Genomic DNA, 57,142 nt, shown 5'->3' with positions numbered 1-57,142 from the left:
GATATTTGGCAAATGTGGTGATTATCGGGTGTAGAGCGCGGCCCGGGCCATCAGCGTGGCCGGGGCCGCTAAAGCAGATTACTCTTTGGCGCGCAGACGGGTGCCGCGGTGCTCTTCGTCGGGGCTCAGCGCTTTACAGAGGGTGAAATCAAAGCGCACTTCGGTGTGCTCGCCGTCCAGTTCACGCTGTGCAATCGTCTCGCGGTCGCTCACTTTCACCGGGTCGGCAATCAGTCCATCGCGGGTGGCAAAGGCAAAATCATCCCACAGGTATTTGTCGCCGCTGAGGTTGATCTGGCTGGTCAGATGTTTATGCCCCGGCGCGGAGACGAAGAAGTGAATGTGCGCCGGACGGTTGCCGTGGCGGCCTAACTGATCCAGCAACTTCTGGGTTGGACCATCCGGCGGGCAGCCGTAGCCGGATGGCATGATGCTGCGCACGCTATAGCGGCCATCGGCGCCGGTGCGAATACGACGACGCAGGTTGTAGTCGCTCTGGCTCTGATCGAAGAACGAGTAATTACCCAGGGTATTGGCGTGCCAGATATCAACGATGGCGTTAGCGATCGGCTGGCCCTGGCTATCTTTAACCTGGCCGTGCAGCCACATCACTTCGCCGGCGTCGGTGCCATCATCCATGCGGGCATGGCGGTCGGCCAGCGGCGCATTGGCCACATACAGCGGCCCTTCAATGGTGCGTGGGGTGCCGGTTTCACGATGCGCCGCCGCGTCGATAGCGTCCTGACGCAGGTCGAGGAAGTGTTCAAGACCCAGCCCCGCCGCCAGCAGCGCCGCTTCCTGGCGCCCACCCAGCTCGTGCAAATAGTTCACCGCATGCCAGAACTCTTCTTCTGTGACGTTATAGTCATCGATCAGCGTGCAGATATTCTCCAGCAAACGGTGGACAATGGCTTTAAAACGTTCGTTACCGCCTGGAACATTTAAACCCGCGCCTTCACGTAATAATTTCTGCACGGCTTCTTGTTGTACGAAAGCATTACTCATAATTATTCTCTCTTATCGTTGTAGGATATTTGCCGGGTGCTCCCGGCATGAGGTCATGTTTTATTATTATTAGCTATCGTCTTCACGAATAGACGAGGGATGACGGCACAGCGCCTCTACGCGAATATCCATAAATGGATATAACGGCAATCCCATTAAAATTTGATGCAACTCTTCGGCATCTTTTACATCGAAAATGCTGACATTGGCGTAAAGACCGGCGACGCGCCAAATATGTCGCCACTTGCCTTCACGTTGTAATTGTTGCGAATAGGCTTTTTCGCGTTGTTTAATTTCATCCGCTTCGGCGGCAGGAAACCCGATCGGAATATTAACGGTCATATCAACTTTAAATAGCATTATTTTCTCCTGTTATGCTTTACGGGAATAGAAGCGCAGCTTGTCTTCATCCAGCTCTACCCCGAGTCCTGGCGTTTGCGGCAACGCCACCTGACCGTCGGCAAAGGTCAGCGGTACGCTGACGATATCGTCTTTGAGTAGCAGCGGGCCGAACATCTCGGTTCCCCACTGCAGCGGCAATGTCGACCAGGCATGCAGAGAAGCAACGGTCCCCACGGTCCCTTCCAGCATCGTGCCGCCATACAGGCCAATCCCCGCCGCCTGCGCGACGCGGGCCAGCGCCAGCACGCTATTCGGCCCGCCCGCCTTGGCGATTTTCAGCGCGTAAGCGCCGGTAAAGCCCTGGTGCGCCAGTTGGTAACCATCGTAAGCGGTCGCGACCGCTTCATCCGCCAGGATCGCGGTTTCGATTTGCTGGCTCAGGCGCACCAGCGCTGCATTGTCCTGCGCGCTCACCGGCTGTTCGATGAGATCGACCCCCATCGCCGCCAGCTCGCGACAGCCCTTCGCGCCGGTCGCGGCGTCCCAGGCCTGATTAACGTCAACGCGAATGCTGGCGCGATCGCCTAAGGCTTCCACAATGGCGCGGGTATGGCGGAGATCGGTGGCTAATTCCCGTGCGCCAATTTTCAGCTTGAATGCCTGATGACGGCGCTCGGCTAACAGCTTTTCCCCTTCGGCAATATCTTTCGCGGTATCGCCGCTGGCTAACGTCCACAGCACCGGCAACGACGTTTGCAGCGCGCCGCCGAGCAGTGCCGATACCGGTAGTCCTAAAGCTTTGCCCTGGGCATCAAGGAGTGCGGTTTCAATGGCAGATTTTGCGAAAGTATTGCCTCTAATGGCGCTATTCATACGTGCCGTCAGCGCATTCAGGTTATCCGCCGGCTGCCCTTTCAGCAGCGGCGTCAGATAGTGGGTCAAGGCCGATGAGATAGCCTCCGGGCTCTCGACGCCGTAGCTCAGCCCGCCGATGGTCGTCGCTTCACCGATACCGCATACGCCATCGGAACGGGTAATGCGCACGATGACCAGCGTCTGGCAGCCCATGGTGGTCATCGATAATTTATGTGGCCGGATAGTCGGTACATCCACTAACCAGCTCTCAATGCGTTCTACGATCGCAGTCATTTTTTGTTCCTGAAAGATGCATAACTTTTTGTACCCACATCCATAACGGGGATGTCTGTGCTTTGACAATAGGGTCCAGCCTGGCGGATGGTCAACGGCGATAATCGAAATGTTGTGCGATTATCGGCACGCTTGTTAAATTGCGGTTAATAATGTGATCGAGGTGGTAAAACAGGCACAATTCGCCGCGCCCTGGTTTGCGCGCGGTATAGTGATTCCCCGTGAGCTTTACGTTGCAACGGAGAAAGATGCAATGAGCGACAATACCCACACTACGCTGAGCGCCAGGCAGGCCGAGCACGACCCCAATTTTATGCTGTCACTCGCCCGCGGGCTGGAGGTGCTCAATGCTTTTACTCCCCAGCGCCAGCGGCTGACCATTTCGCAGTTAAGTCAAAAAACGCAAATTTCCCGCGCGGCGGTGCGCCGCTGCCTGTATACCCTGGCGGCGCTGGGGATGGTGCACAGCCCGGACGGCCGCAGCTATGAACTGCTGCCGCGCGTGCTGGCAGTGGGCCACGCCTATCTGGCAGGAACCCCGCTGGCGAAGGTGGCGCAAACGGCGCTGGACAATCTTGGTAAGACGTTAGGTGAAAGCTGCTCCGCCGCCACGCTTGATGGCGACAACGTACTGTATATCGCCCGCGCGGCGGTCAATAACTTGCTCAGCGTCGATCTGGGCCGCGGCAGCCGCCTCCCGGCATGGACAACCTCAATGGGACGGGTATTGCTGAGCGCGTTGCCCGAAGACCAACTAGAAGTGACACTGTCACGAGCACATCTGATGCGCTACACCCCGTATACCCTGTGCGATCCCGCGGCACTGCGCGCGGAAATCGCCAAAGTTCGCATGCAAGGCTATGCGCTGGCGGACAGGCAAATTGAAGTTGGATTATGCTCGCTTGCGGTACCGCTGCTGTCGCGTAGCGGCCAGGTGGTAGCAGCGCTCAACGTTGGCGTCCCCGCCTCTTCGATGAGCGCCGCGGCGCTGAAGGAGAAAGCCCTGGCGCCGCTGCGCCGTGCGGCGATGGAGCTGTCTCTTCAGCTATGACATTACCGTGGGGCCGGCGTATTGGCCAGCCCGCGCCAGATCCCCAGCGCCAGCAACAACAGCAGAACGCCAGCCGTCGCCAGAGAAATACTGTGAGCGCTGATAAATGCGGTTTTCGCCGCCGCGATTAGTGAATCAGCCGGTATCTCGGGTAATGATTGCGCCACCTTCATCGCCTCGCCGATGGACGATGAGGCCTGTACCGCTGCTTCACCGCCAATCCCGGCAGGCAGTTCAATCGCCGAACTGTAGCTGCGGGTCAGGATCAGGCCGAACAGCGCAATACCAAGCCCCGCGCCCAATTCATAGGCCATGGTTTCAATGGCACCTGCCGCCGACGCCTTCTCTTTCGGCGCTGCCGCCATGATCGCAGACGTTGAGGCCAGCAGCGCGCTGGCGGCGCTAAAGCCCAGCAGCGTCATTAACCCCCACGCCTGCCACTGTTGCGTGCTGAAGTCGGTCATCGACAGTCCCAAAAAGCTTAAAGCGCTCAGCAACATACCGCCGGTCGCCACCTGTCGCAGCCCCAGTTTCGATACCAGCATTCCGGCAATCGGCCCGCTAAAGCCGCTGGCAACCATCACCGGCAGCATGAACAACCCGGCTTCAAACGGCGTTTTCTGATGCACGAACTGTAGCTCCTGCGCCATCAGCAATTCAAAACCGACCAGCGTAATGAGCGCGGTCATCGCCATCATCACCCCGCTTAAAATAATGCGGTGGGTGAAGAGACGCATATCCACCATCGGCGTCGGCATCGACAGCTGCTTGCGGACAAACCAGGTCAACATGGCCGCCCCGCCGATAGCCACCAGCGCGATTAGCCACAGCGCCAGCTGCCCCTTTAGCGCCGACTTAGCGCTAAACACCAGCATCAGAATGGCCGCAATCAGGATCAGCGCCTGCGGCAGATTCAGCGGTTGCTCGCGGCGGGCGGGCTGACGGGGCACAACCTTAGCGTTGATGGCAATGACCAGCAGCACGATTGGCACGTTGATCAGGAACACCGATCCCCAGTAGAAGTGTTCCAGCAGCATGCCGCCCACCAGCGGGCCAAATGCCGCGCCGCCGGATCCCACCGCGGCCCATAATCCCAGCGCCATGTTACGCTGGCTGGCTTCGGCGAAAGTGCCGCGGATCCCGGCAAGCGTCGCCGGCACAATCATTGCCGCGCCAACCGCCAGCAGCGCGCGGGAAATAATCAGCGTTATCGCCGACGGCGACAGCGCGGCGCACAGCGAAGCGATACCAAAAATTGCGCTACCGAGCAGCAATAAGCGCTTAAAGCCGATTTTATCGCCCAATGCGCCCATCGGCAGCACCATACCGGCCATCACCAACGAATAGATATCAATGATCCACAGTAGCTCGTTGCCGCTGGTGCCAAGCGCGACGCTGAGCGTCGGGGCGGCCACATGCAGCACCGTTGCGTCAATTGCTACCGGGATATAAACCAGCAAAATCGCCATCAGCGTTAACCATTGCCGAGACATACTACTTTTCCTCAATTTTCGAAATTGGACACGCGTCCAGGATTGCGATCCTGCCGGATTGTTGAACGTCTGTCCAACTTTTTGTTACCATCATCGCATCACCTCTTTGTCATGGGTCGCTATGCACTATTTAAATCGGGAAGCGCGTCGGGAAGTTATCATGCAGGCCGCCATGCGAGTGGCGCTAAATGGCGGCTTCAGCGCCATGACCGTGCGCCAGATAGCCAGCGAAGCCGGCGTCGCCGCAGGTCAGTTACATCATCATTTTGCCTCGACCGGCGAGCTAAAAGCGCAGGCCTTTATCCGCTTGATCCGCGAAATGCTCGATATTCAGCTGCTGACCGATGACGCCTCCTGGAGCGAACGCCTGTTTTCATTACTCGGCAGCGAAGATGGCCGTCTCGAGCCCTATATACGCCTGTGGCGGGAAGCGCAGATTTTGTCCGATAGCGATGAGGAAATTAAGGCCGCGTATCTGCTGACCATGAGCATGTGGCATGATGAAACGGTCACGGCGATTAACCGCGGCGCCGAAGTCGGTGAATTTCAGCCGCAGGATACGGCAGAAAATATCGCCTGGCGTCTGATTGCCCTGGTTTGCGGGCTGGATGGCATTTACGCGTTGGGGATGCAAGCCATTGACGATGCCGCATTTACCCGTTACTTAAAACATTATATCGCGCTGGAACTCCCTCAGGCTTAAGTTACATTTAGTAACAATTGACCACCCTTCATTGCCGGCGTGAATTCTTTCACGTCTCGATTCTTATCTATTCTCAAACAATACAATTATTAAAAACAGCTGAGCCTTAATTCCAGCCTGCACAACTTCAGCTGTTTTTTTATTTATCCTTTTGATCTCGTACGCTTTAGTGAGGGTGTTATGTCGATAGAAGGTGATAAAAAGAATCATTATCTTTTAAAAGATTGGCGACCAGAAAATGAAGCCTTCTGGGAAAATAAAGGAAAAGCCATCGCACGCAGGAACTTATGGATTTCCGTATGTTGTCTGTTACTCGCCTTCTGCGTCTGGATGTTATTTAGCGCGGTCGCGGTCAATCTCAATAAAGTGGGTTTTAATTTCACAACCGACCAGCTTTTTTTATTAACGGCGCTACCTTCACTTTCCGGCGCAATATTACGCGTCCCCTACTCCTTTATGGTACCTATAATGGGTGGGCGCTACTGGACGGTTATTAGCACGGTTATTCTGGTGATTCCCTGTTTATGGCTGGGTTTGGCAGTGCAAAATCCAACTACTCCGTACTGGGTATTTATCGCTATTTCATTGCTGTGTGGTTTTGCCGGCGCCAATTTTGCCTCAAGCATGGGCAATATCAGCTTCTTCTTCCCCAAGGCTAAACAAGGCAGCGCATTAGGCATCAACGGCGGGCTCGGCAATCTCGGGGTCAGCGTGATGCAACTGGTCTCGCCCATTTTTATCTTTCTGCCGATTTTTACCTTCCTGGGCGTCCGCGGCGTTGAGCAACCAGGCGGCGCCATGCTGTGGCTTGGCAACTCACCGCTGCTGTGGGTGCCGTTACTGGTCATCGCTACCGTCTGCGCGTGGTTCGGTATGAACGATATTGCCAGTTCCAAAGCCTCGATTCGCGATCAGTTACCGGTATTGAAGCGTCCGCATATGTGGCTGTTAAGCCTGCTGTATCTGGCGACCTTCGGCTCGTTTATCGGCTTCTCCGCCGGCTTCGCGATGCTGGCGAAAACCCAGTTTCCGGATGTCGATATCCTGAAACTGGCCTTCTTCGGCCCGTTTATCGGCGCGCTGGCGCGCTCCTTCGGCGGTATCATTTCCGACCGTCTGGGCGGCGTCCGGGTGACGTTGGTTAACTTCGTGCTGATGGCGGTCTTTACCGGTCTGCTTTTCCTCACCCTGCCGGGCTCCGGTTCCGGCAGCTTCCTCGCCTTCTACGTGGTATTTATGGGCCTGTTCTTAACCGCCGGTCTCGGTAGCGGCTCCACCTTCCAGATGATCGCCGTGATCTTCCGCCAGCTCACCATTGATAGCGTGAAAAAACGCGGCGGCAGCGACGAACAGGCCCAGCACGAAGCGGTGACCGATACCGCCGCCGCGCTCGGTTTTATCGCCGCAATCGGCGCCATTGGCGGTTTCTTTATTCCAAAAGCCTTCGGGACCTCTCTGGCCATGACCGGCTCGCCGGTGGGCGCGATGAAAGTCTTTTTTGTCTTCTATGTGGTTTGCGTGCTGGTGACCTGGCTGGTCTATGGCCGCCGTAAACCCGCCTAACCATAACGATTTATCTGCCGGATGGCGGCTTACGCCTTATCCGGCCTACGAGTTCGTTCGCTCATCCGGCCGGGTGGCACGATGCCGGACATCATCGGAGCAGGAGAAATGTCATGAGTAAATTACTGGATCGCTTTCGCTACTTTAAGCAGAAACGCGAGACCTTTGCCAACGGCCACGGTCAGGTCTACGACAACAACCGTGACTGGGAAGATAGCTACCGGCAACGCTGGCAATTCGACAAAATTGTCCGCTCCACGCACGGTGTGAACTGTACCGGCTCCTGTAGCTGGAAAATTTATGTCAAAAACGGCCTGGTCACCTGGGAAACCCAGCAAACCGATTATCCGCGCACCCGACCGGACCTGCCAAACCACGAACCGCGCGGCTGCCCGCGCGGCGCCAGCTACTCCTGGTATCTCTACAGCGCCAACCGCCTGAAGTACCCGCTGGCGCGTAAACGGCTGATTGAGCTGTGGCGCGAAGCCCTGACACTGCATCCCGACCCGGTACAGGCCTGGGATAGCATCATGCAGGACCCGCTGAAAACCCGCAGCTATAAAGAAATTCGCGGTAAAGGCGGCTTTGTACGCTCCAGTTGGAAAGAGTTAAATCAACTGATCGCCGCGGCCAACGTCTGGACCATTAAAAACTACGGTCCGGATCGCGTCGCGGGCTTTTCGCCGATCCCGGCGATGTCGATGGTTTCCTACGCCGCGGGTACCCGCTATTTATCGTTGATCGGCGGTACCTGCCTGAGCTTCTATGACTGGTACTGCGATTTACCGCCCGCCTCGCCGATGACCTGGGGCGAACAGACCGACGTGCCGGAATCCGCCGACTGGTACAACTCCAGCTACATTATTGCCTGGGGTTCAAACGTCCCGCAGACGCGAACCCCGGACGCCCACTTCTTCACCGAAGTGCGCTACAAGGGGACCAAAACCATCGCCATTACTCCGGACTATTCGGAAGTCGCCAAGCTCTGCGACCAGTGGCTGGCGCCGAAGCAAGGTACCGACAGCGCGCTGGCGATGGCGATGGGCCACGTGATCCTCAAAACTTTCCACCTCGATAATCCGAGCGATTACTTTCTCAACTACTGCCGTACCTATACCGATATGCCAATGTTGGTGATGCTCGACCATCGTGACGACGGCAGCTATGCGCCGGGCCGTATGCTACGCGCCGCTGACCTGCTTAACGGACTGGGAGAAAGTAATAACCCGGAATGGAAAACCGTCGCCTTTAACGCCGACGGCGAACTGGTCGCGCCGAACGGATCCATCGGCTTCCGTTGGGGCGAAAAAGGCAAATGGAATCTCGAACAGCGGGCTAACGGCCGTGACGTCGACTTAAAACTGTCGCTGCTGGATATACACGATAGCGTGGTGTCGGTCGGCTTCCCCTACTTCGGCGGCAATGAAAACCCGCATTTTCGCAGCGTGAAGCAGGAGCCGGTAACGCTTCATCAACTGCCAGCGAAACAGATGCCGTTAGCCAGTGGAGAAAACGCTCTGGTAGTGAGCGTGTATGACCTGGTGCTGGCGAACTACGGTCTGGATCGCGGCCTTGACGATGCCAATGCCGCGCGTGACTTTGCGGATGTCAAAGCCTATACCCCGGCGTGGGCCGAACAGATCACCGGCGTGCCGCGTCACCATATCGAGCAAATCGCCCGCGAGTTCGCCGATACGGCGCATAAAACCCATGGCCGTTCGATGATTATCCTTGGCGCCGGTGTGAACCACTGGTACCACATGGATATGAACTACCGCGGGATGATCAACATGCTGGTATTCTGCGGCTGCGTCGGTCAGAGCGGCGGCGGCTGGTCGCACTATGTCGGCCAGGAGAAACTACGCCCGCAGACCGGCTGGCTGCCGCTGGCGTTCGCGCTGGACTGGACTCGTCCACCGCGGCAGATGAACAGTACCTCTTATTTCTACAACCACGCCAGCCAGTGGCGCTACGAAAAACTAACCGCTCAGGAGCTGCTCTCACCGCTGGCCGACGCCAGCAAATTCAGCGGCCATATGATCGACTTCAACGTTCGCGCCGAGCGCATGGGCTGGCTGCCCTCCGCGCCGCAGCTTAACGTTAACCCGCTGAGCATCAAGCAGCAGGCCGACGCTGCCGGGCTGTCCCCCGCAGAGTTCACCGTCCAGTCGTTAAAAGCAGGCGATATTCGCTTTGCCGCCGAGCAGCCGGATAGCGGCAACAACCACCCGCGCAACCTGTTTATCTGGCGTTCGAACCTGCTGGGATCGTCCGGTAAGGGCCATGAGTACATGCTCAAGTACCTGCTCGGTACCGATAACGGTATTCAGGGCGAGGAGTTTGGCGCCACCGCTGACGTGAAGCCTGAGGAAGTCGAGTGGCAGACCGCGGCGATTGAGGGCAAACTCGATCTACTGGTGACCCTCGATTTCCGCATGTCCAGTACCTGCCTGTTCTCAGATATCGTCCTGCCGACCGCCACCTGGTACGAAAAAGACGATATGAACACCTCCGACATGCACCCGTTTATCCACCCGCTTTCCGCCGCCGTCGACCCGGCATGGGAGGCGAAAAGCGACTGGGAAATCTACAAGGACATTGCGAAAAGTTTCTCTGAAGTATGTGTCGGCCACCTTGATAAAGAGACCGATGTGGTACTGGTGCCGCTGCAGCATGACTCTCCGGCGGAGCTGTCACAGCCGTTTGATGTCCTCGACTGGCGCAAGGGCGAATGCGATCTCATTCCAGGCAAAACCGCGCCGTCAATTGCGCTGGTTGAACGTGACTATCCGGCCACCTGGGAGCGCTTCACCTCGCTGGGGCCGTTACTCGATAAGCTCGGCAACGGCGGTAAAGGCATTTCGTGGAATACGCAAAACGAAGTCGACTTCCTCGGTAAACTTAACTACGTCAAACCCGACGGTCCGGCCAAAGGCCGCCCGCGCATCGACAGCGCGATCGACGCCAGTGAAGTCATCTTGAGCCTGGCGCCGGAAACCAATGGCCAGGTGGCGGTGAAAGCCTGGCAAGCGCTGGGAGAATTTACCGGCCGCGACCACACCCATCTGGCGCTGAATAAAGAGGATGAGAAAATCCGCTTCCGCGATATTCAGGTGCAGCCGCGCAAGATCATCTCCAGCCCAACGTGGTCTGGTCTGGAAAGCGAACATGTCTCTTATAATGCCGGTTATACCAACGTTCACGAACTGATCCCGTGGCGCACCCTCTCCGGGCGGCAACAGCTCTATCAGGATCATCCCTGGATGCGCGCCTTCGGTGAAAGTCTGGTGGCCTATCGCCCACCTATCGATACGCGCAGCGTCAGCCAGATGAAGGACGTGCCGCCAAACGGCTTCCCGGAAAAAGCGCTCAACTTCCTGACCCCGCATCAGAAATGGGGTATCCACTCGACCTATAGCGAAAACCTGCTGATGCTGACGTTGTCGCGCGGCGGGCCTATCGTCTGGCTAAGCGAAACCGACGCAAAAGAACTGGGGATTGAGGATAACGACTGGATTGAAGCCTTCAACGCCAACGGCGCCCTCACCGCGCGTGCGGTGGTGAGCCAGCGCGTGCCGCCGGGCATGACCATGATGTATCACGCCCAGGAACGCATTATGAATATCCCAGGTTCGGAGGTGACCGGTCGTCGGGGCGGCATCCACAACTCCGTCACCCGCGTCTGTCCAAAACCCACGCATATGATTGGCGGCTACGCCCAACTGGCTTACGGCTTTAACTACTACGGCACCGTCGGCTCCAACCGCGACGAGTTCATTATGATCCGCAAAATGAAAAATATTGACTGGCTGGATGGCGAAGGTCGCGACCAGGTACAGGAGGCGAAAAAATGAAAATACGTTCACAAGTCGGAATGGTGCTGAATCTGGATAAATGCATCGGCTGCCATACCTGCTCCGTCACCTGTAAAAACGTCTGGAGCAGCCGCGAAGGGATGGAATATGCGTGGTTCAACAACGTGGAAACCAAGCCCGGTATCGGTTACCCCAAAAACTGGGAAGATCAGGACGAGTGGCAAGGCGGCTGGATCCGCGGTATCAGCGGCAAGCTCACTCCCCGTCTGGGCAACCGCGTCAGCGTGTTGTCGAAGATTTTCGCTAACCCGGTGCTGCCGCAGATTGACGATTATTACGAACCCTTTACCTACGATTATCAGCACCTGCACAACGCGCCGGAAGGCAAATACTTGCCTACCGCCCGCCCGCGTTCGCTGATTAGCGGCGAACGGATGGATAAAATCAGCTGGGGGCCAAACTGGGAGGAACTGCTCGGCGGCGAGTTTGAAAAACGCGCCAAAGACCGCAACTTCGAAGCGATGCAAAAAGAGATGTACGGCCAGTTTGAAAACACCTTCATGATGTATCTGCCGCGTCTTTGCGAACATTGCCTTAATCCGAGTTGCGTGGCGACCTGCCCAAGCGGCGCTATCTACAAGCGCGAAGAAGACGGCATCGTGCTGATCGACCAGGATAAATGCCGCGGCTGGCGGATGTGCATCAGCGGTTGTCCGTACAAAAAAATCTACTTTAACTGGAAGAGCGGCAAATCGGAAAAATGCATCTTCTGCTATCCGCGTATTGAGTCCGGGCAACCAACAGTCTGTTCAGAAACCTGCGTCGGCCGCATCCGCTACCTTGGCGTGCTGCTGTACGACGCGGACCGCATCGAAGAGGCGGCCAGTACCGAACATGAAACCGACCTCTACGAGCGCCAGTGCGAGGTGTTCCTCAACCCTAACGACCCGGCGGTCATCGAAGAGGCGTTGAAGCAGGGTATTCCGCATAACGTGATTGAAGCCGCGCAACAATCACCGGTGTATAAACTGGCGATGGACTGGAAGCTGGCGCTACCGCTGCACCCGGAATACCGCACCTTACCGATGGTCTGGTACGTCCCACCGCTGTCGCCGATTCAGTCCGTCGCCGACGCCGGCGGCCTGCCGAGTAACGGCAATATCCTGCCAGCGGTCGAAAGCCTGCGTATACCGGTACAGTATCTGGCGAACCTGCTGAGCGCCGGCGATACCGGCCCGGTCCTGCGCGCGTTAAAACGCATGATGGCGATGCGCCATTACAAACGTTCGCAAACCGTTGAAGGCGTGACCGATACCCGCGCCATTGAAGAAGTGGGCCTCAGCGTCGAGCAGGTGGAAGAGATGTATCGCTACCTGGCGATCGCCAATTACGAAGACCGCTTCGTGATCCCCACCAGCCACCGCGAACTGGCGGAAGACGCCTTCCCTGAACGCAACGGCTGCGGTTTTACCTTCGGCGATGGTTGCCATGGTTCTGATACTAAATTCAACCTGTTCAACAGTCGTCGCATCGACGCGATTGATGTGGGAGACGTTCGTCGACATGGGGAGGGAGAGTAATGCGGCTTCTCAAAGTCATCGCTTTACTGCTGGAGTATCCCGACGACGCGCTGTGGGATAACCGCGAGGAGGCGCTGGCGCTGGTCAGCGCCGATGCGCCCGCCCTGACGCCGTTTGTTACGCGATTACTGGCGGCGCCGCTGCTCGACCGTCAGGCCGAATGGTGTGAGGTGTTTGAGCGCGGTCGCGCCACCTCGCTGCTGCTGTTTGAACACGTTCACGCCGAATCGCGCGACCGCGGCCAGGCGATGGTCGATCTGATGAATCAGTATGAACAGGCGGGTCTGCAGATCGATTGTCGCGAACTCCCGGACCACCTGCCTTTATATCTTGAGTATCTCAGCACTCTCCCGTTGGCCGATGCCCGTGAAGGACTGCAGAACGTCGCGCCCATTCTGGCATTGATCGGTGGACGCTTAAAGCAGCGCGAATGCGATTACTATCAACTCTTTGACGCCCTCCTCACGCTGGCGGATAGCCCACTCAATAGTGACAGTGTCACCAGGCAGGTAGCGAGTGAGAAGCGTGACGACACGCGCCAGGCGCTGGATGCGGTGTGGGAAGAAGAACAGGTGAAGTTTATTGAAGATAATGCAACCGCTTGCGATAGCTCGCCAATGCAAGCTTATCAACGACGCTTTAGCCAGGATGTGGCGCCGCAGTACGTCGACATCCGCGCCGGAGGCCCGAAATGATACAGTACTTAAACGTCTTCTTTTACGATATCTACCCTTATCTCTGCGGCACCGTATTCCTGGTGGGCAGTTGGCTGCGCTATGACTACGGTCAGTATACCTGGCGCGCGTCATCCAGCCAGATGCTCGATAAACGGGGCATGGTGCTGTGGTCGAACTTATTTCACATCGGCATCCTCGGCATCTTCTTCGGCCACTTCTTCGGGATGCTGACGCCGCACTGGGTCTATTCATGGTTCCTGCCGATGTCGCAGAAACAGGTGATGGCGATGGTGCTGGGCGGCGTCTGCGGCGTGCTGACCCTGGTCGGCGGTATAGGCCTGCTGGTGCGCCGTCTGACCAACCCGCGCATTCGCGCCACCTCCACCACTGCGGATATCCTGATCCTGTGCATTCTGCTGATTCAGTGCGCGCTGGGGCTGACGACTATTCCATTCTCCGCCCAGCATCCGGACGGCAGCGAAATGCTGAAACTAGTAGATTGGGCGCAGGCGGTAGTCACCTTCCACGGCGGCGCATCGGCGCATCTGGACGGCGTCGCGTGGGTGTATCGCGTCCATCTGGTGCTGGGGATGACTATCTTCCTTATTTTCCCGTTCACCCGACTGGTTCACGTCTGGAGCGCGCCGATAGAGTATTTCACCCGCCGCTACCAGGTGGTGCGTTCCCGGCGCTGAAAGCCAGCGGCTTTTATCATTCATCCCTACCGGTAGCCCGGACGAGGCGCCTACGCCGACTCCGGGTATTTATCAGCCCTGGCTCCAGCCTTTATGCCGGATGGCGGCTACGCCTTATCCGGCCTACAACGACTGCCCCGGCCTGCCGGGAACGTCTCAGCGATTTTGAGGCCACCAACATCGGCAGTTTCAGTCAGCATTGATGCGGTTGTAGCGGTGTAGCCCGGACGAGGCGCTTGCGCCGACTCCGGGGTCATATTCATCGGCCACGGCTCCAGCCTTTATTCCGGATGGCGGCTACGCCTAATCCGGCCTACGGCGACCATGCGCTTTCCTCGTCCCGTTATAAACGTTACTTCCCGGCTTCCGGATGGGTATCGAACGCCGCCATTACCGCTGCCAGCGCAGCTTCGCTGAACCCGTGTTTTGGGTCGTCTACACCTAATCCGAATCGGGTTTGCAGCGCTTCATACAGCGCCGACACGTCCGCAAGATCCACCTTCTCCACCACGTGGTTGTTCTCCCAGTGGGTAAAATGGAAATTGGTGAGCGTCATTTTCCCGCCGTCAGGCAGATGACGGCACATCAGCAGATGGTGACGAAAGTGGGACTGCGGCCAGTGCGCCGACCAGAAGTTACCCATCACATAATCAGAAGCATACTGTCGACCCAGATCGAAATGGTACATCGACTGCCAGTGCTCATGATGATTAAACTGCAGCGTCCACTCATCGCCTTCATGCACCAGGCGATAAATACCATGCGGCGTATGCTGCGGAATATCCGCCAGCAGCTTAATCGGCGCGGTCAGCGTCTGGCCGCCGAAACCGACGTCGGCGATCCAGCGTTCGCCCTCCACTTCCACCAGCAATAAGCGATGGGTACGCGGCGGCATTTGTGGCGGATTAGCCAACACCACGCGCCCCAGCAGGCTGCGAACCGAGAAACCAATCTCACTTAGCGCCCGCTGCAAAAGCCCGTTCTGCTCAAAGCAGTAACCGCCGCGGCGGGCGGTGATTAACTTCTCCTCGAGCGCCCGATCGTCAAGGTGGATTTCACGCGGCAGTAAAACGTCCAGATTCTCAAACGGGATCGCGCTATTGTGATGGCTATGCAACTCCCGCAGGGTGTCAATGGAAACATCGGGGGTTCCCGTCCAGGCCAGACGAGTAAAATACGCGCTTAAAAATGGGGTCATCAACGCCTCCAGCTTTTGGTGTCCGACATTTATAGCGTATTTTTTCCCCGCGACGGCGTATTTTGTGCGATCGCGCCAGATGATTTCTGATTTAGGTCGCGGTTGACGTATTGATTACCTTTGTATTGTGAATAAACTACTTACAGGCATTCGCCACTCACCAAGGAACGCTTATGAGCCGTTTTCGCCACGTCGAACTTCAGTACGCCAGTCGCCTGCTCAACCACGGCCCGACCATTATGATCACCAGTTATGACGCGCAGTCAGGGCGGCGCAACGTGATGTCCGCCGCCTGGTCGATGCCGGTTGAATTTGCCCCGCCTCGCGTGGCTATTGTGGTGGATAAAAGCACCTGGACGCGTGATCTCATTGAGCGTAACGGCGCCTTTGGTATCGTGGTGCCAGGCGTGGCCGCCGCCAGTTGGGTCTATGCGGTAGGCAGCGTAAGCGGGCGCGATGAAGATAAGTTCAATGCTTACGGTATCCCGACGGTGCAGGGTCCCGAACTGGGGTTACCGTTAATTGAAGAGAAATGCCTGGCGTGGATGGAATGCCGTCTGCTACCCGCCACCGCGGCACAAGAACAATACGATACGCTGTTTGGCGAAGTGGTTGCCGCCGCGGCCGATGAACGCGTTTTCGTCAGCGGCCGCTGGCAGTTTGACGATGATAAACTCAATACCATTCACCATCTCGGTACCGGTAATTTTGTCGCCAGCGGACGTCACGTGCAGGCCAATACGCCAGAAAACAAATAAGGTTTCCTACGACGCCTGGTGTTGGCGGCGGCGGTCATCGCTGGGAGTCAGGCCAAAGACCTTTTTATACAGCGTCGTGAAGTGATTGCTATTGGCGAAACCGCATAAAAAGGCGATTTCTGTGATCGTCATTTCCGTTTCCCGCAGTTTTACTCGTGCGGATACCAGGCGCAGGCGTTTGACATAATTATCGGGCGTTAATCCAGTCGCCTCTTTAATATGACGAAAAGCAGTGCGCGACGTCAGGTGAAATTGTTCAGCAAGTTGCGGCCAGTTATGTTCCTCAAAGCAATGTTCCTGTAACCAGGTGAGCAGCTTATGGAGTTTGTATTTAGTGGTGCTATATTCGACTTCACTTTCCGCTCGTTGAATAAGCGTAATTAGCTGAAAAAAGGTGGCCTCACGCAGGGCGTTATTCTTAGTTTGTTGGTATTCGGCACTACATATTTTTTCAATCAATAGCTTACACTGTTGCCGGGTCTCCTGCGATAACCAACCGTAGCGCGAGGAGTCGGTGGCCGCAAAGTTTTGCAATAACGGTGCAAGTTCGCGTAAATAGATAAAATCAACCTGCGGATTAATTAATAGATTAATTAACTTCAGCGTCCCAAGCTCATCATAATAATGCGTATCGCCAGGAGAAACATAAAAAACATCCCCTTGTTGAATATACAAAGGCCGGCCATTAATAACGTGGAGGCCATGCCCTTGTTCAACTATCACTAACTCCGCGAATTCATGACCATGTTCGCGGTTATTATCCTCTGGATCGCTGGCGTAAATAGCCAGTTTAGCGAGTGGATTGCTGAAATAAGAATCAATAGTCAACGTCATCATCACTTAATATCCAATACGGCAAGGCAGCTGATAGCACGATAATGCATTTCCCAAACCACTATCGGTAAGATTTATCAAATTGTGATCGTCACCCGCCCCATCCCACTGCCATTGCCAACATGGCCATCGCGTTGGCATTGCCAGAGTGGTTGCCACTCACATCGTCATTTTATGCTGCGAGTCCCCTAACTTTGAGGACGCAGTATGTCACAAGCCATGCAATACAACGCCCAAGTTGCGATGATCCGCCATCCGCAGTTTTTACGCACCGCGGAGTCGCTTAAACCCGCACTGCACAGCGAATACCGCGAACCGCAGGCCATTATTGACGCTCATGCCGATGCCAGCGCACCCTTCGGCTGGCAGGCAGTGGAGCTTTGCACCCCACAGCAATTTTACCAGCGTGAATTCACCAGTGGCGACAGCGTCATCGTGGACTTCGGTAATCACTTTGTTGGCTATGTTGAGCTGGCATGTCTAAGCGTCGGCAGTCCTCCCGATGCCCCGGCGCACCTTCATTTTACCTTCGGCGAGACGCTGAGCGAGGTTTGTGAATCATTTGATGATTACCGGGGCTGGCTCAGCAGCAGCTGGTTGCAACAGCAGGATTTGTGGATTGATGAACTTCCTGGAGAAATCAGACTCCCGCGACGCTATTGCTTTCGTTATCTCAAAGTGGAGGTCAAGGCGGTTTCCAGAAAATTTAATCTGTGTTTCACCCGACTGCGCATCCATGCCGTCAGTTCGGCCCACAGTATCTGCCCCCCATCAACTACCCAAGACCCACGTTTACAGCTTATCGACCAGACAGCCGTACTGACGCTGAAGAATTGTATGCAAGACGTATTCGAAGATGGGCCCAAGCGCGACCGTCGTCTGTGGCTTGGCGATCTCCGCCTGCAGGCGCTGGTTAACGATGTCACGTTCGCGAATCACTCGCTGGTTCGCCGTTGTTTGTATCTTTTTGCTGGCCATACCCGGCAAGACGGTATGGTTTCCGCCAATATTTTCGTTCAGCCGCAAGTCATAGCCGACGACACCTTTTTGTTTGATTATTCGCTGTTTTTTGTTGATACGCTGTTCAACTATCTACGCAGTTCCGGCGACGTAGCCACCGCGCAAGAGCTCTGGCCCACCGCCAGACGGCAAATCGAGTTGGCGCTTGAACGTTGCGATAAACAGCATTTGGTTCGCGATAGCGACGACTGGTGGGTATTTATCGACTGGCAAGAGACGCTAAACAAGCAAACTTCGGCCCAGGGCGTCTTAATTTACTGCCTGCAGCGCGCCGTATTGCTCGCCGGACAATTTCAGCCCGAGTTAGTAGCGGGTTATCAGATGCATCTGCAGCAGCTAAAGTCGGCTGCGCTGTCCTGCTTGTGGGACGAAGCGCAAGGATTTTTCATTAGCGGCGCGCAACGTCAAGTCTCCTGGGCATCACAAATCTGGATGGTGCTAGCCGAAGTCGGCAATAGTGCGCAACGAGAAACGCTCATGCGTCATCTGCTTTCCTCCCCGCCGTCGGTGGCCATCAACACGCCCTATCTGCGTCACCATTTTGTTGCTGCTCTGCTGCAATGTGGGCTACGCGCGGAAGCTATTAACGAAATCAAAGCCTACTGGGGCGCGATGATAGATTACGGCGCGGATACGTTCTGGGAGGTTTTTGATCCTGACAACCCTGAGTTTTCACCTTACGGCAGCAAGCTGATTAACAGCTATTGTCACGCGTGGAGCTGTACCCCGGCCTGGTTTATCCGCCAATATAATCTTTAATAACAATTAAATACGAGCATATCATTATGGCAAACAATATATTCACTCTTTGGCGGCAACGCCTGGGCTACGGCATCGCAGATCTCTCCTGCAATTTGGTGTGGCAGCTTATCTCTCTGTACCTGATGTTCTTCTACACCGATGTAATGAACTTACCCGCCTGGTACGTCGGCGTGATGTTTCTGGTGACACGTCTGGTGGATGGCGTGGCCGATGTACTGATGGGACTGGTAATAGACAATACCGCAACCCGTTGGGGCCGCTGTCGTCCCTATTTGCTGATTGGCGCCGTACCGTTCGGCCTGCTATGTATCCTCGCGTTTTACGTCCCCGAATTCTCCACTACCGGAAAATTGATTTACGCCTTTATTACCTATCTGTGTCTGTCGTTTCTTTACACACTGGTCAATATTCCGTTTTGCGCGATGCTGCCGTTTCTGACAAACGATTCCCAGGAGCGCACTACGCTCTCGGCAGTACGAATCTTACTTGGCTCGTTGGGGGCGACCATTGTCGCCGTCACCACGCTGCCGCTTGTCAGCACTCTCGGTCAGGGCGATCAGGCTCGTGGGTTTTTCTATACCGCGGTGATGTTCGGCGTGATTGCCACTTTTTTTCTACTGGTCAGTTTCCGCAACGTCAAAGAAACAATCACCATCACTCAAGAAAAAATGACTCTGAAACGCGCCTGGTTCAGCCTACGCGCCAACCGTCCATGGTGGGTTTTCGCGATTAACATTTTCCTGATGTGGGGCGCCTTTTTCTTCCAGACAGGCGCGTTGGTTTACTTCTTCCACTACTACGTCGGCAATAGCAGTCTGACGGCAATCGTCGCCGGTATTTCGACATTTGTGCCTCTGCTGGGGACATTGACCGTCCCACTGCTGGCCAGTCGGCTAAAAAAACGCCATGTCTACCTGATTGCCAGTGCTATCAATCTCATTGGAATGATCGTAATGATGGCGGCAGGGGTAAATAGTTGGGGTTTGGTTACTGGTGCGGTGATCCTTTCGCTCGGTGCCGGACAACGCACGGCTATTTACTTCTCAATGCAGGCGGATCCGGTGGATTATGGCGTCTGGAAAACCGGAGTGAATACCGCTGGGATCCTGACCTCAATCAATGGTTTTCTTGGCAAAGTGGCCATGGCTGGCGCTGGCGCGATTACGGGCGCCCTGCTCACTTCAGGCGGCTATATCGCCAACCAGGCGCAAAGTGAAACGGCGATGCTGGCGATAAAGTCCTGCTATCTCTACATTCCGGCGCTACTGATCTTTGCCTCGATGTTGTGGATGGGTCGTTTTTATCGGCTTGACGATCATTACGAGCAAATCCGCGCAGACCTCGATGCCGGGCGCTATGCCACGTCCGACATTCATTCAACAGACGGAGAACGTCAGGCGATTTAAGTTCGCCCCCTCTTTTATTACCTCTGAAACTAACAAGGATAAGTATGCGTCTCTCTTTGATTTGCGCAGCAGTTTGCTGCGCCCTTTTTTCGGCCTCCGACGCGTTGGCCGCGCCGCTCACTATCGAGCAGCGGCTGGCCCAACTTGAGGCCAGACTGAAACATGCGGAACACCAGGCAGCCGAAGCAAACCGCCGTGCGCAGCAGGCCGAACAGCGAACCTCCGTCGCGGAACAACGCGCCAGCAATGCCGAAAAACAGATACAAACCCTAAGTAAGCGCACTGATGCCGGCGAACAAAAACAGCAGCAGCTTAGTCGTCAATTGGCCAAATCCACCGACGATAACGGTTTTGAATTTAATGCCTACGCCCGTTCCGGAATGCTGGTGAACAGCCACGGTAAAGGCGCGCGCGGCGGACCCGGTATTTCACCGGCCAGTTCGCTTAACGGCGACGCCCACGTGGGTCGTCTTGGCAATGAGAAAGATAACTATGTTGAACTAAGCTTTGGCAAAAAAATGACCTTTAGCGACGGTTCATGGGCACATTTCAAAACAATGCTTGCCGATGGCGCCACCAACCCGGATCCGTGGGTGCAGGATAATAATAGCCACCACCTTAACGTACGCCAACTGTATGTCGAGATGGGTAGCTTCGCTGATTTTAGCGGTCCATTTAACCAGGCGTCGATTTGGGCCGGAAAACGCTTTGATCGGGATAACTTCGATATTCACTTTACCGATAGCGATATTATGTTCCTCGGCGGTACCGGCGGCGGAATCAATGATGTGCGTTGGAGTCAACAGCTTCGGGGCGATTATTCAGTCTACGCCCGCAACTTTGGCGATTTAGGTAGCGATAACTATGAAGATAACGATATTCAGAATCTGATGTTTACCGCCAATCATTTCTGGCGAAACTGGCAGTTAATGACCACGGTAATGACCGCGCAGGGTAATGACACGCTAAAAGACAACACCTCAACGACCGGCAGTTATGCGCTACGTAGCGACAACACCGCCAAAAATGGCTATTACGCGATGTTGGCTTATCACGACAAACAGCAGTTCTACGGCCTTGCGCCTGGCATCTCAGAAAGCGCCCTGCAGTACGGTGGCGGTTTAGGCGCAGAAGCTCGCCAGCCGGGCAGCGACGGCGATCTGACCGGGAATGCTAAATCCCTGCGTTTTGCTTCTTACGGCATTTTGCCGCTAGGGAAAAACTGGCAATTGGCGCCATCGGTCATCGCGCAACACAGCGAAAACCGTTATCGTGACGGCGACCGCTACGACTGGGCTACTTTTAACCTGCGTCTTTCCCAAGGGATCACCCGCAACTTTGCCCTGCTATATGAAGCCTCCTGGCAATATATGGATTTGAATCCTAATGGCCGAACCTATCGCTATAACGACAATGTTTATCAGTATCAGGCCGTCAGCGGCGATTTTTACAAGCTTACCTTCGCACCAACGTTTAAAGTCGGCGACATTTTCGATATTAAAGCTCGCCCGGAGATCCGCTTCTTCGCAACATGGATGAACTGGGACAAAGCTCTGGATCACTACGCCATTAACGATGATTTTGGCAGTTCCGGTTTTACCGCCGGCGGCAACTGGAATTTTGGCGTACAGACAGAAATCTGGTTTTAAATAGGGTACAAAATGACGGCAACCCTGCCGTCATTCCCGGATGACCATCTTTTACAATAAGTGATAAGACAGCGGGCTTATCATAAAACGATGAAGATGACTGCCGCCTTTAAGGTTGAAGTTAGCTTTAATCTTGTCTAAATGCGCATAAATGGTTTTTACCCGCAGACCTAACACTCTGGCAACGACGTTCACCGACATGCCGGCTACGACATGATCGATAATCATCATCTCTCTTTCACTGAGCGGGGCTCCCCCCTTTGCCTTTATTAGACTAAAGTCCGGCTGACCGCCATGGTCATATAACTGCCGATGCTTAATGTCCAACAACAACTTTTGAATATTGGCTGTCGATTCGCGACTACTCACCCACAATATATTCCCCCGATAAATCAACCGTCCAGGGCGACTACTTCTGGACGTGCTTACTCCCAAAATAATGCCCTTAAACAATTGAGATAACGCATAGAGATGCTTGTAATCTTGATAGCCATGTAGCGGCAAAATAATAAGATCCGCTTGCTGTATAGAATGGTTAGTGTAAGCCAATTCAACGTAAGCGGGCTCATGACACTCAGAAGATATCTGTTGTAGACAATATTCTACACCCAGTCGAAACCAGATATCCTTGCTATTAATTATAACCTTCAATTTTATAACCCTGGCATAAGAACGACAGGCGCACCTTGAATATAGAAAATCCTACTCGACTGTTACCTTACGTCGGATATTCCACGTAACTGTATGATAGCGCCATCATTCTGGCAGAACGGTTTATCACTTTTCACAGAATAAACAGTTGTAACGTAGTGACTGTTGATATAATAACCCTGAGTCTTGACGCGTAATATAATTTCTTGCTCAATGCCGACATCCTTGAGGAGTCGACGTAAATTTTGCATCACTTGCCATAAACGTTGCGATGAAGGCCTTAAATCATTTTTCTCCCAGACATGCACCATCAACTCTTCATCACTAACAATTCTTTCAAGGCCATGTTCAAATAAATATTCAATTAGACAGGCCATCGTTTTTCGAAGACGGATGTTTTTTCTATTACCACTTACAGTAGCTATTTCCCGGTACTTCAAGAAGTAAAAAAAATCATCCTCTAATTGGTAACCAAGTAACGCACTACCTATTATCATTCATCTCTCCATGATAAAAATCATCATTTCAAAGGCAGGTTACATGGCAAATGAGCAATCGCCTAAACAATTTTGATATGCATAATAATCAAAACATAAAACTACATTTAAATACATACAAAGCGTAAATGACCTTATAACTTAATATTATCAGTTATTTATGTTGATTAGGATTATTCTTAAATGGCCATTTCCTTTACAAAAGGTAAATTAATGAAAGGTATGGAAATCAAAAAAAAGCCACTTTTATTGATCTAAATCAATAAAGCGGCATATCTTTCGCTCAAGTAAAATTGACCTTGGTCGATAGTAGTCTAATTGGCGCGATGAAAAGCGGCCCGTCCTTTACATTCGGTAGCCCGGTTTCTTAATCAAAGAATCCATCTGCGGCGCGATCTCATCATCCCACACCCGCTGCCAGTCGCTCTGCTGTACCTGATTAAGGGCAACGCTAACTGAACTGTCTTTGGTGCTGAGATGACGGATCAGAACCTCAGTGATTTCCGCAGCCAGCGCGCTTTTTTGCTCTTCGCTCAGTTCACGGGGAAAACATTTGATATCGACATGTGGCATAGCAGGCTCCTTATTATTGGGATTTTAAAACTATCACAGATTCCCTAACTCAAATCACGATTTGTGCCTTAGAGAAGATTATTGTCACGCAGTACCTGCTGCAGCTCCGCACGGCGATAAACCGCCTGCGCTACAGCGGCAAACTTTGGCGTATGCACGGCAAACCACTCGCGCCGCGGCCCCCAGCTGTACATCGCGGCAATATAGCAATCCAACAGCGTGATATTCCCGCCTAATGCGTAAGGCTCGGCTGCCAGCTGCTGTTCCAGCCAGAGATAGAGTGATTTGCGGTATTGCTGACAGCTCTCACGCAGTTCGTCAGGCGCTGAGGCTGTCCAGCGTTCGGGATAGTCGGCATAGGTGAAGGTCGGATAAACGTTAGCCACCAGCCAGATCAGCAAACGTTGAAACTGCTGGCGCTGTGGCGTACCGGCTGGCGGCGCCAGATCCGCGCGCTCATCGAGGATCATCAGCGCGATCGCCGCTGTTTCCGTCATCACGCTGCCATCCGCCAGTTGCAGGGTAGGCACCTGACACAGCGGGTTGATCGCCAGTAGTTTCTCTCGCTGCGCGCCTGGCTGGTCAAAGCCATCGACATTGATAAATTGATATGGGATGTTGGCCAAGGTCAACATCATCTCGCTTATTGCCGAGCCCCACCCCGGCACACCATACAATTTCATGATCGTCAGTTCCCAGGCAGAAAACTTTTAGCGTAGCACTAATTCCGCGCGGCGCTGAATTCGCGCCAGGCGACGATGGCTACCAGTACCACCGGAATAAGCACCGAGTAGAAACCCGTCAGGATGTAGCCTAGCGCCCCAAGCCCTGCACCCAGCAGAAAACCGAGCACCGAAGCCCCCGATTTTTTGATTTTTTCTCTATTCTCGCGGTTGGGCGCCTGGCACCAGTTAACCACATCGATGGTTAACTGCGTGACGTTACCGGTCATCATCGTACTCGGGCTGGTGGTGGGTAATAATAATCGGGTGGTGGCGTTCCGCACCCCCATCGCCATCACGCCGGCCATGCCGGTGATTAACGCGGTCGCGCTATCCGCGCCGACAAAGGGCTGCCACAGCAGCCCCAACAGGCCGAAAAGGAGTAACAGCAGAATCTCAACGACGAACAAGCTGCCAAGAAAGCGTGGCGTAATGGTTTTTCGACTTTTGATAACCAGCGTGACGATCGCCACCGCCAGCATAAAAACAGGAATGGCGAGCAGTTTCGATAAAATACCTTCGCTGTTGGTGGCCAGGGCTGCCCCGGCCACTACCAGGTTTCCCGTGACGTGGGCGGTAAACAGGCCAAACAAGGTGATGAAGCTGATAGTGTCGATAGCGCCGCCGGAAGCGGCGAGCAACGCGGGCTCACGATGGTGCTGCCAGCGTTGCTCCAGTAAGAGTTGGTTTTCGGCCACAGAGATTAATCCATTAATAAGACACACGATGTAGCCATGAGTATAGCAATCCCTGGCTATTAATAATCACAGCATCAATATGTTATCCCCGGCGGATTGACCTCCGATTGCCTGACTACCTCCCCCTGTTCCCCCCAGCGCGCGAGAACCTGCTGATACTCGCCACGCGCGATCGCGCCATTCAGCGCCGCCTGCAGCGCGTATACCAGCCCATTGCCTTTTTTAGTGGTGGTGGCCACCCAGGCTTTTTTGGGACCGAGCCCGACAACTTTGGTTTTTCCGTTTAATGCAACCTTATAAGAGGCCACCGACTGCGGACCAAAAAAGACGTCCGCCCTTCCCGACTGAATATAAAGATTGCCGGAGGCATCGTCGGTAAGATAAACCGGTAACGCCGGTTGCCGTCCCGCGGCTTCGTTTTCCGCATTCCATCCCAGCAGGATCCGCTCCTGGTTGGTGCCAGAACCGACAATGACTTTACGTCCTGAGAGATCCTGCGCATTTGAGATCCGCGTAATGTCACTGGTTGATTTCACCGAGAAGGCCAGCGAGTCTACGCGGTAGGTGGCGAAATCGAACTTCTCTTTGCGCTTCTCGGTCACCGCGATGTTAATCAACGCCACATCGTAACGCCCTGACGCGATCCCCAAAGGCCAGTCCTCCCAGGCCGTTGGCACCAGCTTCAGTTTCAGACCAAGGCTACCCGCCAGTAAACGGGCGATGTCCGGGTCGCTGCCGATACGCGTGCGGTTGTCGCTGGCCAGCAGCGCCAGCGGCGGCGAATTTAATGCCGAAATCGCCACCGTCAGCACACCGGACTCCACAAAACGATAGTCCGGAGGAATTTTGCTAATCGCGTTATCATCTCGCGTCACCGGCAATGGCTGTTCATTGGCGCGCAAATCGAGTTCGGCGCGCGCCTCGCCGATGCTCAGGAGCAGCATGAGGGCTGCAGCTAATTTCCTCATGCCAGCACCCGTGATAAAAATTGCCGGGTACGCTGGTGTTGCGGATGATTTAACACTTCATCGCTGCTGCCCTGTTCAACGATTTTGCCATCGACCATAAACACCACCTGGTCGGCAACCTCGCGGGCAAAGCCGATTTCGTGTGTTACCACCACAAGCGTCGTCCCGGAGCGGGCAAGTTTCTTGATAACATCAAGCACTTCGCCAACCAGTTCCGGATCCAGCGCGGAAGTGGGTTCATCAAACAAGATCACGCGCGGATTGAGCGCCAGCGCGCGGGCGATGGCGATGCGCTGCTGCTGGCCGCCGGAAAGATGCCGCGACCAGGCATCGGCTTTGTTGCGCAAACCGACAATGTCCAACAATTCATAAGCACGAGCGATGGCCTCCTTTCGACTGGCCCGTTTGTGGGCAATCGGCGCTTCAATTAAATTCTCCAGCACCGTCAGATGCGGAAACAAATTGAAGTTCTGAAATACGTACCCCACGTTGACCCGCTGGCGAAGGATCTCTTTTTCTTTCAGCTCGTACAGCTTGTCGCCTTTACGGCGATAGCCGATATAGTCGCCATCAATCTGGATAAACCCTTCATCGACCCGTTCAAGATGGTTAATGGTGCGCAGCAGCGTCGATTTTCCCGAACCGGACGGCCCGAGGATCACCGTCACCGTTCCCGGCGCTATCTCCAGCGAGACATCATCCAGCGCTTTATGACGGCCAAAGTATTTACTGACCCCGGTTATCGAAATATGACCATTACGAGAGTTGAGCATGGACGGCCTCCTGCGGCTGACGAGCCGGTTGGGTCAGGCGATTATTACGCACGCTGTTCACCGCCGAGCGGCGTTCGCTGCGCGCCAGCGCGCGTTCGACCAGATACTGAATTGCGGAGAGCACGCTGGTAATCACCAGGTACCACGCGGCGCCCACCATCAGCAGCGGGATCACTTCCTGGGTGCGGTTATAAATCATCTGAATGGTGTAGAACAATTCCGGCATCGCCAGTACGTAAACCATCGCCGTCCCTTTTGCCAGGCTGATGATTTCATTAAACCCTGCCGGCAGAATGGTGCGCAGCGCTTGCGGCAAGATGATCCGCAGCGTGCGTCGCCAGGCGGGGAGTCCCAGCGCGGCGGCGGCCTCATACTGCCCGTGATCCACGCCCAAAAAGCCTCCGCGGATAATTTCAGCGGTATAGGCGCTCTGCACCAGCGTCAGGCCAACTACTGCCGTGGAGAACTGCCCCAGTACGTTGATAGTCTGATAGCTCGCCCAGGTTACGCCGGTGAAAGGGATCCCCAGCGATAAGCTGTCGTACAGATAAGAGAAGTTATACAGAATGATCAACACCACAATGAGCGGCAGCGAACGGAACAGCCAGATATACCCCCATGCCAGGCTGCTGAGCAGCCATGAGGACGACAGGCGGGCCAGCGCCAACAGGCCGCCGAAGATAACGCTTAAAAGGGTGCCAAGTAGCGTGAGCAGCAGCGTTTGCCCCACCCCCTCGAGGATCACCGGGTCGAAGAACCAGTGGGCGAATACCCCCCACTCCCAGCGCGGATTGAACGCGACCGACTGCACGACGACCGCCAGCACCAGCAGCGCCAATACCGCCCCTGCGACGCGCAGCGGGTAGCGCGCCGGAACCACTTTGATCGTTTCAGATGATTGCATAATGCCTCCTTAAGCGCTGTGGCTGAGGGCGCTAACCGCCAGCGCTTTACTGAACCGCAACCGGCCATCATAGGGCGGCCGGCTGTACTCTTCCGGGTCGCGAGCGAGGTCAAACTGCGCCTCATACCCCTGGCTTAAATAGAGCTTTACCGCTTCCGGCTGACGAAAACCGGTGGTGAGAAAAATATGGCTATAACCTGCCAGCACCGCCCGACGCTCCAGTTCTTGTACAACCCTGGCGGCCAGCCCCTGTTGACGCAGCCGACGATGCGTCCAGATCCGCTTAATTTCCGCGGTGTGCGTGTCTTTCGGCTTGTAGGCGCCGGTGGCGATGATTTCGCCGTCACGCTCCAGCACAATAAACAGCCCCTGCGGCGGCAGATACCATTCGGTTAACTCTACTTCCGCATCACGAGAAAAATAGTCGCCGTAACGAGCGGCGTACTCGGCAAACAGGCCGCTAATAATCGGCTGTAATTCCGGCGCGTCCGGAGAAATATCACGAAATGCTTCGCTCATAGCGCCCCCTGTTAATCGCCCAGCCCGGCGGGGTTGATTTCCGATTGTGGAATACTCTCCACTCCCTCGCCCCAGCGGTTGAGCACTTTGGCATAGTCACCGCTGGCGATAGCGCCGTTGAGCGCCGCCTGTACGGCATTAACCAGCCCGCTGCCTTTCTTCAGCGTCACCGCGATATGCGCCGCCTTCGGCCACCCGCCGTCCACGCTGCCCACCAGCTTGGTTTTGCCAGTAAGGGCCGCTTTCCAGGCGCCTATGACGTTAGGGCCGAAGAATGCGTCGGCGCGGCCCGTTTGCAAAGCCAGCGTCTGCGCGGCGTCGTCTTTGGTATAGACCGGTATAAACGGTTTAAGCCCGCGCTTAACGTTTTCCGCATTCCATGCGAGTAAGATTGCCTCCTGATTGGTGCCGGAGCCGACGATAATCTTCAGCCCGGCAATATCTTCCGCTTTGTCGATCTTGTTCAGTGGGCTGGTGCTTTTAACGTAAAAACCCAGCGAATCTTTACGATAAGTGGCGAAATCGAACTTCTCTTTGCGCTCTTTGGTGACGGTAATATTGCTGATCGCGGCATCATATTTGCCGGAGGCGACGCCGAGCGGCCAGTCTTCCCACGAGGTCGGAACAACGTTGACTTCGAGGCCGAGGCTGTCAGCCACCAGACGCGCAATATCCGCCTCGCTGCCGAGCAACGTTTTGTTATCATCAGAAAACACCGTCAGCGGCGGCGAGTTCAGCGCCGCAACCGCGACGGTAAATTTCCCCGGTACCGCCAGGTGCAGATCTTTCGGCAACAGCGCAATTGCCTGCGGATTTTTTGCCGTATGAATCGGGGTTTTATTGGCTTCCAGGCTAACCCCGGTGCCATTGATATTGACGTCCTGCGCCCACGACGGGGCGCTAATTGCCAACGCGAAGGCCAGCAATAGCGTTGATTTCTGCATAGCGCGGTTCTCTTTTATTATTTTTCGAATTGGTTAATGGGCAAATCCAGCCCCAGGCTTTCCCGCAGCGTGGTGCCTGGATAGTCGCGGCGGAACAATCCGCGCGCCTGCAGCAATGGCACCACTTCATCAACAAAACGCGGGAAGGTTTCCGGCGTGCCGCCCTGAATAATGAATCCATCGGCGGCGCGTTGTTCAAACCACAGCTGCAGGCCGTCGGCGACATCGCTGGCCGTGCCGGAGAAGCGCGGGCGCGGGCTGGCGGCCTCCAGCGCCACCTGGCGCAGGGTTAATCCCCGTTCACGGGCATTGCGTTTAATCTCATCGGTGGTGCTGCGGAAGCTGTTTTGCCCAAGGTCGCCAATATCCGGGAAGGGTTCATCCAGCGGATATTGCGCAAAGTCGTGATGCTCGAAATAGCGCCCCAGGTAATTCAACGCGTCGTCGATCGAGACCAGCGCCGCCGTGGTCTGGTATTGACGCTCCGCATCCTCCGCGTCGTCACCGACGATTACGCTGACGCCCTGGAAAATATGCAGTTGATCCGCACTGCGCTGATAGGCTGCCAGTTGGCTTTTGACATCCTGATAAAACGCCTGCGCCTCGGCTAATGACTCCTGGTGGGTAAAAATGGCATCAGCGTGGCGAGCGGCTAATTTTTTGCCGTCATCTGAGGCGCCTGCCTGGAATATAATGGGCCGTCCCTGTGGCGTGCGGGCAATATTCAAAGGACCAGAGACTTTAAAGAAATCGCCATGATGATTAAGCGTATGCAGTTTATTTTTATCAAAAAACTGGCCGCTCTCTTTATTACGCACAAAAGCGCCGTCTTCCCAGGAATCCCACAATCCTTTAACCACCTGAAGATATTCGTCGGCGATACGATAGCGCAGCGCATGATCGGGATGCTGGGCGCGGGAGAAGTTTTTCGCCGAGCCTTCCAGCGGCGACGTCACCACGTTCCAGCCGGCGCGCCCATGGCTTAAATGGTCAAGACTGGCGAACTGTCGCGCGGTCGTGAACGGTTCGCTATAGGAGGTGGAGAGCGTACCGACCAGCCCCAGACGATCGGTCACCGCCGCCAGCGTTGATAATACCGTTAACGGCTCAAAACGATTTAAAAAGTGAGGGATGGATTTTTCGTTAATATATAACCCGTCGGCGACAAAAATAAAATCGAGTTTCCCCTGCTCGGCTTTTTGCGCCGTTTCTTTCACAAATTCAAAATTAATACTGGCATCCGCCAACGCCGCCGGATGACGCCAGGCGGACATATTTCCTGAGGCGCCATGTAAAATCGTCCCCAGACGTAATTGCCGTTTTTCAGACATAGTGACCCCTTACCCTGTCAAAAATTAAATATGGTGTAATGCCTGTTCCGCCAGATCCGCGAAATAGCGCGCGGCTGGGGCAATGACGTTTTCATCCGGATTAAAAGCCGGGTGATGCAGGCCAAATTCGCTGGCGCTACCTATGCTGACGAAAGCGCCCGGAATATGCTGCAGATAGACGGCAAAGTCTTCGCCGCCCAGATGTAAATCGGCGTGATGCGTGCGATAACCGAAGCGGTCGGCCGCCGCGCTGGCGAACGCCGCCCAGCGCTCATCGTTAACCAGCGCCGTTGGCCCGGCATACCAGAAGACATCGATTTGCGCGCCAAAGGCGCTGGCGAAACCGGCGGCGATTTCGCTGACTCTCGCCTTAACCCGCTGCTGCACCTCGCTACTGTGGGTGCGCAGCGTCCCTTCGAGCTCCACGCTTTCCGGCAAGACGTTCCAGGTATTCCCCCCCTGGATTCGCGTCACGCTGAGCACCACCGAATCCAGGGTGTTCACTTCGCGACTGGCGACGCTCTGCAGCAGCGTCACCAGTTGGCTCGCCAGCAGGATGGCGTCTTTACCTTCATGCGGCCGGGCGGCATGCGCCCCTTTGCCGGTCACTTTGAATACGAAGCGATCGACGTTGGCATAAAACGGGCCGCCGCGGGTAGCGAATTCGCCCACGGGTAAATTGGGCTCATTGTGCATGCCGAAGATGGCCGATACGCCGTCAAGCGCGCCAACGCGGATCAGCGTTTTGGCGCCGCCGAAACTCTCTTCCGCAGGCTGGAACAGGATCCGTACCCGCCCCGGCAGTTGCGCTTCTCGTTCCTTTAACAACAACGCCGCGCCAAGCATCACGCTGGTATGTATATCGTGACCGCAGGCATGCATGACGCCTGGATTTCGCGAGCGGAACGGCAGCCCGGTGGCCTCTTCTATCGGTAGCGCGTCGATATCCGCGCGGAGGGCGATGATTTTATCGCCGCTGCCCACCTCCGTGACCGCCCCGGTGGTTAACTCGTAAGGCAGTAACGGCAGGCCGCCGCTTTGCAACCAGTCGCGAATGCGCGCGGTGGTTGCTACTTCCTGTAATGAGAGTTCCGGGTTCTGATGCAGTTCGCGCCGCCAGCTTATCAACTGTTGTTCGAAATTCATGACGTCACCTCCACGCCAGAATGCGCCTGCGCCAACAGCCCCAGCGACTCCAGCCGCGCCCCGCCCTCAGCAATAGGGGTATCAATAATAAACTCATCAATGCCCCATTGCGCCTGAAGGGCATCGAGTTGTGCTTTAACCTCTTCTGCGGTACCGAACAACAGCGAGGACTCGCGGCGCTCAATCCGCGTGGGCGGGCTACCGGCCTGACGGGCGAAGGCTGCCGCCTGAGCTTCACTACCCACCGTTACCCGCTGACCGTTTGCCAGTTCAACGCCCCAGACCTCTACCTGCTTCGCCAGTTCTGCGGCGCTGGCGGCGTCTTGCGCAACGATAACTTGTACGGCCACGATGACCTCCCGGCGGCTCAATTCGCGCCAGTTGGTTAACACTTCCCGCAACAGGTTTTTATCGCCGTTGAGATGCGCGGCAAAAACAAAGTTCCAGTCCAGACGGGCCGCCAGGCGGGCGCTCTCGACGCTGGCGCCGAGCAGGAAACCGTCCGCGCGGCGCGGCGGGATAGGGGTCGCGCGCAGGCTCTCCTCGCCCTGGCTTTCGGTCAACGTTAGCCAGTTATCAAGCTGGGCAAGCTGTTCGGCAAAAGTGCCCTTCTCATGCTGATGGACGCCCTGTTGCAGCGCGCGAGTAGCAAGCGGCAGACCGCCTGGCGCCTTGCCAACGCCGAGATCGACGCGTCCTGGCGCAATACTGGCGAGCAAATTAAAGTTTTCGGCGACTTTGTAAGGGCTATAGTGCTGCAGCATCACGCCGCCGGATCCGACGCGGATCTGTCGGGTTTGCCCGAGGATCCAGGCAATCAATAGCTCCGGCGACGGGCTCGCCAGCTGTTCCGCGTTGTGATGCTCGGCAATCCAGAAACGATGATACCCCCAGCGTTCTGCCTGTTGCGCAAGCGTTAACGTACGCGCCAGCGCCTGAGCGGCAGTTTCGCCGGGAGCAAGAGGGCTTTTATCCAGGATACTGATTCGATAAGACATTTCGCAGGCTCGTTTTAATTAACATGCCTGCATTATTAGAATCTGCAGCGCGTGCTGAGAAACAATTTATTCACATGTACTCTGCCGGAAATTAGATATGCGCAATAGGAGACGGGTCCAATATGGTCTCTTCGTGGCGGATCTGCCGGACAAGGTTTAGACTCAATTCCCAGCCATGAATCAAATTCATCAATGCGGAATAATGATGCTAAAAGATAACTTCAACGATCTCCTGTCGTTTATGGTAGTCGCCCGCGAACGCAGTTTCACCCGCGCCGCCGCCCAACTTGGGGTGTCGCAATCTGCGCTGAGCCATGCGATGCGCAACCTCGAGGCCCGGCTTGATGTTCGCCTGCTGACCCGTACTACCCGCAGCGTCGCCCCCACCGACGCGGGTGAAAAATTGTTCCAGAATTTACGTCCACATCTCACGGAAATTGAACGCGAGCTCAGCGCCTTGAGGGATAACCGCGACCTTCCGGCGGGTAATATTCGCCTTAACGCCGGCGAACACGCCGTCAGCGCGGTTTTGTGGCCGGCATTGAAGCCATTTATGTTGCGTTATCCCGATATCAATATCGAAATTACCGTCGATAACGGCCTGGCCGATATCGTCGATGGCCGCTTTGACGCCGGTATACGTCTCGGCGATCAGGTGGCAAAGGACATGATTGCGGTGCGCATCGCCCCGGACATGCGCATGGTCGTCGTGGGCTCGCCTGATTATCTTCAACGCCACGGCACACCGCAGACGCCTTATCAACTGGATCAGCATCGCTGTATTAATATACGGCTACCGACCCGCGGCGGGCTCTACGCATGGGAATTCAGCGACAATAATAAAACCTTCCAGGTTTATGTGGACGGACAACTGACGCTGAATAGCTTGCCGCAACGCATTGATGCCGCGGAATCCGGTCTCGGCCTGGCCTATGTCCCTGATGATTGCGTCGAGGAGGCGCTGGCGGCCGGTCGATTAGTGCAGGTTCTCGAAGACTGGACGCCAACCTTCCCTGGTTATCATCTGTATTACCCCAGTCGCCGGCAGCACACCGCTGCGTTTGCGCTACTCGTCGACGCGTTGCGTCATTGAACTCATTGATATTTAAGTAAGTGCTGTAGCGAAATGTTTTACGTGCGTCACTATCACGTTACGTGTAGGATGCAGCGCCGTGTATGGTTTATCTCTACGACAGAATGGTGAGAAAGCCAGCACGATGTATCGCCGCTGCGCGATACGACAACCACTCATGGACATTGACAGGAAAATGGGTACATCAATGAATAACAAACACACTGACGCGGCGGAACATCATGCCGCGAAACGCCACTGGCTCAACTCGCACGAATCGGGTTACCACAAAGCAATGGGCAACCGTCAGGTACAGATGATCGCCATTGGCGGCGCCATCGGTACCGGTCTGTTCCTCGGCGCCGGGGCGCGTTTACAAATGGCGGGTCCGGCGCTGGCGCTGGTTTATCTGGTTTGCGGTATCTTCTCCTTCTTCATCCTTCGCGCCCTCGGCGAACTGGTTCTCCATCGCCCCTCCAGCGGTAGTTTCGTCTCTTACGCTCGTGAATTCCTCGGTGAAAAAGCCGCCTACGTCGCCGGCTGGATGTATTTCGTTAACTGGGCAATGACCGGTATCGTCGATATCACCGCCGTCGCCTTGTATATGCATTATTGGGGCGCTTTCGGCGATGTTCCGCAGTGGGTCTTCGCTCTTGGCGCGCTGGCGATCGTTGGCACCATGAATATGATCGGTGTGAAATGGTTCGCTGAGATGGAGTTCTGGTTCGCGTTGGTAAAAGTACTGGCTATTGTCGCATTCCTGGTAGTCGGCACGATTTTCCTCGGTACCGGAAAACCGCTCGATGGCAATGCCACCGGCTTCCATCTGATTACCGACAACGGCGGTTTCTTCCCCCACGGTCTGTTGCCGGCACTGGTGCTAGTTCAGGGCGTAGTCTTCGCCTTCGCTTCCATCGAGCTGGTGGGTACCGCGGCGGGCGAATGCAAAGACCCGGAAACCATGGTACCGAAAGCGATTAACAGCGTGATCTGGCGTATCGGCCTGTTCTACGTCGGTTCCGTCGTGCTATTGGTGCTGCTGCTGCCGTGGAACGCCTATCAGGCAGGGCAAAGCCCGTTCGTCACCTTCTTCTCGAAGCTCGGCGTACCATACATCGGTAGCGTGATGAACATCGTGGTATTAACGGCCGCCCTCTCCAGCCTGAACTCAGGCCTGTACTGCACCGGGCGAATTCTGCGTTCGATGTCGATGGGAGGTTCAGCGCCGAAGTTTATGTCGAAGATGAGCCGCCATCACGTCCCTTACGCCGGGATCCTCGCGACGCTGGCAGTCTACGTGGTGGGGGTTTTCCTCAACTATCTGGTGCCGTCGCAGGTATTTGAGATCGTGCTTAACGTCGCATCCCTGGGGATTATCGCTTCATGGGGCTTTATCGTGATCTGCCAGATGCGTCTGCGTAAGGCTATCAAGGAAGGCAAAGCGGCGGATGTGAGCTTCAAAATGCCGGGCGCGCCATTTACTTCATGGCTAACGCTGCTGTTCTTGCTGAGCGTACTGGTGTTGATGGCATTTGACTACCCGAACGGCACCTATACCATCGGGTCCATTCCGCTGCTGGCGGTGCTGCTGGTCGCAGGCTGGTTCGGCGTACGTAAACGCGTGGCTGATGTTCACAGCACGGCGCCGGGCGTTGAAAAACGCTAAGCGCTTTTCCATAACGGTTTGCCCCTCAGCGGGCAAACCGTCACCGAAAAATTAATTATCTTCCACCAGTTGAGCAACGTCGCTGCTGTTGATTTCGCGTTTGTTGCCAGACTCATCAATATAGCTGGTCATGCCGGTCTCTTTATCCAACTGCGGTTTGCCGTGGGTCACAATAGTTTGCCCACTTTTTGTCGTCATGACGTAATTAGAGCTGCAGCCTGCCAGAAGCGCCAGCATTGCCGCCGCGCAGATCACCATATATGGCTTTTTCATAATTTCTCCAGAATGATTACCACTCTCCCGCCGCGCGCGGGAAAAAGTAAGTGTATAACCTTTATAGTAATCAGGCTAATAGCGGTTTGTAACAGAGGATGAGACCCGGAGTAAGGAGGGGTCGCCCCCTCCCAGGGGATTACAGGGCAATGCGGATTACGTCGTCCGGCGCGGTGGCCTCTTTTTGACGAGTTGACTCCTGCTTCACGCTAACAAACAGCGTTTTTCCATCGGCGGACAGCGCCAGGCTATTCGGGAAGGTCGGCGTTTTGAAGGTTTTGACAACCTTATAGGTCTTAGCATCAATGACGCTGACTTCACCCGCTTTGCGATGGGTGACGTAGACTTCGTTGCGGGCCGGGTTAAACAGCACCGCTAAAGATTCCGGCGCGGCGATTTTTTGCAGCACTTTCCCGTCACGAATATCCACCACCAGCACTTCCGGCTGCTTGCTGTCGGTAATGAAAGCGCGGTGGCCGGCTGTATCCAGACTCAGGTTCAGGTAGAAATGCTCCTTACCGTCATCCTGCAGCTTCTTACGCGAGAGGATCTTATTGCTATCGGTATCGATAGTCAGCAGTTCGCCATCGGCATTGGTGGTGTAAAGACGTTTAGCGTCAGCATCGAGCGCCAGCCCGGTGGCCATCGCGCCGGTATTGGCAATGGTATCTTTCAGCGTCAGCTTGTCGCCATCCACCACCCAAATCACGCTCTCTTTACCCAGCCCGGAGATATACACGGTATTGGTTTTCTCATTCACCACCAGCTCACGCGGCTGCAGCGGGCGCACGGTATCACTACGTTTACGGTCATCGAGCACCAGTCGCCCTTTCACCGCGCTGGTTTTGGCATCTATTGCGGTCACGCTGCTATCAACGGTGTTGCCAAACCACAACGTCTGGGTGGTGTTATTGATGGTGGCGCCGAACGGTTTCAGGTCGTTATGAATAACCTGGGTGATGTCGAGCGTGGTCGGATCCAGACGATAGACGATGCCGCCCTTATCAAGGGAGCGGCTTTGCGAGGTGGCAACCCACAGCGCATTTTCCTGCTGGCTATACGCCATTTCGTACGCGCCTTTACCGACCGCTTTGCGCAGGAGCTCCTCGGCGGCGTGGGCGCTGAAGCTGCCTGCCAACAGTAACGACGTTAATAACAGAGAACGACGCAGACGCGGCGCGGATAACTGACGTAATGACATAACGATTCCCTTTATAGAACAATTAATTACTGGTTAGAGATGGCTTCCACAGCGTGAAGCTTAACTTCACTCTTTTTGTAAATGAGAATAGTAATCATTATTTATCGTAATGTGGAGCGTTAATTGCCTTTTTTGGTTAAAAGAATCACCTTTACTTGCCATTACTTAACGACCTGTTAGTTAATTCTTTTCAAAGAATTTACAAACGGTGTAACATATATACATATGTTCCATTTGGTACGTTTCTCTTTGCGAGTCGCTTTGATGAAGATTATTGCCATGCGCACGGTCGCGCTCCCCGCTTTATTACTCCCTCTCGTCGCCAACGTGCACGCCAGCACCAACGACGAACAAACCATGGTCGTCACGGCGACGCCTACCGCGGTTTCCGAACTGGATACCCCTGCCGCCGTCAGCGTAGTGAATGGCGATGATATGCGTCAGGCCGCCCCGCGAATTAACCTCTCGGAATCGCTCGGCGCGGTACCCGGTTTGCAGGTACAAAACCGGCAAAACTATGCTCAGGATTTGCAGTTGTCGATTCGTGGTTTCGGTTCCCGCTCCACCTACGGCGTGCGTGGCCTGCGGCTATATGTTGACGGTATCCCTGCCACCATGCCCGATGGCCAGGGGCAGACATCGAATATCGATATCGGCAGCATCGATAGCCTGGAAGTGTTACGCGGACCTTTTTCCGCGCTCTATGGCAACTCTTCCGGCGGCGTAATTAACGTCAATACCCAAACCGGCAGCCAGCCGCCGACCATCGAGGCCAGCAGCTACTACGGCAGCTTCGGTACCTGGCATTACGGACTGAAAGCAACCGGCGCCGTCGGCGACGGTAGCCAGGCAGGTGATGTCGACTACACGGTGTCGACCAACCGTTTCACCACTCATGGTTCTCGCGATCACAGCGGCGCGCGTAAAAATCTCGCCAACGCCAAATTAGGCGTGCGGATTAACGACGTCAGTAAATTAACATTGCTATTCAATAGCGTGGATATCAAAGCTAATGACCCGGGCGGATTGAGCTACGAGGAGTGGCAGAATAATCCGCGCCAATCGCCGCGCGGCGATCAATACAACACGCGTAAAACGGTGAAACAGACCCAGGCCGGGTTACGCTACGAACGCCAGCTTAGCCAGCAGGACGATCTGAGCGTGATGATGTACGCCGGCGAGCGCGAAACCACTCAGTACCAATCAATCCCGATGGCGCCGCAGCTGAAGCCCTCGCATTCCGGGGGCGTCATCGATTTAACTCGCCATTATCAGGGGATCGACACCCGCTGGACCCACCGCGGTGAATTACTGGTGCCGGTGACCTTTACCACCGGTCTTGATTACGAAAACATGAGCGAACGACGTAAGGGCTATGAAAACTACGTTCTGGTGAACGGCGCGCCGCAATACGGCGAACAGGGCGACCTGCGCCGTAATGAACGCAATCTGATGTGGAACCTGGATCCGTACCTGCAAACCCAGTGGCAGTTGACGCAGAAGCTTACCCTCGACGCTGGCGTCCGCTACAGTTCGGTGTGGTTTGACTCTAACGACTATTACGTCACTCCGGGTAACGGCGACGATAGCGGCGATGCCAGCTATCACAAATGGCTGCCAGCCGGTTCATTGAAATATGCCGTCACGGATGCCTGGAATATCTATCTTTCCGCCGGGCGCGGTTTTGAAACGCCGACAATCAATGAACTCTCGTATCGTTCCGGCAATCAGAGCGGATTAAACTTCGATCTTAAACCCTCCACAAATGAAACCGTGGAAATTGGCAGCAAAACGCGGATAGGCAACGGACTGTTCACCGCCGCGCTGTTCCAGACCGATACCGACAATGAGATTGTAGTCGACTCCAGCAGCGGCGGCCGCACCAGCTATAAAAACGCCGGTAAAACCCGTCGTCAGGGAATGGAACTTGGCCTCGACCAGCAGTTTGGCGACAGCTGGAAATTAAAAGCGGCATGGACCTGGCTCGATGCCACCTATCGCACGAACGTTTGCGGTTCGTCAGACTGCAACGGCAATCGCATTCCGGGCATCGCCCGCAATATGGGCTATGCCTCTTTCGGCTACCAGCCGGAACAGGGTTGGTACGCAGGGAGCGATATCCGTTATATGGGCGACATTATGGCCAACGACGCCAACACCGCCAAAGCGCCATCGTGGACCGTGGTTGGCCTGACCACCGGCTATAAGTGGAGCTACGGGAAAATGGATATGGATCTGTTCGGCCGGGTCGATAACCTGTTTGACCGTAATTACGCGGGCTCAGTGATTGTCAACGAATCCAATGGTCGTTATTACGAACCAGCGCCGGGCCGTAACTTCGGCATCGGTATGAATCTCGCCTGGCGTTTCGAGTAACTACGCCCGCCGATGGGTGATGATAAAAAAGGGATCCCAATTGGGATCCCTTTTTGATTCCGCCGCAGTCTGTTAGAACGCGCTTCTCAAGGACAATTCGAAAATAATTTTTTCCGCCTGGCAGGAGAAATTCACCGCCGCGTCCAGTTTCGCCTCATTACCCACCTGCTCAATCGTGTAATCTACGGACGGCGTTTCGCTGGCGGCGGCAACGGCGCGTTCGCGAATGGCCGCTACCGCGGACTCCGCCTCTTCACGGGTAGGGAAAAGTTTCTCGACCCGGTAAACGCAGTCTTCGTTATCGATAATGGTGCCAACATCAATGGCGCAGCCTTTGGTACTGCATTTATCAACTACATCTTTCATCACATTAACCTCTTAAGTTTCCTTAAGGATAAAAAGCCGCTCACGGAAAAGCAAACCATTAATAAAAGTATGGATTAGTCATTTTGTTGGTTAAAGGCGGCGAAAGCGCCCCCGCACGCGTCTTCGGGGGCGTTAGAGAAGGCGGTGACGTTACTCGTCCGCTGCGACGTTAATCACCACTTTGCCGAAGTTTTCTCCCTTCAGCAGACCAATCAGCGCCTGCGGCGCCTGCGCCAGGCCATCAATCTGCTGCTCGCGATATTTGATTTTACCTTCCTGTACCCAGCGCCCCATTTGCTGCTGGAACTCGGCAATGCGATGGCCGTAATCCTGGCCGATGATAAAGCCCTGCATACGAATACGTTTTTTAAGGATCGTCGCCATCAGCAGCGGCAGCCGATCCGGTCCATCCGGCAGCGAGGTGGCGTTGTAGCCGCTAACCAATCCGCACACGGGAACCCGCGCCGCGGTATTCAGCAACGGCAGAACCGCATCAAAGACTTTACCGCCGACGTTCTCATAATAGACATCGATTCCCTGCGGACACGCCTGCGCCAGCTGCTGGCTGAAATCCGCAGCGCGGTGATCAAGACAAACATCGAAGCCTAAAGTCTCTACCGCATAACGACATTTCTCGACGCCGCCGGCAATGCCGACGGTGCGGCAACCCTTAAGTTTGCCGATCTGCCCGACGGTTGCCCCCACCGGGCCGGTTGCCGCCGCTACCACCAGCGTTTCGCCCGCTTTCGGCTGGCCGATGTCCAGCAGCCCCATATAAGCGGTAAATCCCGGCATACCTAACACCCCCAGCGCCCAGGAAGGGTGTTCAGGATTGTCGCCGAGCTTAACTAAATCGCTACCATCGGAAAGCGCATAATCCTGCCAGCCACTATAGCCAAGCACCCACTCACCGGGTTTAAAATCAGGGTGATTAGAGCTCACCACACGGCTTACCGTCCCCCCGACCATCACCGCGCCAATCTCCACCGGTGGCGAATAAGAAGGCGCATCGCTCATCCGTCCGCGCATATAAGGGTCGAGTGACAAATAAATAGTCCGCAGCAGGATCTGGTTCGCCCCCGGCGTCGGCAGATCGCCCTCTTCCAGTCTGAAATTTTCGGCGGTAGGTTCACCGTGCGGGCGTGAAGCCAATACCCAGCGGTGATGGCGTTGTGGATTAGCGGTCATAGCAAACTCCTCTTGTTAACGGCCTGTACTGAGGCTAGCCGTTTTATGCTTAACGCGCTTTAACATTATGAGCCGGATTGATTCAGGCGTACCACCAGATAGACGCAAGTCTCGCTGGACTCATTGATAAACCGGCAATCGTTGGGCGGCCCCAGTTCCAGACAATCCCCCGCCTGCATCTGATGGCGAATATTCCCTTCAACAAAAACTAATTCACCCTGCTGTAGCCAGATGAGCTGTCGCGCCAGCGCGTACGAAGAAGCGGGCATCGGTACATCGCTGCCGGCCGGCAATTCTATTTGCACCAGGTCGATCGGCAGATCGCTACGCGGCGAGACGTGCCGGCGCAAATAGTGGCTTTGCGGATCGCGCCACACCGGCTGGTTGGCAAAGCGCAAAAGCTTGCCCTCCTGCATCTCTGCACGCGCAATTAACGTCGACATACTGATGCCAAACGCGCCAGAGAGACGGCCCAGCATCGCCGCGGTGGGGCTACTCTCGCCACGTTCAATTTTATGCACCATTGCCCGCGAGGCCCCGGCGCGTTCAGCCAAATCGCTCAACGACCAGCCGCGGGACTCGCGTTCGATACGAATGCGTGCGCTAATGCGCTGGTTGAGGTTGTCTTCTATAGTATTCATGGCGTAACAATATAGTGCGCACCACCGTATTACACAACTGTCCGCTATCCCCGACACTGCGCGTTCTGTATAAAATTTATTGCTAAAACTGATGACAGCCTGCCGTTCATTATTGTAATAATACCGTACTACTATAGTGTACAGACTTTGAGGCTTGCTATGTCCATCCGCCATGCCAGTAAAGACGATTGCGCGGCGATCGCCGAAATCTATAATCACGCCGTACTGCATACCGCTGCCATCTGGAATGACAAAACCGTCGATACCGATAACCGTATTGCCTGGTTTGAAGCCCGGCAGATTGCCGGTTATCCGGTGCTGGTGAGTGAAGAAAACGGCGTCATTACCGGGTACTCCTCGTTCGGCGACTGGCGCGCATTTGACGGTTTCCGCCATACCGTTGAACATTCGGTGTATGTCCATCCCGATCATCAAGGTAAGGGGATCGGCCGCAAGTTGTTAGTCGCGCTTATCGCTGAAGCGCGACGCCTGCGTAAACATGTGATGGTAGCCGGAATTGAATCCCGCAATAACGCTTCGTTGCATCTGCATGAAACCCTGGGATTTATCACCAGTGGGCAGATGCCGCAGGTGGGGACTAAATTCGGCCGCTGGCTGGATTTGACCTTTATGCAGCTACAGCTCGACGATCGCCTGGATCCGGACGGCGAGGCATGAATCAGTCGCTCACCCTTGCCTGCCTGATAGCGGCGGGTGTCGGTCTGGTGTTGCAAAACACCCTGATGGTCCGTATTACCCAATCCGCCTCGACGATTCTTATCGCCATGTTGCTCAATTCGCTGGTGGGAATTGTTATTTTTGTGACTATTTTGCTATTGCGCCACGGCGCGGCAGGTTTTCAGGAACTGGCGCTGAATATCAAATGGTGGACCCTCATCCCCGGCCTGCTGGGATCGTTTTTCGTCTTCGCCAGCATCAGCGGTTATCAAACCGTAGGGGCGGCGACGACCATTGCGGTACTGGTGGCCAGTCAGCTGGTAGGCGGGTTGATTATTGATTTGATTCGCGCCCACGGCGTGCCGATTAGGGCGTTAATCGGGCCAGTATGCGGGGCGGTGATGCTGGTGGTCGGCGCCTGGTTGGTGGCCAGGCGCCAGTTTTGAGCTCACCCTTAAAGGATCTCGCCGCCCTTGGTTAACTGCTCGCGGCGCGCTTCCTGATCTTCATGATGTTGACGCCCGTGATGGGCTATCGCGGTGCGCAGGCGCTGCTGCTGGGTATAGCGTTCTTCACGGCCCAGTTCAGCATCATCGCTTAACGCTATCAGTAGCTCGTTCATATGGCTAATCACGCCCCCGGCAATGGTCTCATCGACCCTGGCAATGACATCGTCCAGATGGGCCATCCTACTCTCCTTTTTGATCAATTCAGCTTCGCTTTGGAAAAATCGCTTCCCATCAGACTCACGCTGTAGCCGCTGACGTTGCTGCGGGTGGCGTAGAAAGTTTTACCCGTCGCCAGCGTGATCCACGGCGCCTGCTGATAGAAAATTTCCTGGGCCTGTTGGTAGAGTTTAGCGCGCGCCTGCGGATCGCTTAGCAGAAGCGCTTTTTTCACCAGCGCATCATAGGACTTATCGCACCAGCGCGCCAAGTTAGAGCCAGTTTTGATATTATCACAGCTCAGCAGCGTGCCGGCGAAGTTGTCCGGGTCGCCGTTATCGGACATCCAGCCAAACAGCGCGCTATCATGCTCGCCCTTGCGCATCCCGGAAAGGTATTCGCCCCATTCATAGCTGACGATTTTCGCTTTAATGCCGACTTTGCTCCAGTCGTTCTGAATCATTTCAGCGACCCGCTTCGAGTTCGGGTTATACGGGCGCTGTACCGGCATCGACCACAGGGTCACTTCTGCGCCCTGCTCCAATCCCGCCTGCTTAAGCAGCTCTTTCGCCTTCTGCGGATTGTAGTCGTAATCCGGTAAATCCTTCTTGTAACCGAGCATATTGGCCGGGATCGGCGATTTCGCCACGTTGCCGGAATCAAGGAAGACCGCTTTCACAATCGCCTGTTTGTCGGTGGCGTAGTTCAGCGCCTGACGTACCAGCACGTTATCAAACGGTTTCTTTTCAGTATTAAATGCCAGATACCCCACGTTCAACGCTTCCACCGCGTGTAGCGCCAGATCTTTATTCCCTTTAATCACCGGGAACTGTACCGGCGATGGCGCGGGAATAATCTGGCATTCATTGGTCTGCAGCTTAGCCAGACGAGTCTCAACGTTCGGCGTAATCGAGAAGATCAGATGTTTAGTCGGCACCTCGCCTTCCCAATAGTGCGGGTTGGCAATATAGCGGATTTGTGAATCCACTTTATACTGCTGGAGCGCGTACGGGCCGGTGCCAATCGGCCAGCTATCGACGTATTCCGGCGTTCCTTTTTTCAACATCGCATCGGCATATTCCGCAGAAAGAATCGAAGCGAAATCCATCCCCCAGTCGGCGAGAAACGCCGCGTTGGGCTCGCTCAGCACAAACTGAACGTGATAATCATCGATCTTCCTCACTTCTTTAATCAGCTTATCAAGACCGACGTCGTGGAAATATTCATAATTGCCCTGCGACACGTTGTGATAAGGATGCTGCGGATCCTGCTGGCGCAGCACCGAGAACAGCACATCATCCGCATTGAAATCGCGGGTCGGCTTAAAGTATTTATTGCTGTTGAACTGCACGCCTTTACGCAGCGTAAAGGTCCAGGTTTTACCATCCGGAGACACTTTCCATTCGGTCGCCAGCGACGGAATCGGCGTGTTTTTAAGCGGGTCGAAGGTAATCAGGCGGTTATAGAGCACCTGCGAGCTGGCAACGAATGAAGGGCCAGAGCTGGCGATTTGCGGGTTAAAGGATTCCGGCGAGGCTTCCGAGCAGTAGACCAGCGTGTCGTTGGATGCCGCCCACGCGGCGCCGGCCGGTAACAGCGCGCTTAAAGCCAGCGCAAGTAGTGATTTCCCTGTAGACATGGTTATAAACCTTATAAATTTGTTATATGCCTACTAATAACAGCACAGCGGAATACAACCAGCAAATAATGAATCGCTATTAGATTCACACTTTAACTCATAAGGTTAGCGCTGTTTGCTTTGCTTAACGTCACTATCATCAGCGACTCCCGCACCGGTACGACAAAATGATTATTTACGACTAAGATCCAATCGCGTGCCGCATTGTCCCATTTCAGTCAAAGGAGCGTTACATGACGAATTCGATTTATCAGCCTATCACTCTCAACGACCCGCGGTTGTTGCAATTTGCCGAAGAGTTGAATCCTGGCGCCAGTCCAATCTATCTCCCGGTTATTGATAAACCGGGGCCCGAGGGAAACGCCTACTGGAACGTCAGCGCGGCGATCGAACAGGTCGGTGGAAAAATGCTGCTGGGCTGGGAGATAAACTACTGGCCGGGCTGTTTTCTGGTCGCAACGCATCACGCCGCCTTACAGGCCGACGATGGAGGGATTTATGATGTAACCCGACGTTCGCCAGCGGCGGCAGTACCCACCGTTAATCTATTCGTTCCCGACGACTCAATTGCTATTGATCTTGATAAAACGCCGGCCGTGAAATCACGATTTTATATATTACATTCCGCCGCGCAAATTACGGACTATCTCAGGGCTTATGACAATCTCAACGCTTTTGAGAAAAAGCTAAGCGATAGGCTTTATGAGATCGGCTATCGCTGTGAAACAAATAAAGCGTTGGCGAGCGGCGTCGTCGGCACAACGCCTGCCTTCGTGGAAGGCAGTTCGGTCGATATTGACGAAATAAAAATGAATATTTCCGAGTTAAGCTGGATTTTAAAAGACAAAATTAAAAGGCTAAAACAATATTCTGACGCGCTACAGGAACAGCCATTACATTAACTATCCTCTGTGGGCTGTGGCGAATAGATTGTGTTTGCTGCGGCCCATGTTCGCCGTTCTCATTATTGTACTAAGTTGTGACCCGCTGAGAAATCTGCAAAAAAATTGTGCGATAACCGCCCTTTCGCCGCTACGCAATGAGGTAAGGCGGTAGACTCGACGCTCCGCAGACCAATGAGGTTACGCTAATGACAATAACCTGCAGCTTATATAGCGGCGGCCGCTGGCACGATGCCGAAGGTCACGCCACTTTCACTCGCCGTTATCCGCAACATAGCGAGATAGCCTCTACCGCCGCAGCGGCGAGCATCAATGACGCTCGTCGCTGCGCAGAAGCAGCAGCCGCCGCATTCCCCTCATGGCGCGACACCATCCCCTCCGAACGTCGCCGGCTGTTGTTGGAAGCCGCCGAGCAAATGCAGCGTAGAGAGGCGAAATTTATCGCTACTATGGCGGCGGAGACCGGCGCGACAGCGCACTGGGCCGGATTCAACGTACACCTGGCGGCAGATATTTTGCGTGAAGCCGCGGCCTTAACCACGCAAATCGAAGGTCAGATTATTCCCTCCAACGTGGCCGGCAATCTGGCGATGGGCGTACGTCAGGGGGCCGGCGTGGTGCTGGCTATGGCGCCGTGGAATGCGCCGCTCATTCTGGCGACCCGTGCCATCGCCACGCCGCTGGCCTGTGGCAATACGGTTATCCTTAAGGGCTCGGAACTCTCACCGGCGACGCAAAGCTTAATCGTCGATGCCCTCGCGGCGGCGGGATTTCCCGATGGAGTAGTGAATTATCTTACCTGCTCGCCAGCCGATGCGCCTGCGCTGGTGGAGACGCTGATTGCTCACCCTGCCATACGACGGGTCAATTTTACCGGGTCGACCCCGGTTGGGCGCATTATTGCCCGCACCTGCGGAGAGCATCTGAAACCTGCGATACTTGAACTGGGTGGCAAAGCGCCGCTGTTAGTCCTGGATGACGCAGATTTACAACAAGCCGCGGCTGGCGCGATTTTCGGCGCTTTTGCCAACGCCGGACAGATTTGTATGTCCACCGAACGCATTATTGTCGATGAGAGCATCGCGGATGAGTTCGTCGCATTAATCAGCCAACGCGCTTCCGCACTACCTTCTACGCTTCTCGGCCCGGTGGTCGATTTGAAAACGGTACAACGCTGCAACGCGTTGATTGATGATGCGCTAAGTAAAGGCGCACATATACTCTGCGGTGGAAAAGCGGATTCGACGCAAATGCGCGCCACCCTGCTGGATGGCGTGACGCGTGAAATGCGCATATGGCATGAGGAATCTTTTGGCCCGGTCAAATCGGTGATCCGGGTTAACGGCGAGGAAGAGGCTCTGGCCGTCGCGAACGATAGCGAATACGGCCTGGCGGCAGCGGTTTATAGCCGCGATAGCGCTCGCGCCTGGAATGTAGCGCAAAATCTGCAAACCGGTATTTGCCATATTAACGGCCCTACCGTACATGATGAAGCGCAGATGCCGTTCGGCGGCTGTAAATCGTCCGGCTATGGCCGCTTTGGAGGGCGCGCCGGGATCGCTGAATTCACCGAGCTTCGCTGGATAACCATGCAAACTCGGCCACGCGAATTACCATTCTGATTTCCCGCGATGCTTTCAGACCAGCCCGGCAATCGCGCGCGCCAGCGCGGCCGGGTTTTCCCATGCCATCGAATGCCCCGCCTGTGGTATGACAGCCAATGCGATACCCGCAGTTTCGACGTCTTCCGCTTCCTGTGAGGGTAGCGATAAACTACCGTAGATAAGCGTTTTACGGCATTGCAGGTGAATAAAACGCTCAAACCACGAGGGAGAAGCGCCTACTACCAGGCTGGTAGCTCCCCGCCATAACGCCCACGGTGCGCTATTTTGTAGGCAACCTTTCCATGGGGACGTTTCTGCCGCCAGCATCGACTGATAGCCGTTGGCGATAAAATCATCTTCCGTCTGTCCGGCGATTTTACAGCTATAGAATCCCCCACCGGCATAGAGATTGGGCTCGGCGACAATTAAGGCCTCAACGCGTTTGCCCAGCCGCTGCGCTGCCTCAATAGCCACACTGCCCCCCATACTATGGCCGTAGAGAATGCAGCGGCTGACCTGCAATTTGTTCAGCCACTCCACAACGACCGCAGCCTGGTCAGCAATTCGGTAACCAAACTGAAGCGGTTTATCGCTGTAACCATAGCCTGGAAGATCAATTAGTAAGGCCCGGCGCCCATTCAATATAGGGTTAGAAACCACTGGCGGGTAATCGTATGAAGAGGCGCAACCTAACCCATGAATGAACACAATAGGGTCCCCCTGGCCTTGGAAATCAAACCAACGGACCGTTGCGCCGGCTAAATGCGAATAGAAGCTGTTCATCAGATGGCATCCTTATTATTTTTAACTGTATTTATATACAGCCATCAAGATAATTAGGCCAGCCATTTCTGTTGTTCAGAAAAGTGAAACCAGCAGTGCCATAGGAAAGCTGAACGGCCATGTCGCACCAATCAACAGCGCTGCCAGCAGCCGAATGCAGCGGCTTTCCTTAGTTAAAAACCAGCTTATCAACGCACAAATACAGCCCATTACGGCATAAAAAACCAGCATCTTCTGGTATAAAGTCATTTTTTCCTTCCCTGTCAGACATCGCGCAACACGCGTTATCCTGTCCCGCACCACTTAGTACGTCAGAGATCAATACTTCACAAAACAAGCAACTGCAAAGACCATGGAAAAACGGTTGATTCAGTGTTGTCCGATAGCGCAACTCTACGCCACCGACTATAAATGTAGGGGCTTACTCATAAAGGTGGCGTTATGGATGTTTCCAGCAAAACCGTAATTCTGATTAATGTCGGCGCAGCGCTTGCGCTTATTAGCCTGTTATCCGTTCGTTTTGGTTGGTTTTAGTAATTTTTCAGCAACTAAACCTAAAAAAGCAGCCTCAGCGGCTGCTTTTTTTATGATTTAATTGTCGCGCGTTTCCCGTCGGCTTTCTGTTGAAGCACTACAATAGTCTTAAGACTTTCCGGGTTATATGACGGCAAGAAATTCAGCTTTTCGGTATCCCACTCGACCGCTGTACAAACCCCCTCAGTTGCCCCCAGGCTTTCACAACCGCGAATTCGCTGGGCAGGGAGATTGTCGTAAAGCATTGCGCTTACGCCGATGAGTAACAGGATAAATGCTAGCTTTTTCAAAACCGATTCAACGTCAGAATAACAAATTATGTAAAATTTTCTCATGAGCGAGGCGAAAAAGTCAAATCGCCTACACGATAACAACTGTCCCGTGGCGATTTCATTCAGAATTTAACATTATGGCTACAATCATTCCCTTCCTGGAGAGCATTTCTGAGGAGTGCGATCCGTTATGTCCCCCTTCTGCTAGCGAGAGGATATTTATTTCATTGGAAATAACAAAATGATCTGGCAATCCGCATACCGGGTTATGGATAGCTAACTATACTTGGCTTTTATGAGGTGAGAATTTTCTTAAATTAGCGACTGCCGATAATCAGCAATCGACTGCTCAACCTTATGGTTAATGCGGAGTGTAGATTTCCAGGTGTTATTTTGTGCTCTATATTCCGGTAAGTGAAAGAAATTATTATTTGCAAACTCACGAACTTCCGCATAGGTTCATTACTATTAGTTATAACGTTTTTGCTTTTCCTGTTACTTATTTTTGAGGTCGCTTATGTCAGGAATACTTGCCCTGCTAATGGCTTTAGTCTTATTGGTGATCGCAATCTACAGTCTTATCTCTTATATTCGTGAGCGCCGCCACTCGGGCCTGCCATCAAAAAAAGACAAACATTGATTATTAAATCGGCATAAAAAGTCGATACGCAAAAAAAATCCCCGCATCATCCTGCAGGGATCAACAATTAATAGCATGCTTAGTTGTTTACACCCCATCCGGCGCTTATCTCCGGCACTCACAATGGCTTAGCTCTTGAAGGGGTATAAGAATACTCTCATATTACCCCTTATCTTTTTTAACATTTATTGCTATTGCAACTATTAGCGTGATAATGCTGCCGGCACGTTAATATTCAATGTTTCACCATTACATGACGAACCACCGTGTAGTCCTCCAGGCCATACATCGACATGTCCTTGCCGTAACCAGATAGCTTCTGTCCGCCGTGCGGCATTTCGCTAACCAGCATGAAATGGGTATTCACCCAGGTGCAACCGTACTGCAAACGCGCGCTCAGGCGATGGGCGCGGCCCACGTCCTGCGTCCACACCGAGGAGGCAAGCCCATATTGCGAATCATTAGCCCAGGTTAATACTTGTTCCTCATCGCTAAACGGCGTCACGCTAACTACCGGGCCAAAAACTTCGCGTTGTACGATAGCGTCATCCTGCTGTGCGCCAGCCAACAGCGTGGGCTGGAAATAGTAACCACTCCCCGCCGCGCGGCTGCCGCCGGTTACCACTTTAATATGCGGTAAGGCGCGCGCAGCGTTGACAGCCGCTGTCACCCGTTCGAGATGCGCAAGCGAACTGACCGGCCCCAGTTCCGTGGATGGATCGTCCGGTTGCCCCATTTTCAGGCTGGCCACGGCCGCGCCCAGTTTTTCAACCAGCCGATCGTAGACGCCTTGTTGCGCGTAAATACGGCAAGCGGCAGTACAGTCCTGACCGGCGTTATAAAAACCGAAAGTACGAATGCCCTCGACGACGGCATCGATATCGGCATCATCGAAAACAATGACCGGCGCTTTACCGCCCAGCTCCATATGGGTGCGTTTAATCGAATTCGCCGTGTGACCAATAATATGGGCGCCGGTGGCAATCGAACCAGTCAACGAAACCATACGCACTTTACTATGGCCGGTGAGCGGGTCGCCAACAGTTGGGCCCCGGCCGAAAAGCACGTTGATAACGCCGGCCGGGAAAATGTCTTTTGCAAGTTCCGCCAGCTTCAAGGCCGTCAGTGGGGTGATTTCTGAAGGTTTAATCACCACGCAGTTACCGGCCGCCAGCGCGGGCGCCAGCTTCCACGCCGCCATCATTAGCGGATAGTTCCACGGCGCAATCGAGGCCACCACCCCCACCGGGTCGCGGCGGATCATTGAGGTATGCCCCTCAAGGTACTCCCCAGCAGCCATTCCCGGCAGGCAACGCGCGGCGCCGGCGAAGAAGCGAAATACATCGGCAATCGCCGGCATTTCATCATTGATAACGCAATGTAGCGGTTTACCGCAGTTTAAAGACTCCAGTTTGGCGAGCGTTTCTGCATGTTCAGTAATCACATCCGCCATTTTCAGCAAACATTCGGCGCGGGTTTTCGGCGTTGTCTGGCTCCAGCTGACAAACGCACGATCTGCAGCATTGACGGCGGCATCAACCTGCGCCTCGGTCGCCTCCGCAATCTCAATAATCGTTTCGCCATTGGCAGGATTGAATACCGGCAGCACCTCGCCTTCCCCCGCCACTAATTGACCGTTTATCAAAAGGTTATGTTGCATAGCATGATCCTGTAAAGTGTATTATTTTCCGCTTTCGGCGTTATTCTCACCGTCACGGGTTAGCCACCAGGCCCCCAGGATGGGTACAGTCGTCACTAACATCACCAACAGCGCGACCACGTTGGTGACCGGTACATCGCGCGGGCGCCCCAGTTGATTTAACAACCACAACGGTAACGTCCGCTCATGTCCGGCGGTAAAGGTAGTGACGATAATTTCATCAAAGGACAGAGCGAATGCCAGCATCCCGCCCGCCAGCAGTGCCGAACCCAAATTGGGCAGCACCACGTAACGGAAGGTTTGCCAGCCTGTAGCGCCAAGATCCATCGATGCTTCCACCAGACTCCATGATGTCCGGCGAAATCGGGCAATGACGTTGTTAAACACCACCACCACGCAGAAGGTCGCGTGACCCACCACGATGGTTAGCAAGCCAGGCTCAAGATTGACGGCTTTAAATGCCGTCAGCAGCGCCAGGCCGGTAATGATGCCGGGAAGTGCAATAGGTAATAGCAACAGCAGCGACACGGCATTCTTACCAAAAAACGAACTCCGCCACAGCGCGCCGGCAGCGAGAGTGCCCAACACCAGCGCAATCCCCGTGGATAAAGCGGCGATTTTAAGTGACAACGTCACTGATTCAATGATATCTGCGCGAGCGGCAGCCTCGCTGAACCAGCGGAGCGTCAGCCCTTTCGGCGGGAAGCTGAAAGCGGCATCCTCTGTATTAAAGGCGTACAAGGCGATAATCAGCAGTGGAAAATGGAGAAATACCACTCCGCCCCAGGTAGCGATTTTGAGAAACAACGGTGCGCGTTCAGAGTGCATCAAACGCTCCCAGGCGCTTAACAAACGCCAGATACAGTGCAATAAGAACAATCGGCACCAACGTGAACGCCGCCGCCATCGGCATATTGCCAATCGCGCCTTGCTGCGAATAAACCATGTTGCCGATAAAGAAACCGGGCGGTCCCACCAGTTGCGGCACAATAAAATCGCCAAGGGTGAGGGAAAAGGTAAAGATAGAACCTGCCGCGATACCCGGTATGGCTAAAGGCAGTACCACGTAGCGGAAGGTTTGTTGCGGTCGAGCGCCTAAATCGGCGGAGGCCTGCAGCAGCGACGGCGGCAGGCGTTCCAGCGCCGCCTGTACCGGCAGGATCATGAACGGCAGCCAGATATAGACGAACACCATGAATCGCCCGAGCCCGGAGGTCGATAAGGTATTGCCGCCGACCGCCGGGATGGTCAATACCATATTTAACACGCTCTCCAGACCAAGGTGGCCGAGAAACCATTGTGCCACGCCATCTTTCGCCAGCAATAGCGTCCAAGCGTACGCCTTAACGATATAGCTGGCCCACATCGGCAACATCACCGCGATATAAAAGAAGGCTTTCATCTTGCCGCGGGTATAACGCGCCATATACCACGCCATCGGCAACGCCAGGATTGCGCTGGCAATAGTCACGCAGATAGCCATCACCAGGGTACGGACAATGATGTCGTAGTTGGCGGGATTAAACAGCGCCTTCAGGTTAGCGAGCGTCAAATCCGTGGTGACCGACATCGTAAAGTCATCAAAGGTATAGAAGCTTTGCCACAACAGCGTCAGGAGCGATCCCAGATAGACAATCCCAAACCACATCAACGGGCCCAGCAGCAGTAAAAACAGGCCCAATGACGGTTTTCGCCAGAACAGCCCTGACATCCTCCCGGTCGTTGGTTGTACAAGCGCCATCGTCATCTCAGCCTCCGCTTTCCAGGGAGACCATCGCCGAACGCGACCAGCCGGCCAATACCTGTTGCCCCAACCGCGGCGCGCTCAACGCCGCCCCGCCATCAACGTTGGCCTGGCTGACTAGCAGCTTTTCGCCCGCTGCAAGTTTCAGTTCAATACGCGTTGATGCCCCCTGAAACTGCACCGCCTGCACGGTCCCCTGAACCTGAATATCACCGCCGCCATTCAGTCGAATATGTTCAGGACGGAGTGACCACGCGCCAGCCACCCCGCATAGGCGCTGCGAAACTTCTGGGGTAAAAACGTTCGCGGTGCCGACAAATCCGGCGACAAAGGCGGTTTTAGGCTGTAAATAGAGCGAGTGCGGCGAATCGACCTGCTCAATACGGCCATTGTTAAACACCGCCACGCGATCGGACATCGACAGCGCCTCACCCTGATCGTGAGTAACAAAAATGAAAGTAATACCCAGCGACTGCTGAAGTTTTTTTAGCTCTACCTGCATCTGTTCGCGCAGTTTTAAATCCAGCGCGCCAAGCGGTTCATCTAATAACAGCACACGAGGTTGGTTGACCAGCGCGCGGGCAATGGCGACCCGTTGCCGTTGACCGCCGGATAGCTGCGAAGGCTTGCGAGCGTGCACAAACCCAAGCGCCACTTTTTCTAAGGCTTCCTGGGCGCGAAGCTGACGTTCTTTTTTGCCCACGCCTTTCACCATCAGCCCATAGGCGACGTTGTCGATGATCGACATATGCGGAAATAGCGCGTAATCCTGAAAAACCGTATTGACGTCACGCTGCCAGGGCGGTAATTCGCTGGCCTGCTGACCAAAAATACGAATCGAACCGCCGGATAGCTGTTCGAAGCCCGCGATTAAGCGCAGGCAGGTGGTTTTGCCGGAGCCTGACGGCCCCAGCATGGAAAAAAACTCGCCATCGCGAATGGCGATACTCACGCCATCCACCGCGCGTACGTCACCATACAAACGCGAAACGTCATCAAACTCTACCGCGTAGGTCATGTTCAGTCTCCAGGCGCTTAGCGGCCACCCATAATCGCGATATAGTCCTGGGTCCAACGGCTATAAGGAACATACTTTCCGCCTTCGGCAATCGGCGTTTTCCAGAACGCAATCTTGTCGAATTGGTTGTAACCGTTGGTTTCACAGCCTTTGTCTCCCAATAGCGTACTGGCTTTACAGCCCTGCGGCACCACGGGCAGCGATCCAAACCAGGCGGCGACATCGCCCTGTACTTTCGGCGTCAGCGACCAGTTCATCCACTTATAAGCGCATACCGGATGCTTTGCCTCACTATGCAACATCGTCGTATCGGACCAGCCGGTCACGCCTTCTTTTGGGAAGACGGTAGCGATGGGCTGACCTTCACCTTTCAGACCATTGGCCTGATACGGCCAGGAGCCCGAGGCAACCACGCCTTCGTTTTTAAAGTCGCTCATCTGAACGGTTGCATCGTGCCAGTAACGGTGAACCAGCGGATGCTGATCCTGCAGCACCTTCAACACCGCCTGATACTGCGCTTCGGTGAGTTCATAGGGATCGTTAATTCCTAACTGCGGCTGCGTTGCTTTGACAAATAGCGCAGCATCAGCGATATAAATCGGACCATCATAGGCCTGAACTCGCCCCTGGTTGCTTTTTCCGTCCGGTAGATCCTGTTTGACGAAAACCACTTTCCAGCTATCAGGCGGCGTCGGGAAGGTTTTAGTGTTGTACATCAGCAGGTTCGGCCCCCATTGATAGGGCGTGCCGTACACTTTATCGCCGACGTTAAACCACGCGCCTTTGGCAACTCGCGGGTCAAGCGTTTTCCAGTTTGGGATCAGCGCGGTATTAATCGCCTGTACACGCTTGCCCATGATAAGGCGCAACGAGGCGTCGCCGGAGGCGGTCACCAGGTCGTAACCGCCCTTCGCCATCAGGCTGACCATTTCGTCTGAAGTGGCGGCAGTCTTCACATTAACCTGGCAGCCGCTCTCTTTTTCGAATTGGCTTACCCAGTCATAATTCTTATCCGTCTGACCGCGTTCGATATAACCCGGCCAGGCAATAATATCGAGCCGCCCTTCTCCTTTATCCAGCGAAGACGGCGGTTCAGCGGCTTGCGCTGTCAGCACAACCATACTCAGCGCGCACAGGCTGCCACGGGCAAATTTTTTGCTCATTTGAACTTACTCCTGTCAGAATAAAAGTAGCGGCAGCCGTGCCGTAAAAATATCTCCCTTAATAAGGGTAGACGGCGGCCTGCGGGGCTCTGGGGAAATTTCCTCAGGTTGTGACCAGGTGCGCATTCCGCAAAAATCGCCACCACGATTCGATAATATGGATTATAGACAAGGAGTTATGGCAGGGGGATGAGTATGCATATTCCCTATGACGACCCGGTGCTGGTGGATATTTTAAACTGATTAATGAATACAAGAATGAAGTGGATAAATTGCCGGAAAAATAAAAACCGGCAATTAAAAAAAGCGATGAATAAGCTAAGACAAAAGTTGACGTATAAGTTCGCCGAGCCGTTTGACTCCCTGCTCTTCTTTTTCTCCCCAGCCCCAGGCGGTATTAAAACGGAAAAATGAGGTCCAGTTAGCGGTGGTAGAAAACATTTTACCCGGCGCAATACTGATGTTATCCCGTAACGCCAGAGCGCTGAGTTCGCCAGCATCGACGCCAGCGGGCAGCTCCAGCCACAGGAAATAACCGCTATCGCTATGGTGAATTTTGACCTCGGCGGGTAAAAAACGGAGCAATGCCTGCCAGGCCAGCTGTTTCCGCTCGGCAAGCTGTCGCCGCAACCGGCGTAAATGCGCGTCGTAACGTTTGGTCGAGAGATAATCGACCAGCGCCAACTGCATCGGCGAACTGGTAGATAGCGTACTCATCAGCTGTAACTGCTGAATACGGCGGGCATGCCTGCCAGCGGCAACCCAGCCGATACGAAATCCAGGGACAAGGCATTTTGAAAATGAGCTACAGTGCAGCGTCATCTCATCACGATCCCAGTACTTTGCGGGTAGCGGTTTTTCCCGACCAAAGTACAACTCACTGTAAACGTCATCTTCAATCAACATGACGTTGTAGCGTGTCAATAGCGCCACCAGTTGCGCTTTTTTGTCTGCCGTCAGCGTAAATCCGAGCGGGTTCTGGCTATTGGTCATCAGCCAGCAGGCTTTGACCGGGTAGCTCTGCAATGCCTGTTCCAGCGCCGCTAAATCGATCCCCTCTTTCACATCGCTGGCCACCGATAGCGCCTTAAGTCGCAACCGTTCGAGCGCCTGCAGCGCGCCGTAAAAACATGGATTTTCGACGACGACCCAATCGCCGGGCTCAGTCACCGCCTGCAGGCTGAGGTTCAACGCCTCCAGCGCACCGGCGGTAATGACTATCTCATCCGGCGATACGTTCATTCCCTGCAACGCATAACGCCGGGCAATAGCATGACGAAGCTCATCGTTGCCCGGCGGCAAGTTCTCGATCACGCTCATGGCGGTGGCGGTTTTACTCACTTGAGCCAGCGAACGATTTAGCTGCTGCAAGGGAAACAGACGCGGGTCGGGAAAAGCGGAAGCAAAAGGCAGCATCGACGCCTGGCGGCTCGCCTGCAGGACGTCGAAAATATAGGTGTTGATATCAACCGACTCATTGCGCGTCACTTGCGCGGGAGGCTCAGGCTGGCGCTGCTTCACCGGCTGCGGCGCCACATAATAACCGGATTGTGGACGAGCGATAATCCGTCCCTGGCTTTCCAGTAACTGGTAGGCATGGCTGACGGTCATAAAACTCATTCCGCTGCTGACAACCTGTTCGCGTAAGGAGGGTAGCCGATCGCCGGGTTGCCAAACGCCAAGCGCGATCTGTTCAGTTAACTGTCGCGCAAGCTGCTGATACTTTTTCATTACCGCATCCATTTCATCAACGGGATGCCGTATCTTATAACAGATGGTCAAAAATGGCAGGTTTTAAAAACTGATATACCTGACAGATGCCACTGAGCGAGTATCTGATAGCACGGCAAGTGGTGATCTTGCCGCTGAAAGAACATGAAATTGTATTATCAATGATGAATTATTCGCATTTGAGGATAGCAATAAAGTATCAGGCAAGTCCGCAAGTTAGAAAAAATATGAATGATGCGCACGACGTATCGATGCCAACTCTAATCGTTTGAACATAGATACGCTTTATTTCTCATGTTGTGAATCAGCGATTAAATCAGCCCGACCGATAAATTCATCACGCATCTAAAAATGAAGTGATTTCGTGCCGGGATACTAGTAGCTCAAATAAGCAGATAGACTCCGCCGCCCACGGCAAGCCAAAAAATGCTCATGATCAACAATGAGATAAGTAAACTTCGCAGGCCTTTCTTTGACAAATCCTCTCCCTTTCTTTATCAATTAATATATTAAAAAATAATGGATATCAAATTCACATAATGAATACAGATATTTAAGAGGTAAACTTGACGGCAAAACATAACACCATCACAGGCTAGCAGAATAATTAACAAAAAACAGCGCAAGTCATAAGGAAAATCGTAAATAAAAGTGTGAAGTATAACTGGTATAAATTCACAATACGAAATTGATTATTTATGATGACATGAAAATTAACTTCACAAATATGAAACATCAAGAGAAAGAATAACAATCCGCAACTGTTATCATAAAAAAGCGCTTTTCTGCGTCTGCTATCACGCCTCTCCCCCCTCTAAAATTGCGCAGAATCAATTTTGTTGTGGAGCCTTGCATGTTCGGTCTTGATGCATTTCATCTGGCGCGGATCCAATTCGCCTTTA

Annotated in this window: 54 protein-coding genes and 1 pseudogene (1 of these 55 cut by a window edge); 21 read left to right on the top strand and 34 right to left on the bottom strand. The window is 54.4% G+C overall.

The features are described 5' to 3' along the window. Positions 1–78: 78 nt before the first annotated feature. From catA to ABLV78_RS11780, 3 genes and pseudogenes are all read right to left on the bottom strand, one after another. Entirely contained in the window at positions 79–1,005 is a 927-nt protein-coding gene (catA, locus tag ABLV78_RS11790) for a catechol 1,2-dioxygenase (protein ID WP_015705528.1), read from the bottom strand. 69 nt (positions 1,006–1,074) lie between these two features. Next, complete coding sequence (gene catC, locus ABLV78_RS11785; protein WP_015366454.1) at positions 1,075–1,365, bottom strand: muconolactone Delta-isomerase; 291 nt, start codon at positions 1,363–1,365, stop codon at positions 1,075–1,077. A gap of 12 nt (positions 1,366–1,377) precedes the next feature. Next, positions 1,378–2,540 (bottom strand): annotated as a pseudogene (locus ABLV78_RS11780) (muconate cycloisomerase family protein). Positions 2,541–2,749: 209 nt separating this feature from the next. Between ABLV78_RS11780 and ABLV78_RS11775 the strand changes: the two are divergent. After that, entirely contained in the window at positions 2,750–3,547 is a 798-nt protein-coding gene (locus ABLV78_RS11775) for an IclR family transcriptional regulator domain-containing protein (RefSeq protein ID WP_047048665.1), read from the top strand. Between the two features lie 2 nt (positions 3,548–3,549). Here ABLV78_RS11775 and ABLV78_RS11770 read toward each other — a convergent pair whose 3' ends face one another. Continuing rightward, on the bottom strand, positions 3,550–5,040 hold the full coding sequence (locus ABLV78_RS11770; protein WP_047048668.1) for an MFS transporter: 1,491 nt from the start codon (positions 5,038–5,040) through the stop codon (positions 3,550–3,552). A 121-nt stretch (positions 5,041–5,161) separates the two neighbouring features. Here ABLV78_RS11770 and ABLV78_RS11765 point away from each other — a divergent pair, with 121 nt between their 5' ends. The 6 genes from ABLV78_RS11765 to narI all read left to right on the top strand — a co-directional run bounded on the left by ABLV78_RS11765 (position 5,162) and on the right by narI (position 14,073). Continuing rightward, entirely contained in the window at positions 5,162–5,743 is a 582-nt protein-coding gene (locus ABLV78_RS11765; protein ID WP_047048670.1) for a TetR family transcriptional regulator, read from the top strand. Between the two features lie 180 nt (positions 5,744–5,923). Continuing rightward, on the top strand, positions 5,924–7,306 hold the full coding sequence (locus ABLV78_RS11760; protein WP_047048672.1) for a NarK family nitrate/nitrite MFS transporter: 1,383 nt from the start codon (positions 5,924–5,926) through the stop codon (positions 7,304–7,306). Between the two features lie 113 nt (positions 7,307–7,419). Beyond that, positions 7,420–11,160: a nitrate reductase subunit alpha gene (locus ABLV78_RS11755; protein WP_047048678.1), complete on the top strand. Its 3,741-nt coding sequence runs from the start codon at positions 7,420–7,422 to the stop codon at positions 11,158–11,160. Beyond that, positions 11,157–12,701 carry a nitrate reductase subunit beta gene (gene narH / locus ABLV78_RS11750; protein WP_047048682.1) on the top strand — a complete coding sequence of 515 codons (1,545 nt, stop codon included), beginning with the start codon at positions 11,157–11,159 and terminating at the stop codon, positions 12,699–12,701. The genes ABLV78_RS11755 and narH overlap by 4 nt, the downstream gene beginning before the upstream one ends. Continuing rightward, positions 12,701–13,396: a nitrate reductase molybdenum cofactor assembly chaperone gene (gene narW / locus ABLV78_RS11745; RefSeq protein WP_047048685.1), complete on the top strand. Its 696-nt coding sequence runs from the start codon at positions 12,701–12,703 to the stop codon at positions 13,394–13,396. The genes narH and narW overlap by 1 nt, the downstream gene beginning before the upstream one ends. Next, positions 13,393–14,073, top strand: coding sequence for a respiratory nitrate reductase subunit gamma (gene narI / locus ABLV78_RS11740; RefSeq protein WP_045394095.1), 681 nt, complete (start codon positions 13,393–13,395; stop codon positions 14,071–14,073). The genes narW and narI overlap by 4 nt, the downstream gene beginning before the upstream one ends. Positions 14,074–14,425: 352 nt before the next feature. On the opposite strand, the gene nhoA is transcribed toward narI, so the two are convergent. Beyond that, positions 14,426–15,271, bottom strand: coding sequence for an N-hydroxyarylamine O-acetyltransferase (gene nhoA, locus ABLV78_RS11735; protein ID WP_045394092.1), 846 nt, complete (start codon positions 15,269–15,271; stop codon positions 14,426–14,428). A 173-nt stretch (positions 15,272–15,444) separates the two neighbouring features. Here nhoA and ABLV78_RS11730 point away from each other — a divergent pair, with 173 nt between their 5' ends. Continuing rightward, positions 15,445–16,029 carry a flavin reductase family protein gene (locus ABLV78_RS11730; RefSeq protein WP_045394090.1) on the top strand — a complete coding sequence of 195 codons (585 nt, stop codon included), beginning with the start codon at positions 15,445–15,447 and terminating at the stop codon, positions 16,027–16,029. A 6-nt stretch (positions 16,030–16,035) separates the two neighbouring features. On the opposite strand, the gene ABLV78_RS11725 is transcribed toward ABLV78_RS11730, so the two are convergent. Beyond that, on the bottom strand, positions 16,036–16,866 hold the full coding sequence (locus tag ABLV78_RS11725; RefSeq protein ID WP_045394088.1) for a helix-turn-helix domain-containing protein: 831 nt from the start codon (positions 16,864–16,866) through the stop codon (positions 16,036–16,038). Positions 16,867–17,070: 204 nt separating this feature from the next. Between ABLV78_RS11725 and ABLV78_RS11720 the strand changes: the two genes are divergently transcribed. From ABLV78_RS11720 to ABLV78_RS11710, 3 genes are read left to right on the top strand one after another with little or no spacing between them, the layout of a single operon-like run. Next, a complete protein-coding gene (locus tag ABLV78_RS11720; RefSeq protein ID WP_047048691.1) occupies positions 17,071–18,642 on the top strand; it encodes an alpha-L-rhamnosidase-related protein in 1,572 nt (523 codons plus the stop codon). A gap of 26 nt (positions 18,643–18,668) precedes the next feature. Beyond that, positions 18,669–20,051: an MFS transporter gene (locus ABLV78_RS11715; RefSeq protein WP_045394085.1), complete on the top strand. Its 1,383-nt coding sequence runs from the start codon at positions 18,669–18,671 to the stop codon at positions 20,049–20,051. A 44-nt stretch (positions 20,052–20,095) separates the two neighbouring features. Continuing rightward, on the top strand, positions 20,096–21,700 hold the full coding sequence (locus ABLV78_RS11710) for a carbohydrate porin (protein WP_047048694.1): 1,605 nt from the start codon (positions 20,096–20,098) through the stop codon (positions 21,698–21,700). A 51-nt stretch (positions 21,701–21,751) separates the two neighbouring features. Here the strand turns inward: ABLV78_RS11710 and ABLV78_RS11705 are convergent, their stop codons facing one another. The 13 genes from ABLV78_RS11705 to ABLV78_RS11645 all read right to left on the bottom strand — a co-directional run bounded on the left by ABLV78_RS11705 (position 21,752) and on the right by ABLV78_RS11645 (position 32,424). Then, entirely contained in the window at positions 21,752–22,351 is a 600-nt protein-coding gene (locus tag ABLV78_RS11705; RefSeq protein WP_045394080.1) for a helix-turn-helix transcriptional regulator, read from the bottom strand. Positions 22,352–22,413: 62 nt separating this feature from the next. Beyond that, positions 22,414–22,848: a winged helix-turn-helix domain-containing protein gene (locus ABLV78_RS11700; RefSeq protein WP_047048697.1), complete on the bottom strand. Its 435-nt coding sequence runs from the start codon at positions 22,846–22,848 to the stop codon at positions 22,414–22,416. 345 nt (positions 22,849–23,193) lie between these two features. Next, entirely contained in the window at positions 23,194–23,421 is a 228-nt protein-coding gene (gene pptA / locus ABLV78_RS11695) for a tautomerase PptA (protein ID WP_047048700.1), read from the bottom strand. A 68-nt stretch (positions 23,422–23,489) separates the two neighbouring features. Further along, the gene (locus tag ABLV78_RS11690; protein ID WP_047048703.1) at positions 23,490–24,107 is read right to left on the bottom strand and encodes a glutathione S-transferase family protein; all 618 of its coding nucleotides are present in this window, start codon (positions 24,105–24,107) and stop codon (positions 23,490–23,492) included. A 35-nt stretch (positions 24,108–24,142) separates the two neighbouring features. After that, on the bottom strand, positions 24,143–24,841 hold the full coding sequence (locus ABLV78_RS11685) for a YoaK family protein (protein ID WP_047048708.1): 699 nt from the start codon (positions 24,839–24,841) through the stop codon (positions 24,143–24,145). A 74-nt stretch (positions 24,842–24,915) separates the two neighbouring features. Next, positions 24,916–25,785, bottom strand: coding sequence for a transporter substrate-binding domain-containing protein (locus tag ABLV78_RS11680; protein WP_072251386.1), 870 nt, complete (start codon positions 25,783–25,785; stop codon positions 24,916–24,918). Between the two features lie 20 nt (positions 25,786–25,805). Further along, the gene (locus ABLV78_RS11675; RefSeq protein WP_045394065.1) at positions 25,806–26,582 is read right to left on the bottom strand and encodes an amino acid ABC transporter ATP-binding protein; all 777 of its coding nucleotides are present in this window, start codon (positions 26,580–26,582) and stop codon (positions 25,806–25,808) included. Continuing rightward, positions 26,566–27,486, bottom strand: coding sequence for an amino acid ABC transporter permease (locus ABLV78_RS11670; RefSeq protein WP_047048714.1), 921 nt, complete (start codon positions 27,484–27,486; stop codon positions 26,566–26,568). Before ABLV78_RS11670 ends, ABLV78_RS11675 begins: the two co-directional genes overlap by 17 nt. A gap of 9 nt (positions 27,487–27,495) precedes the next feature. Continuing rightward, positions 27,496–28,005 (bottom strand): GNAT family N-acetyltransferase, encoded by a 510-nt coding sequence (locus ABLV78_RS11665; RefSeq protein WP_045394059.1) that lies wholly within the window; start codon positions 28,003–28,005, stop codon positions 27,496–27,498. 11 nt (positions 28,006–28,016) lie between these two features. After that, a complete protein-coding gene (locus tag ABLV78_RS11660; protein ID WP_032711723.1) occupies positions 28,017–28,949 on the bottom strand; it encodes an ABC transporter substrate-binding protein in 933 nt (310 codons plus the stop codon). Positions 28,950–28,966: 17 nt separating this feature from the next. Further along, on the bottom strand, positions 28,967–30,280 hold the full coding sequence (locus ABLV78_RS11655; RefSeq protein ID WP_047048718.1) for an LLM class flavin-dependent oxidoreductase: 1,314 nt from the start codon (positions 30,278–30,280) through the stop codon (positions 28,967–28,969). A gap of 24 nt (positions 30,281–30,304) precedes the next feature. Beyond that, positions 30,305–31,426, bottom strand: coding sequence for an amidohydrolase (locus tag ABLV78_RS11650; RefSeq protein ID WP_047048721.1), 1,122 nt, complete (start codon positions 31,424–31,426; stop codon positions 30,305–30,307). Next, a complete protein-coding gene (locus ABLV78_RS11645) occupies positions 31,423–32,424 on the bottom strand; it encodes an MsnO8 family LLM class oxidoreductase (RefSeq protein ID WP_047048724.1) in 1,002 nt (333 codons plus the stop codon). Before ABLV78_RS11645 ends, ABLV78_RS11650 begins: the two co-directional genes overlap by 4 nt. A gap of 205 nt (positions 32,425–32,629) precedes the next feature. Here ABLV78_RS11645 and ABLV78_RS11640 point away from each other — a divergent pair, with 205 nt between their 5' ends. Further along, complete coding sequence (locus ABLV78_RS11640; RefSeq protein ID WP_047048727.1) at positions 32,630–33,517, top strand: LysR family transcriptional regulator; 888 nt, start codon at positions 32,630–32,632, stop codon at positions 33,515–33,517. 187 nt (positions 33,518–33,704) lie between these two features. After that, positions 33,705–35,162: an L-asparagine permease gene (gene ansP / locus ABLV78_RS11635; protein ID WP_045382500.1), complete on the top strand. Its 1,458-nt coding sequence runs from the start codon at positions 33,705–33,707 to the stop codon at positions 35,160–35,162. 51 nt (positions 35,163–35,213) lie between these two features. Here ansP and ABLV78_RS11630 read toward each other — a convergent pair whose 3' ends face one another. Together ABLV78_RS11630 and yncE are read right to left on the bottom strand one after the other, a co-directional pair. Next, on the bottom strand, positions 35,214–35,435 hold the full coding sequence (locus tag ABLV78_RS11630; RefSeq protein ID WP_015366425.1) for a YgdI/YgdR family lipoprotein: 222 nt from the start codon (positions 35,433–35,435) through the stop codon (positions 35,214–35,216). 139 nt (positions 35,436–35,574) lie between these two features. Next, on the bottom strand, positions 35,575–36,636 hold the full coding sequence (gene yncE, locus ABLV78_RS11625; RefSeq protein ID WP_045394050.1) for a 7-bladed beta-propeller protein YncE: 1,062 nt from the start codon (positions 36,634–36,636) through the stop codon (positions 35,575–35,577). 264 nt (positions 36,637–36,900) lie between these two features. Between yncE and pqqU the strand changes: the two genes are divergently transcribed. Continuing rightward, entirely contained in the window at positions 36,901–39,012 is a 2,112-nt protein-coding gene (pqqU, locus tag ABLV78_RS11620) for a TonB-dependent receptor PqqU (RefSeq protein ID WP_047048732.1), read from the top strand. Positions 39,013–39,084: 72 nt separating this feature from the next. Here pqqU and ABLV78_RS11615 read toward each other — a convergent pair whose 3' ends face one another. The 3 genes from ABLV78_RS11615 to ABLV78_RS11605 all read right to left on the bottom strand — a co-directional run bounded on the left by ABLV78_RS11615 (position 39,085) and on the right by ABLV78_RS11605 (position 41,207). Beyond that, positions 39,085–39,378: a DUF406 domain-containing protein gene (locus ABLV78_RS11615; protein ID WP_047048733.1), complete on the bottom strand. Its 294-nt coding sequence runs from the start codon at positions 39,376–39,378 to the stop codon at positions 39,085–39,087. Between the two features lie 150 nt (positions 39,379–39,528). Next, entirely contained in the window at positions 39,529–40,566 is a 1,038-nt protein-coding gene (gene curA, locus ABLV78_RS11610) for an NADPH-dependent curcumin/dihydrocurcumin reductase (protein WP_047048737.1), read from the bottom strand. 65 nt (positions 40,567–40,631) lie between these two features. Continuing rightward, the gene (locus ABLV78_RS11605) at positions 40,632–41,207 is read right to left on the bottom strand and encodes a helix-turn-helix domain-containing protein (RefSeq protein WP_047048740.1); all 576 of its coding nucleotides are present in this window, start codon (positions 41,205–41,207) and stop codon (positions 40,632–40,634) included. A 159-nt stretch (positions 41,208–41,366) separates the two neighbouring features. On the opposite strand from ABLV78_RS11605, the gene ABLV78_RS11600 reads away from it, so the two are divergent. Next, complete coding sequence (locus ABLV78_RS11600) at positions 41,367–41,885, top strand: GNAT family N-acetyltransferase (RefSeq protein WP_047048742.1); 519 nt, start codon at positions 41,367–41,369, stop codon at positions 41,883–41,885. Continuing rightward, on the top strand, positions 41,882–42,331 hold the full coding sequence (locus ABLV78_RS11595) for a DMT family transporter (RefSeq protein ID WP_047048744.1): 450 nt from the start codon (positions 41,882–41,884) through the stop codon (positions 42,329–42,331). Before ABLV78_RS11600 ends, ABLV78_RS11595 begins: the two co-directional genes overlap by 4 nt. Before the next feature lie 8 nt (positions 42,332–42,339). Here ABLV78_RS11595 and ABLV78_RS11590 read toward each other — a convergent pair whose 3' ends face one another. After that, positions 42,340–42,573 (bottom strand): YdcY family protein, encoded by a 234-nt coding sequence (locus ABLV78_RS11590; protein ID WP_047048747.1) that lies wholly within the window; start codon positions 42,571–42,573, stop codon positions 42,340–42,342. Positions 42,574–42,590: 17 nt separating this feature from the next. Then, positions 42,591–44,189, bottom strand: coding sequence for an ABC transporter substrate-binding protein (locus tag ABLV78_RS11585; protein ID WP_047048750.1), 1,599 nt, complete (start codon positions 44,187–44,189; stop codon positions 42,591–42,593). Positions 44,190–44,422: 233 nt separating this feature from the next. Here ABLV78_RS11585 and ABLV78_RS11580 point away from each other — a divergent pair, with 233 nt between their 5' ends. Together ABLV78_RS11580 and ABLV78_RS11575 are read left to right on the top strand one after the other, a co-directional pair. Continuing rightward, positions 44,423–45,091 (top strand): hypothetical protein, encoded by a 669-nt coding sequence (locus tag ABLV78_RS11580; RefSeq protein WP_047048753.1) that lies wholly within the window; start codon positions 44,423–44,425, stop codon positions 45,089–45,091. 188 nt (positions 45,092–45,279) lie between these two features. Next, entirely contained in the window at positions 45,280–46,713 is a 1,434-nt protein-coding gene (locus tag ABLV78_RS11575) for an aldehyde dehydrogenase (RefSeq protein WP_047048756.1), read from the top strand. A gap of 15 nt (positions 46,714–46,728) precedes the next feature. On the opposite strand, the gene ABLV78_RS11570 is transcribed toward ABLV78_RS11575, so the two are convergent. Beyond that, positions 46,729–47,478 (bottom strand): alpha/beta fold hydrolase, encoded by a 750-nt coding sequence (locus tag ABLV78_RS11570; RefSeq protein WP_045394028.1) that lies wholly within the window; start codon positions 47,476–47,478, stop codon positions 46,729–46,731. A gap of 75 nt (positions 47,479–47,553) precedes the next feature. Beyond that, positions 47,554–47,727 (bottom strand): GhoT/OrtT family toxin, encoded by a 174-nt coding sequence (locus tag ABLV78_RS11565; RefSeq protein ID WP_015366412.1) that lies wholly within the window; start codon positions 47,725–47,727, stop codon positions 47,554–47,556. Positions 47,728–47,919: 192 nt separating this feature from the next. Between ABLV78_RS11565 and yncL the strand changes: the two genes are divergently transcribed. Both yncL and ABLV78_RS11555 read left to right on the top strand, forming a co-directional pair. Beyond that, positions 47,920–48,012 carry a stress response membrane protein YncL gene (gene yncL, locus ABLV78_RS11560; RefSeq protein WP_064571558.1) on the top strand — a complete coding sequence of 31 codons (93 nt, stop codon included), beginning with the start codon at positions 47,920–47,922 and terminating at the stop codon, positions 48,010–48,012. A 789-nt stretch (positions 48,013–48,801) separates the two neighbouring features. Further along, a complete protein-coding gene (locus ABLV78_RS11555) occupies positions 48,802–48,924 on the top strand; it encodes a small membrane protein (protein WP_072251384.1) in 123 nt (40 codons plus the stop codon). Between the two features lie 235 nt (positions 48,925–49,159). On the opposite strand, the gene patD is transcribed toward ABLV78_RS11555, so the two are convergent. The 6 genes from patD to ABLV78_RS11525 form a co-directional block, all read right to left on the bottom strand. Further along, a complete protein-coding gene (gene patD / locus ABLV78_RS11550) occupies positions 49,160–50,584 on the bottom strand; it encodes an aminobutyraldehyde dehydrogenase (protein ID WP_045394023.1) in 1,425 nt (474 codons plus the stop codon). A gap of 21 nt (positions 50,585–50,605) precedes the next feature. Then, positions 50,606–51,412 (bottom strand): ABC transporter permease, encoded by an 807-nt coding sequence (locus ABLV78_RS11545; RefSeq protein ID WP_045394020.1) that lies wholly within the window; start codon positions 51,410–51,412, stop codon positions 50,606–50,608. Beyond that, positions 51,402–52,331, bottom strand: coding sequence for an ABC transporter permease (locus tag ABLV78_RS11540; protein ID WP_045394017.1), 930 nt, complete (start codon positions 52,329–52,331; stop codon positions 51,402–51,404). Before ABLV78_RS11540 ends, ABLV78_RS11545 begins: the two co-directional genes overlap by 11 nt. Before the next feature lies 1 nt (position 52,332). After that, on the bottom strand, positions 52,333–53,346 hold the full coding sequence (locus ABLV78_RS11535) for an ABC transporter ATP-binding protein (RefSeq protein WP_047048760.1): 1,014 nt from the start codon (positions 53,344–53,346) through the stop codon (positions 52,333–52,335). A 17-nt stretch (positions 53,347–53,363) separates the two neighbouring features. Beyond that, positions 53,364–54,509, bottom strand: a complete 1,146-nt coding sequence (ydcS, locus tag ABLV78_RS11530) for a putative ABC transporter substrate-binding protein YdcS (RefSeq protein ID WP_045394012.1) — start codon at positions 54,507–54,509, stop codon at positions 53,364–53,366. Positions 54,510–54,827: 318 nt separating this feature from the next. Continuing rightward, on the bottom strand, positions 54,828–56,240 hold the full coding sequence (locus tag ABLV78_RS11525; protein ID WP_045394010.1) for an aminotransferase-like domain-containing protein: 1,413 nt from the start codon (positions 56,238–56,240) through the stop codon (positions 54,828–54,830). Between the two features lie 853 nt (positions 56,241–57,093). Here ABLV78_RS11525 and ABLV78_RS11520 point away from each other — a divergent pair. Then, positions 57,094–57,142, top strand: partial view of a cytochrome ubiquinol oxidase subunit I gene (locus ABLV78_RS11520; protein WP_047048764.1) — the beginning only. 1,349 nt of this gene lie beyond the right edge of the window; 49 of the gene's 1,398 nt are visible here — the first part of the coding sequence; its start codon is at positions 57,094–57,096; its stop codon lies beyond the right edge, outside the window.

This window comes from Klebsiella sp. CN_Kp075 (assembly GCF_040065055.2).
GTDB classification, from domain to species: Bacteria; Pseudomonadota; Gammaproteobacteria; order Enterobacterales; family Enterobacteriaceae; genus Klebsiella; species Klebsiella aerogenes.
Note: the sequence above shows the minus strand (reverse complement) of the source record. Positions and strands in the feature narration are given on the sequence as shown.

What these genes read in the sequence shown, in the direction of transcription:
- catA (WP_015705528.1), bottom strand. Translation starts at nt 1,005, where the DNA reads ATGAGTAATGCTTTCGTACAACAAGAAGCCGTGCAGAAATTATTACGT.
- catC (WP_015366454.1), bottom strand. Translation starts at nt 1,365, where the DNA reads ATGCTATTTAAAGTTGATATGACCGTTAATATTCCGATCGGGTTTCCT.
- ABLV78_RS11775 (WP_047048665.1), top strand. Translation starts at nt 2,750, where the DNA reads ATGAGCGACAATACCCACACTACGCTGAGCGCCAGGCAGGCCGAGCAC.
- ABLV78_RS11770 (WP_047048668.1), bottom strand. Translation starts at nt 5,040, where the DNA reads ATGTCTCGGCAATGGTTAACGCTGATGGCGATTTTGCTGGTTTATATC.
- ABLV78_RS11765 (WP_047048670.1), top strand. Translation starts at nt 5,162, where the DNA reads ATGCACTATTTAAATCGGGAAGCGCGTCGGGAAGTTATCATGCAGGCC.
- ABLV78_RS11760 (WP_047048672.1), top strand. Translation starts at nt 5,924, where the DNA reads ATGTCGATAGAAGGTGATAAAAAGAATCATTATCTTTTAAAAGATTGG.
- ABLV78_RS11755 (WP_047048678.1), top strand. Translation starts at nt 7,420, where the DNA reads ATGAGTAAATTACTGGATCGCTTTCGCTACTTTAAGCAGAAACGCGAG.
- narH (WP_047048682.1), top strand. Translation starts at nt 11,157, where the DNA reads ATGAAAATACGTTCACAAGTCGGAATGGTGCTGAATCTGGATAAATGC.
- narW (WP_047048685.1), top strand. Translation starts at nt 12,701, where the DNA reads ATGCGGCTTCTCAAAGTCATCGCTTTACTGCTGGAGTATCCCGACGAC.
- narI (WP_045394095.1), top strand. Translation starts at nt 13,393, where the DNA reads ATGATACAGTACTTAAACGTCTTCTTTTACGATATCTACCCTTATCTC.
- nhoA (WP_045394092.1), bottom strand. Translation starts at nt 15,271, where the DNA reads ATGACCCCATTTTTAAGCGCGTATTTTACTCGTCTGGCCTGGACGGGA.
- ABLV78_RS11730 (WP_045394090.1), top strand. Translation starts at nt 15,445, where the DNA reads ATGAGCCGTTTTCGCCACGTCGAACTTCAGTACGCCAGTCGCCTGCTC.
- ABLV78_RS11725 (WP_045394088.1), bottom strand. Translation starts at nt 16,866, where the DNA reads ATGATGACGTTGACTATTGATTCTTATTTCAGCAATCCACTCGCTAAA.
- ABLV78_RS11720 (WP_047048691.1), top strand. Translation starts at nt 17,071, where the DNA reads ATGTCACAAGCCATGCAATACAACGCCCAAGTTGCGATGATCCGCCAT.
- ABLV78_RS11715 (WP_045394085.1), top strand. Translation starts at nt 18,669, where the DNA reads ATGGCAAACAATATATTCACTCTTTGGCGGCAACGCCTGGGCTACGGC.
- ABLV78_RS11710 (WP_047048694.1), top strand. Translation starts at nt 20,096, where the DNA reads ATGCGTCTCTCTTTGATTTGCGCAGCAGTTTGCTGCGCCCTTTTTTCG.
- ABLV78_RS11700 (WP_047048697.1), bottom strand. Translation starts at nt 22,848, where the DNA reads ATGATAATAGGTAGTGCGTTACTTGGTTACCAATTAGAGGATGATTTT.
- pptA (WP_047048700.1), bottom strand. Translation starts at nt 23,421, where the DNA reads ATGCCACATGTCGATATCAAATGTTTTCCCCGTGAACTGAGCGAAGAG.
- ABLV78_RS11680 (WP_072251386.1), bottom strand. Translation starts at nt 25,785, where the DNA reads ATGCTGCTCCTGAGCATCGGCGAGGCGCGCGCCGAACTCGATTTGCGC.
- ABLV78_RS11675 (WP_045394065.1), bottom strand. Translation starts at nt 26,582, where the DNA reads ATGCTCAACTCTCGTAATGGTCATATTTCGATAACCGGGGTCAGTAAA.
- ABLV78_RS11670 (WP_047048714.1), bottom strand. Translation starts at nt 27,486, where the DNA reads ATGCAATCATCTGAAACGATCAAAGTGGTTCCGGCGCGCTACCCGCTG.
- ABLV78_RS11665 (WP_045394059.1), bottom strand. Translation starts at nt 28,005, where the DNA reads ATGAGCGAAGCATTTCGTGATATTTCTCCGGACGCGCCGGAATTACAG.
- ABLV78_RS11660 (WP_032711723.1), bottom strand. Translation starts at nt 28,949, where the DNA reads ATGCAGAAATCAACGCTATTGCTGGCCTTCGCGTTGGCAATTAGCGCC.
- ABLV78_RS11655 (WP_047048718.1), bottom strand. Translation starts at nt 30,280, where the DNA reads ATGTCTGAAAAACGGCAATTACGTCTGGGGACGATTTTACATGGCGCC.
- ABLV78_RS11650 (WP_047048721.1), bottom strand. Translation starts at nt 31,426, where the DNA reads ATGAATTTCGAACAACAGTTGATAAGCTGGCGGCGCGAACTGCATCAG.
- ABLV78_RS11645 (WP_047048724.1), bottom strand. Translation starts at nt 32,424, where the DNA reads ATGTCTTATCGAATCAGTATCCTGGATAAAAGCCCTCTTGCTCCCGGC.
- ABLV78_RS11640 (WP_047048727.1), top strand. Translation starts at nt 32,630, where the DNA reads ATGCTAAAAGATAACTTCAACGATCTCCTGTCGTTTATGGTAGTCGCC.
- ansP (WP_045382500.1), top strand. Translation starts at nt 33,705, where the DNA reads ATGAATAACAAACACACTGACGCGGCGGAACATCATGCCGCGAAACGC.
- ABLV78_RS11630 (WP_015366425.1), bottom strand. Translation starts at nt 35,435, where the DNA reads ATGAAAAAGCCATATATGGTGATCTGCGCGGCGGCAATGCTGGCGCTT.
- yncE (WP_045394050.1), bottom strand. Translation starts at nt 36,636, where the DNA reads ATGTCATTACGTCAGTTATCCGCGCCGCGTCTGCGTCGTTCTCTGTTA.
- pqqU (WP_047048732.1), top strand. Translation starts at nt 36,901, where the DNA reads ATGAAGATTATTGCCATGCGCACGGTCGCGCTCCCCGCTTTATTACTC.
- ABLV78_RS11615 (WP_047048733.1), bottom strand. Translation starts at nt 39,378, where the DNA reads ATGAAAGATGTAGTTGATAAATGCAGTACCAAAGGCTGCGCCATTGAT.
- curA (WP_047048737.1), bottom strand. Translation starts at nt 40,566, where the DNA reads ATGACCGCTAATCCACAACGCCATCACCGCTGGGTATTGGCTTCACGC.
- ABLV78_RS11605 (WP_047048740.1), bottom strand. Translation starts at nt 41,207, where the DNA reads ATGAATACTATAGAAGACAACCTCAACCAGCGCATTAGCGCACGCATT.
- ABLV78_RS11600 (WP_047048742.1), top strand. Translation starts at nt 41,367, where the DNA reads ATGTCCATCCGCCATGCCAGTAAAGACGATTGCGCGGCGATCGCCGAA.
- ABLV78_RS11595 (WP_047048744.1), top strand. Translation starts at nt 41,882, where the DNA reads ATGAATCAGTCGCTCACCCTTGCCTGCCTGATAGCGGCGGGTGTCGGT.
- ABLV78_RS11590 (WP_047048747.1), bottom strand. Translation starts at nt 42,573, where the DNA reads ATGGCCCATCTGGACGATGTCATTGCCAGGGTCGATGAGACCATTGCC.
- ABLV78_RS11585 (WP_047048750.1), bottom strand. Translation starts at nt 44,189, where the DNA reads ATGTCTACAGGGAAATCACTACTTGCGCTGGCTTTAAGCGCGCTGTTA.
- ABLV78_RS11580 (WP_047048753.1), top strand. Translation starts at nt 44,423, where the DNA reads ATGACGAATTCGATTTATCAGCCTATCACTCTCAACGACCCGCGGTTG.
- ABLV78_RS11575 (WP_047048756.1), top strand. Translation starts at nt 45,280, where the DNA reads ATGACAATAACCTGCAGCTTATATAGCGGCGGCCGCTGGCACGATGCC.
- ABLV78_RS11570 (WP_045394028.1), bottom strand. Translation starts at nt 47,478, where the DNA reads ATGAACAGCTTCTATTCGCATTTAGCCGGCGCAACGGTCCGTTGGTTT.
- ABLV78_RS11565 (WP_015366412.1), bottom strand. Translation starts at nt 47,727, where the DNA reads ATGACTTTATACCAGAAGATGCTGGTTTTTTATGCCGTAATGGGCTGT.
- yncL (WP_064571558.1), top strand. Translation starts at nt 47,920, where the DNA reads ATGGATGTTTCCAGCAAAACCGTAATTCTGATTAATGTCGGCGCAGCG.
- ABLV78_RS11555 (WP_072251384.1), top strand. Translation starts at nt 48,802, where the DNA reads ATGTCAGGAATACTTGCCCTGCTAATGGCTTTAGTCTTATTGGTGATC.
- patD (WP_045394023.1), bottom strand. Translation starts at nt 50,584, where the DNA reads ATGCAACATAACCTTTTGATAAACGGTCAATTAGTGGCGGGGGAAGGC.
- ABLV78_RS11545 (WP_045394020.1), bottom strand. Translation starts at nt 51,412, where the DNA reads ATGCACTCTGAACGCGCACCGTTGTTTCTCAAAATCGCTACCTGGGGC.
- ABLV78_RS11540 (WP_045394017.1), bottom strand. Translation starts at nt 52,331, where the DNA reads ATGACGATGGCGCTTGTACAACCAACGACCGGGAGGATGTCAGGGCTG.
- ABLV78_RS11535 (WP_047048760.1), bottom strand. Translation starts at nt 53,346, where the DNA reads ATGACCTACGCGGTAGAGTTTGATGACGTTTCGCGTTTGTATGGTGAC.
- ydcS (WP_045394012.1), bottom strand. Translation starts at nt 54,509, where the DNA reads ATGAGCAAAAAATTTGCCCGTGGCAGCCTGTGCGCGCTGAGTATGGTT.
- ABLV78_RS11525 (WP_045394010.1), bottom strand. Translation starts at nt 56,240, where the DNA reads ATGAAAAAGTATCAGCAGCTTGCGCGACAGTTAACTGAACAGATCGCG.